This is a genomic window from Acinetobacter sp. YH16051, assembly GCF_013417135.1.
Classification (GTDB): Bacteria; Pseudomonadota; Gammaproteobacteria; order Pseudomonadales; family Moraxellaceae; genus Acinetobacter; species Acinetobacter towneri.
Genome location: NZ_VPEN01000001.1, coordinates 285,576 through 343,246 on the forward strand (window position 1 = coordinate 285,576; position 57,671 = coordinate 343,246).

Annotated in this window: 52 protein-coding genes, 1 pseudogene and 1 riboswitch (2 of these 54 cut by a window edge); of the genes and pseudogenes, 38 read left to right on the forward strand and 15 right to left on the reverse strand. The window is 42.5% G+C overall.

The genetic code is table 11. From position 1 onward, the window contains the following. Positions 1–313 carry the beginning of a DUF4184 family protein gene (locus tag FTV41_RS01405; protein WP_168418557.1) on the reverse strand. Its footprint begins 452 nt before the window's first position, so 313 of the gene's 765 nt are visible here — the first part of the coding sequence; the start codon lies at positions 311–313; its stop codon lies off the left edge, out of view. Between the two features lie 142 nt (positions 314–455). Between FTV41_RS01405 and znuD the strand changes: the two genes are divergently transcribed. Both znuD and FTV41_RS01415 read left to right on the forward strand, forming a co-directional pair. Next, positions 456–2,585, forward strand: coding sequence for a zinc piracy TonB-dependent receptor ZnuD (znuD, locus tag FTV41_RS01410; RefSeq protein WP_179995978.1), 2,130 nt, complete (start codon positions 456–458; stop codon positions 2,583–2,585). Between the two features lie 105 nt (positions 2,586–2,690). Beyond that, on the forward strand, positions 2,691–4,154 hold the full coding sequence (locus FTV41_RS01415) for a phospholipase D family protein (RefSeq protein WP_179995979.1): 1,464 nt from the start codon (positions 2,691–2,693) through the stop codon (positions 4,152–4,154). Positions 4,155–4,222: 68 nt separating this feature from the next. Here FTV41_RS01415 and FTV41_RS01420 read toward each other — a convergent pair whose 3' ends face one another. Further along, positions 4,223–4,675 carry a hypothetical protein gene (locus tag FTV41_RS01420; RefSeq protein ID WP_004975032.1) on the reverse strand — a complete coding sequence of 151 codons (453 nt, stop codon included), beginning with the start codon at positions 4,673–4,675 and terminating at the stop codon, positions 4,223–4,225. 179 nt (positions 4,676–4,854) lie between these two features. Between FTV41_RS01420 and FTV41_RS01425 the strand changes: the two genes are divergently transcribed. Further along, the gene (locus FTV41_RS01425) at positions 4,855–5,325 is read left to right on the forward strand and encodes an RcnB family protein (RefSeq protein WP_179995980.1); all 471 of its coding nucleotides are present in this window, start codon (positions 4,855–4,857) and stop codon (positions 5,323–5,325) included. Positions 5,326–5,403: 78 nt separating this feature from the next. On the opposite strand, the gene FTV41_RS01430 is transcribed toward FTV41_RS01425, so the two are convergent. From FTV41_RS01430 to FTV41_RS01445, 4 genes are all read right to left on the reverse strand, one after another. After that, on the reverse strand, positions 5,404–5,913 hold the full coding sequence (locus FTV41_RS01430; RefSeq protein ID WP_179995981.1) for a phosphate-starvation-inducible protein PsiE: 510 nt from the start codon (positions 5,911–5,913) through the stop codon (positions 5,404–5,406). Positions 5,914–6,051: 138 nt separating this feature from the next. After that, positions 6,052–7,833, reverse strand: a complete 1,782-nt coding sequence (locus FTV41_RS01435; RefSeq protein ID WP_179995982.1) for an acyl-CoA dehydrogenase C-terminal domain-containing protein — start codon at positions 7,831–7,833, stop codon at positions 6,052–6,054. 219 nt (positions 7,834–8,052) lie between these two features. Then, positions 8,053–9,855, reverse strand: a complete 1,803-nt coding sequence (locus FTV41_RS01440) for an acyl-CoA dehydrogenase C-terminal domain-containing protein (RefSeq protein WP_131260791.1) — start codon at positions 9,853–9,855, stop codon at positions 8,053–8,055. Positions 9,856–10,193: 338 nt separating this feature from the next. After that, positions 10,194–10,820 (reverse strand): hypothetical protein, encoded by a 627-nt coding sequence (locus FTV41_RS01445; RefSeq protein WP_179989978.1) that lies wholly within the window; start codon positions 10,818–10,820, stop codon positions 10,194–10,196. 135 nt (positions 10,821–10,955) lie between these two features. Here FTV41_RS01445 and baeS point away from each other — a divergent pair, with 135 nt between their 5' ends. Further along, the gene (gene baeS / locus FTV41_RS01450) at positions 10,956–12,611 is read left to right on the forward strand and encodes a sensor histidine kinase efflux regulator BaeS (RefSeq protein ID WP_179995983.1); all 1,656 of its coding nucleotides are present in this window, start codon (positions 10,956–10,958) and stop codon (positions 12,609–12,611) included. Between the two features lie 20 nt (positions 12,612–12,631). Continuing rightward, on the forward strand, positions 12,632–13,318 hold the full coding sequence (locus FTV41_RS01455) for a response regulator (RefSeq protein ID WP_179995984.1): 687 nt from the start codon (positions 12,632–12,634) through the stop codon (positions 13,316–13,318). A gap of 111 nt (positions 13,319–13,429) precedes the next feature. Here the strand turns inward: FTV41_RS01455 and FTV41_RS01460 are convergent, their stop codons facing one another. The 6 genes from FTV41_RS01460 to FTV41_RS01485 form a co-directional block, all read right to left on the reverse strand. Further along, positions 13,430–13,807: an MmcQ/YjbR family DNA-binding protein gene (locus FTV41_RS01460; RefSeq protein WP_179988698.1), complete on the reverse strand. Its 378-nt coding sequence runs from the start codon at positions 13,805–13,807 to the stop codon at positions 13,430–13,432. A 127-nt stretch (positions 13,808–13,934) separates the two neighbouring features. Next, positions 13,935–15,380, reverse strand: coding sequence for a YdiU family protein (locus FTV41_RS01465; RefSeq protein WP_179995985.1), 1,446 nt, complete (start codon positions 15,378–15,380; stop codon positions 13,935–13,937). Positions 15,381–15,504: 124 nt separating this feature from the next. Next, positions 15,505–16,671 (reverse strand): acyl-CoA desaturase, encoded by a 1,167-nt coding sequence (locus tag FTV41_RS01470; protein ID WP_104852484.1) that lies wholly within the window; start codon positions 16,669–16,671, stop codon positions 15,505–15,507. Positions 16,672–16,960: 289 nt separating this feature from the next. Further along, complete coding sequence (locus FTV41_RS01475) at positions 16,961–17,674, reverse strand: glycerophosphodiester phosphodiesterase (RefSeq protein WP_179990488.1); 714 nt, start codon at positions 17,672–17,674, stop codon at positions 16,961–16,963. Between the two features lie 168 nt (positions 17,675–17,842). Further along, positions 17,843–18,427: a cob(I)yrinic acid a,c-diamide adenosyltransferase gene (locus tag FTV41_RS01480; protein ID WP_004975056.1), complete on the reverse strand. Its 585-nt coding sequence runs from the start codon at positions 18,425–18,427 to the stop codon at positions 17,843–17,845. 139 nt (positions 18,428–18,566) lie between these two features. Then, on the reverse strand, positions 18,567–20,453 hold the full coding sequence (locus tag FTV41_RS01485) for a TonB-dependent siderophore receptor (protein WP_179995986.1): 1,887 nt from the start codon (positions 20,451–20,453) through the stop codon (positions 18,567–18,569). A gap of 35 nt (positions 20,454–20,488) precedes the next feature. After that, positions 20,489–20,713, reverse strand: a riboswitch (cobalamin riboswitch). A 192-nt stretch (positions 20,714–20,905) separates the two neighbouring features. Here FTV41_RS01485 and FTV41_RS01490 point away from each other — a divergent pair. The 23 genes from FTV41_RS01490 to der all read left to right on the forward strand — a co-directional run bounded on the left by FTV41_RS01490 (position 20,906) and on the right by der (position 46,431). Continuing rightward, entirely contained in the window at positions 20,906–21,559 is a 654-nt protein-coding gene (locus tag FTV41_RS01490; protein ID WP_004975062.1) for a phosphoribosylanthranilate isomerase, read from the forward strand. Further along, positions 21,531–22,775, forward strand: coding sequence for a tryptophan synthase subunit beta (trpB, locus tag FTV41_RS01495; protein ID WP_004975067.1), 1,245 nt, complete (start codon positions 21,531–21,533; stop codon positions 22,773–22,775). Before FTV41_RS01490 ends, trpB begins: the two co-directional genes overlap by 29 nt. 174 nt (positions 22,776–22,949) lie before the next feature. Then, positions 22,950–23,471: a DUF1543 domain-containing protein gene (locus FTV41_RS01500; protein ID WP_096901526.1), complete on the forward strand. Its 522-nt coding sequence runs from the start codon at positions 22,950–22,952 to the stop codon at positions 23,469–23,471. A 203-nt stretch (positions 23,472–23,674) separates the two neighbouring features. Next, positions 23,675–24,667, forward strand: coding sequence for a DUF2804 domain-containing protein (locus tag FTV41_RS01505; RefSeq protein WP_179995987.1), 993 nt, complete (start codon positions 23,675–23,677; stop codon positions 24,665–24,667). Positions 24,668–24,846: 179 nt separating this feature from the next. Continuing rightward, positions 24,847–25,653, forward strand: a complete 807-nt coding sequence (locus tag FTV41_RS01510) for an enoyl-ACP reductase (protein ID WP_004975071.1) — start codon at positions 24,847–24,849, stop codon at positions 25,651–25,653. Positions 25,654–25,829: 176 nt separating this feature from the next. Beyond that, positions 25,830–28,574, forward strand: coding sequence for a bifunctional [glutamate--ammonia ligase]-adenylyl-L-tyrosine phosphorylase/[glutamate--ammonia-ligase] adenylyltransferase (gene glnE / locus FTV41_RS01515; RefSeq protein WP_179995988.1), 2,745 nt, complete (start codon positions 25,830–25,832; stop codon positions 28,572–28,574). Positions 28,575–28,608: 34 nt separating this feature from the next. Beyond that, the gene (locus FTV41_RS01520) at positions 28,609–29,535 is read left to right on the forward strand and encodes a branched-chain amino acid transaminase (RefSeq protein ID WP_004975074.1); all 927 of its coding nucleotides are present in this window, start codon (positions 28,609–28,611) and stop codon (positions 29,533–29,535) included. 753 nt (positions 29,536–30,288) lie between these two features. After that, positions 30,289–30,819: a hypothetical protein gene (locus FTV41_RS01525; protein WP_104852478.1), complete on the forward strand. Its 531-nt coding sequence runs from the start codon at positions 30,289–30,291 to the stop codon at positions 30,817–30,819. Positions 30,820–30,917: 98 nt separating this feature from the next. Next, positions 30,918–31,634 (forward strand): molecular chaperone, encoded by a 717-nt coding sequence (locus tag FTV41_RS01530; protein ID WP_104852477.1) that lies wholly within the window; start codon positions 30,918–30,920, stop codon positions 31,632–31,634. A gap of 3 nt (positions 31,635–31,637) precedes the next feature. After that, positions 31,638–33,965, forward strand: a complete 2,328-nt coding sequence (locus FTV41_RS01535) for a fimbria/pilus outer membrane usher protein (RefSeq protein ID WP_179995989.1) — start codon at positions 31,638–31,640, stop codon at positions 33,963–33,965. Positions 33,966–33,996: 31 nt separating this feature from the next. After that, positions 33,997–34,422: a hypothetical protein gene (locus tag FTV41_RS01540; protein WP_004975083.1), complete on the forward strand. Its 426-nt coding sequence runs from the start codon at positions 33,997–33,999 to the stop codon at positions 34,420–34,422. Positions 34,423–34,688: 266 nt separating this feature from the next. After that, a complete protein-coding gene (locus tag FTV41_RS01545) occupies positions 34,689–35,972 on the forward strand; it encodes a glycosyltransferase family 1 protein (protein WP_179995990.1) in 1,284 nt (427 codons plus the stop codon). Positions 35,973–35,997: 25 nt separating this feature from the next. Continuing rightward, positions 35,998–36,549 carry a phosphatase PAP2 family protein gene (locus FTV41_RS01550; protein WP_004975087.1) on the forward strand — a complete coding sequence of 184 codons (552 nt, stop codon included), beginning with the start codon at positions 35,998–36,000 and terminating at the stop codon, positions 36,547–36,549. Positions 36,550–36,650: 101 nt separating this feature from the next. Continuing rightward, positions 36,651–36,851, forward strand: a complete 201-nt coding sequence (gene iscX / locus FTV41_RS01555; protein WP_004975089.1) for a Fe-S cluster assembly protein IscX — start codon at positions 36,651–36,653, stop codon at positions 36,849–36,851. Between the two features lie 161 nt (positions 36,852–37,012). Next, a complete protein-coding gene (ndk, locus tag FTV41_RS01560; RefSeq protein ID WP_004975092.1) occupies positions 37,013–37,444 on the forward strand; it encodes a nucleoside-diphosphate kinase in 432 nt (143 codons plus the stop codon). A 136-nt stretch (positions 37,445–37,580) separates the two neighbouring features. After that, positions 37,581–38,813, forward strand: a complete 1,233-nt coding sequence (gene rlmN / locus FTV41_RS01565) for a 23S rRNA (adenine(2503)-C(2))-methyltransferase RlmN (RefSeq protein ID WP_004975094.1) — start codon at positions 37,581–37,583, stop codon at positions 38,811–38,813. Positions 38,814–38,888: 75 nt separating this feature from the next. Continuing rightward, complete coding sequence (pilW, locus tag FTV41_RS01570; RefSeq protein ID WP_371971077.1) at positions 38,889–39,677, forward strand: type IV pilus biogenesis/stability protein PilW; 789 nt, start codon at positions 38,889–38,891, stop codon at positions 39,675–39,677. Next, positions 39,668–40,477, forward strand: a complete 810-nt coding sequence (locus tag FTV41_RS01575; RefSeq protein ID WP_179995991.1) for a helix-turn-helix domain-containing protein — start codon at positions 39,668–39,670, stop codon at positions 40,475–40,477. The genes pilW and FTV41_RS01575 overlap by 10 nt, the downstream gene beginning before the upstream one ends. A 22-nt stretch (positions 40,478–40,499) precedes the next feature. Beyond that, positions 40,500–41,621: a flavodoxin-dependent (E)-4-hydroxy-3-methylbut-2-enyl-diphosphate synthase gene (ispG, locus tag FTV41_RS01580; RefSeq protein WP_179995992.1), complete on the forward strand. Its 1,122-nt coding sequence runs from the start codon at positions 40,500–40,502 to the stop codon at positions 41,619–41,621. Between the two features lie 3 nt (positions 41,622–41,624). Next, positions 41,625–42,920 carry a histidine--tRNA ligase gene (gene hisS, locus FTV41_RS01585; protein ID WP_004975101.1) on the forward strand — a complete coding sequence of 432 codons (1,296 nt, stop codon included), beginning with the start codon at positions 41,625–41,627 and terminating at the stop codon, positions 42,918–42,920. Positions 42,921–42,950: 30 nt separating this feature from the next. Then, positions 42,951–43,652, forward strand: a complete 702-nt coding sequence (locus FTV41_RS01590) for a tetratricopeptide repeat protein (protein WP_179995993.1) — start codon at positions 42,951–42,953, stop codon at positions 43,650–43,652. Then, positions 43,652–44,800, forward strand: coding sequence for an outer membrane protein assembly factor BamB (gene bamB, locus FTV41_RS01595; protein ID WP_179995994.1), 1,149 nt, complete (start codon positions 43,652–43,654; stop codon positions 44,798–44,800). Before FTV41_RS01590 ends, bamB begins: the two co-directional genes overlap by 1 nt. A 218-nt stretch (positions 44,801–45,018) precedes the next feature. Beyond that, complete coding sequence (der, locus tag FTV41_RS01600) at positions 45,019–46,431, forward strand: ribosome biogenesis GTPase Der (protein ID WP_004975107.1); 1,413 nt, start codon at positions 45,019–45,021, stop codon at positions 46,429–46,431. Between the two features lie 93 nt (positions 46,432–46,524). On the opposite strand, the gene FTV41_RS01605 is transcribed toward der, so the two are convergent. Beyond that, a complete protein-coding gene (locus FTV41_RS01605) occupies positions 46,525–47,298 on the reverse strand; it encodes an SDR family oxidoreductase (RefSeq protein WP_131260756.1) in 774 nt (257 codons plus the stop codon). Between the two features lie 107 nt (positions 47,299–47,405). Here FTV41_RS01605 and mazG point away from each other — a divergent pair, with 107 nt between their 5' ends. From mazG to yjgA, 9 genes are all read left to right on the forward strand, one after another. Further along, on the forward strand, positions 47,406–48,167 hold the full coding sequence (mazG, locus tag FTV41_RS01610) for a nucleoside triphosphate pyrophosphohydrolase (protein WP_004975111.1): 762 nt from the start codon (positions 47,406–47,408) through the stop codon (positions 48,165–48,167). Positions 48,168–48,183: 16 nt separating this feature from the next. After that, positions 48,184–48,651, forward strand: a complete 468-nt coding sequence (locus FTV41_RS01615; RefSeq protein ID WP_179989949.1) for a ComEA family DNA-binding protein — start codon at positions 48,184–48,186, stop codon at positions 48,649–48,651. Between the two features lie 129 nt (positions 48,652–48,780). Beyond that, positions 48,781–50,247 carry a polynucleotide adenylyltransferase PcnB gene (pcnB, locus tag FTV41_RS01620; RefSeq protein WP_131260755.1) on the forward strand — a complete coding sequence of 489 codons (1,467 nt, stop codon included), beginning with the start codon at positions 48,781–48,783 and terminating at the stop codon, positions 50,245–50,247. Beyond that, on the forward strand, positions 50,244–50,732 hold the full coding sequence (gene folK / locus FTV41_RS01625; protein WP_004975118.1) for a 2-amino-4-hydroxy-6-hydroxymethyldihydropteridine diphosphokinase: 489 nt from the start codon (positions 50,244–50,246) through the stop codon (positions 50,730–50,732). The genes pcnB and folK overlap by 4 nt, the downstream gene beginning before the upstream one ends. Before the next feature lie 49 nt (positions 50,733–50,781). Continuing rightward, complete coding sequence (panB, locus tag FTV41_RS01630; RefSeq protein ID WP_179995995.1) at positions 50,782–51,591, forward strand: 3-methyl-2-oxobutanoate hydroxymethyltransferase; 810 nt, start codon at positions 50,782–50,784, stop codon at positions 51,589–51,591. A gap of 1 nt (position 51,592) precedes the next feature. After that, entirely contained in the window at positions 51,593–52,438 is an 846-nt protein-coding gene (gene panC, locus FTV41_RS01635) for a pantoate--beta-alanine ligase (protein WP_131260754.1), read from the forward strand. A 24-nt stretch (positions 52,439–52,462) separates the two neighbouring features. Continuing rightward, positions 52,463–53,314: an RNase adapter RapZ gene (rapZ, locus tag FTV41_RS01640; protein WP_179988665.1), complete on the forward strand. Its 852-nt coding sequence runs from the start codon at positions 52,463–52,465 to the stop codon at positions 53,312–53,314. After that, positions 53,311–53,580: an HPr family phosphocarrier protein gene (locus tag FTV41_RS01645; protein WP_026438354.1), complete on the forward strand. Its 270-nt coding sequence runs from the start codon at positions 53,311–53,313 to the stop codon at positions 53,578–53,580. Before rapZ ends, FTV41_RS01645 begins: the two co-directional genes overlap by 4 nt. A 2-nt stretch (positions 53,581–53,582) precedes the next feature. Next, positions 53,583–54,116, forward strand: a complete 534-nt coding sequence (gene yjgA, locus FTV41_RS01650; RefSeq protein ID WP_167846246.1) for a ribosome biogenesis factor YjgA — start codon at positions 53,583–53,585, stop codon at positions 54,114–54,116. Between the two features lie 107 nt (positions 54,117–54,223). Here the strand turns inward: yjgA and FTV41_RS01655 are convergent, their stop codons facing one another. Together FTV41_RS01655 and FTV41_RS01660 are read right to left on the reverse strand one after the other, a co-directional pair. Then, positions 54,224–55,870, reverse strand: a complete 1,647-nt coding sequence (locus tag FTV41_RS01655) for an acyl-CoA synthetase (RefSeq protein WP_131260752.1) — start codon at positions 55,868–55,870, stop codon at positions 54,224–54,226. A gap of 202 nt (positions 55,871–56,072) precedes the next feature. Further along, positions 56,073–57,101, reverse strand: a complete 1,029-nt coding sequence (locus tag FTV41_RS01660) for an AraC family transcriptional regulator (protein WP_179995996.1) — start codon at positions 57,099–57,101, stop codon at positions 56,073–56,075. Between the two features lie 121 nt (positions 57,102–57,222). Between FTV41_RS01660 and FTV41_RS01665 the strand changes: the two are divergent. After that, a pseudogene (locus FTV41_RS01665) lies at positions 57,223–57,671 on the forward strand (neutral/alkaline non-lysosomal ceramidase N-terminal domain-containing protein); it runs 1,335 nt beyond the window's last position.

Sequence of the window (57,671 nt, forward strand, 5' to 3'; positions counted from 1 at the left end):
TGAAGATAGTCACTAAAATAAAGCCCAATACTGATGTTGCATGATTCAAATTTAGCGGGTGGTGTATTCCCACAAAACGATATAACGCAGGGCGATATACCAGATACCAAAGTGCACAGAACATAAGGCCTAAGAATAAGTTTGGATAAAACAAGGCCGACCATAAATGTGGCGTTGGGTCTTGGCGTAGGGTAAACAGGCGATGTAAATCTGGCAGCATACAGCCAATTGCAAGTGCAGCAATGGGTAGCCGTTGTCCAGAGAGTTTAGCTAGCGGTGGCGCAAGTACAGCATGAGATAAGGTAAAGGGCATACCAATAAAAAGAAGAATAAACGTCAGCAGAATTGAAGGCGTAGCTTAACTGAAAATACGGAATGAGAATGTTTTTTATTGCAATGCTATTGAAATGTTATATTATAACAATAATTATTTTTTGCTACTTTGAGCATGGGTCATGGCGTTCCATAAGAATTTAATAACAGTTTCAATTTTTGCAGTACTTAGTCCAGCAGCATTTGCCGATACAGATGCTACAAATACACAACTGGAAACGATTCAGCTACAAGCACATCCTTTGGTACAAACTGCGGCAGATTTCGCTGTAGCAGATCATGTGATTGATCAGAAAACGTTGGCAGAGCGCAGCACCACTATAGGTGATGCAATGGCAGATGAGCTAGGTGTTTATTCTAACCAATATGGTTCAGGCTCTAGCCGACCTGTCATTCGTGGGCAAGATGGCCCACGTGTTAAAGTGCTGCAACATGCTTCAGAAACGGCAGATGTTTCTACACTTTCACCCGACCATGCGGTAACGGTAGATCCAATTTTAGCCAAGCAAGTTGAAATTATTCGTGGGCCATCAACCTTACTTTATAGTGCGGGTACCGTAGGTGGTTTGGTCAATGTCACTGACCAAAAAATTCCAACGCAAATGCCAAATAATGGTTTAGAAGGACAAGTCGGTCTGCGTTATAACACAGGCAGTGATGAAAAACTGGCCAGCGCAGGTGTGACCGCAGCAATTGGTGATCAGTTTGCGCTGCGTATTGAAGGTTCAAAACGTAAAGCCAATGATTACATCACTCCAAATTATTGGGTAGAGCATCATCATACAGAAGTACATGTTGAACCAGATGGCTCAACCCATACACATGAACATGAAGAGTTGGTAAAAGAACGCCGTGTAGACAATACCTTTGCCGAAGGCCAAACGGTGAATATTGGTGGATCATGGATTCATGATCGTGGTTTTGTAGGTGTGTCATACAGTAACCGTCAAGACAAATATGGTTTGCCTGGGCATAGTCATGAATATCATGGTTGTGGACCAGATCATGACAATCGAAATATCATTAAATGCCCTTCTCATGAGGGAGACGACGATGAACATGCGCATGGCGGTCCATGGGTTGATCTAGAATCACACCGTTATGATTTGCGTACCGAACTTGATCAGCCCTTTGCAGGCTTTGATAAACTTCGTGCGCATGCCAGTTTTACAGATTATGAGCATGATGAATTAGAAGAAAATAAAGTCATCAGTAACTTTAAAAGCAAAGGCTATGATGCACGTTTAGAATTGGTGCACAACCCCCTTGCAGGCTGGGAAGGTGTGTTTGGTACACAGTTTAGCCAGCATGAAATTGATTTGACTGGTCAGAAGGAAAAACATGGTGATCATTATCATGAAGCAGTACCTATGCCAGATACGAAAACACAAAAATACAGCTTATTTGGTTTAGAGCATAAACAATTTGGTGATGTACATGTGGAACTTGGTGCGCGTGTCGATCATCAAAAAGTGAAAGCAGATTCGGATAAAAAAGATTATTCAGGTACTGGTGTATCTGCTTCTGCTGCAGCCAATTGGCAGTTTGCACCCAACTATAAATTATCCCTTACAGGTTCACATCAGCAGCGTTTACCATTGGCGCAAGAGCTTTATGCCAATGGAATCCACTTTGCAACCAACACCTATGAGCGTGGGAATGCGAATTTAGATGTGGAAAAGTCGAATAATTTAGAACTTGGTTTGCACTATGAAGCTGACAAACTCGATTATTCATTACATGTGTATCATAACTGGTTTGATAACTATATTTATGGTGCGACTACTGACCATAAGGAAACTTTCCGTTTAATTGATTATCAACAAGACAAAGCCAAGTTTTATGGTACAGAAGCCAAGCTAGGGTATCAGATTAGCTCAGATTATAAACTCAGTGTGTTTGGTGATTATGTGCGTGGTGAAATTGACAATCAAAATGCACCACGTGTACCTGCAGGGCGTTTGGGGACTAAGGTGGATGCCAACTTTGCCGACGGTTGGTCGGGTATGGCGGAATACTACCGTGTATTCAAACAAGACAAAATTGCTGCTTATGAGCAAGAAACAGCAGGCTATAATATGGTCAATGTTGGTGTGGCTTATGCGGGCAACTATGCCAACAAACAAGATTACCGTGTGTATTTTAAAGCCAACAACTTGCTCGATGATGAAGTGTATTCACATACCTCATTCTTGTCGAATATTCCACAAGTGGGTCGTAACTTTACAGTAGGCGTGGAATTTGGCTTCTAAAATTCAATTTGCTTTGAGCAGGATGTCTGCGTGAAAACACAGAAATCCTCTTGAAAATCCAAACAATTAAACCTAGTCTGAGCGCATCGGACTAGGTTTTTTGTTATGCGTATCTTTCAGCGAATTCATCAAAAATTGAATTGGTCGCCTCGGGCGTATGTGGGACTTATTATAAGTTTTCTGGCTTTAGGTTATTTGGCGTCTGCGACCTACCACAGCTTAAAACCATTGCCCGAAGGGCTGAATTACACTGGAAAGTTACGTCATGCGCCTATTAAATTTATTGCCGATCAGACCTATATCGACGCGCAAGGTGTTCAGCAACAACAGCATCAAATTTTTAATGAAATTTTAGGGCTGATTGATGCAGCACAAAGCACGATTGTATTGGATATGTTCTTGTTTAATCCTGAAGTGGGAACATCTAAACAGCAGCATCAGCCACTGACACAGCAACTCACCGATGCTTTAATTCATAAACGTCAGCTGCAGCCAAATATTGAAATTAAGGTCATTACAGACCCAATTAACTCAGTATATGGCGGTATTGCACCTGAGCATTATCGTCAATTGCGTCAAGCAGGCATTGATGTGATTGAAACCGATTTAACGCCTTTACGGGCATCGAATCCATTGTGGTCAGGTTTTTGGTATCTCTGCTGTCAGGGTATTCCAAATAATGCAGAAAAAGGTTGGCTACCAAGTCCTTTCGGGCAAGATAAAATTACCTTGCGCAGTTATTTTAGTCTGTTCAATTTTAAAGCCAATCATCGTAAAACCATGGTGGTTGATACCACCGAAGGTTGGAAAGCGTTGGTGACCTCATTGAATCCGCATGATGGTAGTTCGCGTCATTCTAATATTGCCTTAGTGGTCACAGGCAATACAGCGGTTGATATTTTGCAGACTGAACAAGCCGTAGCACGTATGTCGCAAGGCAATGTGTCTGGGGTGATTGTGGGAGAGTTTGAGGCAGATTCGTCCTATCCTCAAGCGCAAGTCATCACTGAACAAGCCATTTTAGAGGCCAGTTTGACACTCATTCGGCAGACAAAAGCGCAAGAACATCTGGATTTGGCGATGTTCTATCTGTCTGAACGACAGATCATTCAGGCGCTGATTGCTGCACAGCAACGTGGCGTACAAGTGCGAGTATTACTGGACCCGAATAAAGATGCCTTTGGACGTGAAAAAAATGGCATTCCAAATCGACAAGTGGCAGCAGAATTACATGCTGCAGGGGTGAAGATACGTTGGTGTAATACCCAAGGCGAGCAATGCCACAATAAAATGCTGATGAAATCGACTGCCACACAGGCCGAATTGATTTTAGGTTCTGCCAATTTCACCGCACGTAATTTAAAAAACTATAATTTAGAAAGCAACTTGCGTGTGGTCGGACAGGTGCAAGACCCTGTATTTCAGGATGCTCAACACTATTTTAATACCGCATGGTCAAACCTTGAGGGTAAAAATATGAGTGTGGATTATGCGGTTTATGCCGATGAGTCGAAGTGGAAATATGCGCTGTATCGCTTTATGGAATGGAGTGGTTTATCGACCTTTTGATTTTTTAATTGTATGCCTTGAACTCAAAAATCCCTCTTATTGAAAGAGGGATTTTTTTGAGCCGAATATTACTTTACAGGATTTGGCGGCACCATTTCATCCAAATCTTTATCACTCATTTGATCTAACTCGGCAATATCGGTTTTGATTTTCCATTGTGCTTCATCATCCACAGGATTCGGTAAACGCGCTTCTAACCAATCACAAACCACATCTGGGCTAAATTCTGGATGGTTGCATTGAATTACCCACGATAAAAAATCTTTGGCTTCACCATTCATATACGGTGGCGGTGAAACAGGTAAGAATTGAGTCGGCAAGCGCTCATCTCTGGAAATATAATTCAGCACATGTCCCAATTCCTGCACAGTTTGCCATGCTAACGGATGTTCTACATCAATTTGAAATTTGAACCACCATGCATGCTGACCGTCTGAACCATAAGCGTCTACACGGGCTTGCTGTACACTCGGAACTTTGCAGAAAAACTGATGAAGGCGGTCAAAATTTAATTCAGGCACGAGGTTTCATCCAATTTCAAAAAAAATGTATCTTAGCATAGGGGTTGGAGATATTTCATAAATGGCGAGCCGTGTCGGTGAAATCTGCGGAGACGAAAGTTTAAAATTGCTGATTTTTTATTCATTATTTATCCTTAATTTGAGCTTAGAATAAAAATATGAAAATAGGAGTGCTAGATATGAAAGTGGCGATTTTAACTGCATTGAGTGGCATGCTATTTTTAGGTGTGTCGATGCAGAGCTTGGCCGAAACCAATCGTTGGGCAGGATATACAGGCGTCAATACACAGCGTGATCAGCATCGTCCTTATTCGCCACAACATCGTCCTGCTTATCCGCAGCATCGACCTTATCATTCACAGCAACCCTATTCCTATTCACCACATTATCCATACCATCAACGACCTGTGCCGCAGTGGGGGCAGCCCACGATTCGTAGTGGCATCAATATTCAATACAATGCGCCAAGTACTGTGCAATATAACCACCAAAGTTACAGTTGGGTAAATGGTGAGCCAAGTAGCGCACATATTGAAAGTTCGACCTATCGTGTGGTGACCGACTGGCAGCACTTGGGTTTACCCGCTCCGCCACGAGGTATGTACTGGATTTTTGAACATGGGCGTTATGTGTTGGTGGCAAATCGTTGAGAAAAAAGTGAAATCATAGACATCAATGCTTCTAGATATTGAGTATCTAGAAGCATTTTTTTGACCTATTTTAGATTTTTACGCCAATTCATCATCTTCTGGGCGAGGGGTTTTGCCTTGTGCTAAAGGCTTTTCACTGTGATTGTCTCGAATAACGGAAGGGTAATGCCAAGATGCAAAACGCACCACTAAAATTGCAGCGGCTAAAATTAAAATTGAACCAGTAATAATCACTAAGTCGAGGTCAGCTTTATGGTCGTGTTGAATATCTGAAATTAGCAAACGGGTTAGTGCGGTAATGGCAATATAAATTAAAAAACGCACAGGCATGTGATTGGTTTTAAAATAAATACCCACCATTGCACCTAGTTCTAAATAGATAAAAAGCAATAAGATGTCATCAATAGTGGCATATTGTTTGATGGTGAAAATATCAATTACCGTATGTCCAGCAGACCAAATGACCATACAGCCAATGATAAAGAGCGCAAGATAATGAAAACTTTCTACAGCCCAATTGCCATATTTGTCTAATAGGCTTTCAACTGCTTGAATATTTTTATCTATTTTTGAACGACGTACTGCCATTTTCACCTCCTGTTTGAGTATGGATATTCAGACTTCAACAAAGGTGATGCAAATTTCATGCACAAATTAGAATAGGGATATAAAATTTAGTACAAAAAAACGCCTGATGATTCAGGCGTTTTTGCGATAATGTATTAATTAAGACTGGTTAGTGAAGTAATCTTCGCTGAAGTTCATCACCACTTCTGCACCCGCTTTCACTTTGGTAATGCGTAAAGTCAGTTCTGGCAAAATACGTTGTACAAAGTACAGTGCCAATGACAATTTGTTTTGATAGAACTCACCCTCTTTTTGCTTGGCTGCATTGGCAATGCGCGCAAACATATATGAGAAGCTGAGCAAACCTACCGCATGTAAATAATCAACCGCTGCTGCGTTCGGGAAATCTACATTTTCTTTGGCTGCATTTAAAACGTATTGAGTCACGGATTCAACTTCAGTCGCTGCATCTAAAGTTGCATCTTTAATGAAGTTGAGGTCTGCATCTAAACCATTGGTGAAATCACGGATTTCTGCAATGTATTCTGCAATAAATTCGCCATTACATTTAATGGTTTTACGACCAATCAAGTCTTGCGATTGTACGCCGTTGGTGCCTTCATAAATTTGGGCGATACGTAAATCACGAACACATTGCTCCATACCCCATTCACGGATATAACCATGACCACCGAAGCACATTTGCGCATCAAGTGTCGCATTGAAAGCAGTATCGGTTAAGTAGGCTTTGGCAATTGGGGTTAACAGTGCAACACGGTCATTGGCTTTTTTCACAGCTTCTGTATCGGTAGAGAATTTAGTGATATCCAATTGTTGACCCACATATACCGCAAATGCACGTGAAGCTTCGTTATTGGCACGTGCATTGAGCAGCATACGACGCACATCGCCATGCACCAAAATGCTATCCGCTGCTTTGTTTGGTGATTTTACGCCCGATGCACTACGGCCTTGAATACGGTCAGTCGCATATTGCGCAGCATTTTGATAGGCAAATTCAGATGCACCTAAACCTTGAATTCCCATAGACAGACGTTCGTAGTTCATCATTACGAACATGGCAGCCAAGCCTTCGTTTTCTTTGCCGACCAAGTAACCTTTGGCACCATCAAAGTTCATCACACATGTTGCAGAGGCTTTAATGCCCATTTTGTGTTCGATTGAGCCTGGACCTACTGGGTTGCGCTCACCCAACGAACCATCTTCATTCACCAAGAATTTTGGCACGATGAATAAAGAAATACCGCGTGAACCTGCAGGAGCGTCTGGTGTTTTTGCTAAAACCAAGTGAATGATGTTTTCCGCAAGGTCGTGATCACCACCTGTAATAAAGATTTTAGTCCCTGTGATGTTGTACGTACCATCTGCATTTGGTTCTGCTTTGGTTTTAATAATCCCTAAGTCTGTTCCTGCATGCGGTTCAGTCAAGCACATGGTACCTGACCATTCACCTGAGTAAATTTTAGGTAAATAGGTTTCTTTCTGTTCTTGTGATGCATAGCTGCTTAATGCCATACCTGCACCGACAGACAGCAGTGGATACAACATGAATGATGGGTTAGTGGCAAAGAGCATTTCATCTGACAATACCGTCAGCATTTTTGGCATGCCTTGACCGCCCCATTCTTCATCTGCACCTAAACCAATCCAGCCGCCTTCGGCATATTGTTTAAATGCTTCTTTAAAACCTGCAGGTGTAGTGACCTCGCCATTGTTATAGGTCGCGCCTTCTTCATCACCGCTACGGTTAATCGGCAGCGTCACGTTTTGGGCAAATTTTGCCATTTCTTCCAAAATTGCTTCAGCCGTTGCAGCATCAAGGTGAGCGAGATTTTCATTGTTTTGCCAGAATTGTTCTGCATTGAATACATCATTTAAGATGAATTTCATATCGGCAAGTGGGGCATTATAAATTGGCATGTGAGTTCACCTGTTTATTGTCTGAATCTTGATTCGTTGAGTTCAGTGTAATCTACAATTGTGAATGTTGTAGACCACTAAAGCGAAAGAATGCTTTATTTATAAAGAAAAAGGACTGTCAATGCTATGACCGTCCTTTCTCAATTTCTGTACTCAAGAGTACAACATTTTGAATATCCCGCTAAATATGTTCAATATTTAGCGAGTTTCAATTTTCGCTTAGAAAGCAAAGTGTTCAGCATCTAATGCAAATAGTGGCTCTACACCTGTTGCAATCACGTCTACGTGTGAGCGAACACGTGGCAAGATTTTCTTGAAGTAGAAACGTGCAGTCGTCACTTTAGCATTATAGAAGTCTACATCGGTTGTGCCTGCTGCAAGTGCTTCTTGAGCGACCAATGCCATACGTGCCCATAGGTAAGCTAGTGTTACATAACCAGAGAAGTACATGTAGTCTACTGCTGCAGCACCTACTTCCTCAGGGTTTTGCATTGCACGCATACCAATTTGCATGGTCAAATCGCCCCATTCTTTATTGAGCGCTGCGAGCGGTTCAACAAATTCTTGCATTGCTGCGTTGTCTTTGTTGGCTTCTGCAAATTTATGGATGATTTTGGTGAAGTCTTTCAACATTGCACCTTGTGTACCCAAAACTTTACGACCTAACAAATCGATTGCTTGAATTTCAGTTGTACCTTCGTACAAGCATGAAATACGTGTATCACGCACAATTTGTTCCATGCCATGCTCAGAAATGAAGCCATGACCGCCGAAGACTTGCACACCATGTTTTGCAGATTCAGAACCTGTTTCAGTTAAGAATGCTTTTGCAATAGGCGTCAATAAAGACAAGATGTTGTCAGAGAACTTACGTTCTTCTTCAGTTGCACCTTGTTCAACGATATCTGCGTGTAGAGACAACAGATACACTAGTGCGCGACCACCTTCAGCAAACGCTTTTTGAGTCAATAGCATATTGCGTACAGCAGGATGCACAATAATTGGATCTGCTTCTTTTTCAGGAGCTTTCGGACCAGAAAGTGAGCGCATTGCTAAACGGTCTTTGGCATAAGTCAACGCACCTTGGAAAGAACCTTCAGATGCTGCAAGACCTTGTACCGCTGTACCGATACGTGCAGTGTTCATGAACGTGAACATGCAGTTTAGACCACGGTTTTCAGGGCCAATCAAGAAACCTTTCGCATTATCAAAGTTGATGACGCAAGTCGCGTTACCATGAATACCCATTTTGTGTTCGATTGAACCACAACGTACACCATTACGCTCCCCTAAAGAACCATCTGCATTCAGGTTGAACTTAGGAACGATGAACAGAGAAATACCTTTAGTTCCTTTAGGTGCACCAGGTAAACGTGCCAATACGATGTGCACGATATTCTCTGCCATGTCATGTTCACCAGCAGAGATAAAGATTTTCTCGCCCGAGATTGCATAGCTTCCGTCGGCCTGAGGTTCAGCTTTAGTACGGATAATACCCAAGTCAGAACCTGCATGAGATTCGGTTAAACACATGGTACCTGTCCACTCACCTGAAACAAGCTTTGGCAGATAGGTTGCTTTTTGTTCATCTGAACCGTGGTGTTCTAAAGTACGTACAGCACCATGAGAAAGACCTGGGTACATGCCCCATGCCCAGTTTGCTGTACCGACCATTTCTGAAATCACGTTTCCTAGAGAAACAGGTAGACCTTGACCGCCGTATTGTTCTTCAGCAGAAAGAGACGGGAAGCCAAGTTCGATATATTTTTGATACGCTTCTTTAAAGCCCGTTGGTGTAGTCACCACGCCATCATTCCAAGTACAACCTTCACGGTCACCGCTTTGGTTGATTGGAGAAAGTTCATTTTCACAGAAATCTGCTGCAGCTTCCAAATATTGGTCAACCAATTCACGGCTTACGTTTTCTTGGAATGCAGGTAATTTTGCATAGTGATCTTCGGCATTTAATAATTCATGCAAAACGAATTGCATATCACGTAAAGGCGCTTTGTATTGTGGCATATCGGTTTCCTCAATACTGGTTTGACCAGCGTTATATTTTAAATGGATTTCAGCACATGCCTTCTCAGACATGCCATGTTGGAATGGTTGTAATCGTGCAACATCTTCTAATTCGGTACAAGCATCTGCATAGCATTTCTTGGTGACTGCAAAGTCAAAGATTTTTATCTTGAAATGGCTAAGTTACTTGAGTGTAAACAGTTTTGCTGAATTTGAAATGATACAAATAGTCAAAAAGCGTAAAGAGATATGTCTAAGTGAAGTGGATAAAAAGGTAAATAAAAAGGCACTCAATCGAGTGCCTTAGAGTCGTGTAAGTGTGTGCTCACCTGAATGCATTAGCGCGAAGTAGGTGATATTCTCATTTGTTGCATAGGTTGATTCGGCTGAAAACGAACCAAGCATTGTCCCTTGAGTTGTAGTTCGCCCAGTTTCACTTGAACGTGTTGTCCATGCATTTTTCCTTCACAGGCAGCACGCATGGCCTTTTGATGCGCTTGATGTTGTGCTAATCGTTGATCGTACCGTTTGGTCATTTCAGCACGTTGCGCATCGGTCAGCATTTCACCACGTTGTTGCATACGCGGCATTTTTGCACGCATGGCTTGGTGTTGTTGCATCGCATATTGGCGATGTTGTTTAAATGACTGGCGATCAGGCTGGAAACGCATCGTACAGGTACCTGCGAGTGTTTGATCACCTACTTTTAATTGTAGATTTGTACCTACTGCTTTGTTGTCACAAGCCTGTTGCATCTGCCCACGAAATGCGCGGTGTTCTGCACGCATGGCACGATATTGCTCGCGTTGTTCAGGACTGAAGCGTTGTCCATCTTGAGCATAATGTTGTTTAAACATACGTGTTTGTTGTCGTTCGGTCAGATCATTACTGGTTTGGCATGCAGTTAAAATCCCCATGCCCAAAACACTTGCCCCAAGTAATGCGATTTTCGTCATCTGTTTCATCTTCAAACTCCCCAACCTGCTTTTAACTTCACTCAGTTAAGATTAAATAATAAAGATGAAGAAACAATGGAGAGTTTTTTCTAGCACTGTTGGTTACAATGCTCAAAATCAATAAGAAAAGCTGAGATTGCGCTTTTGAAAATTCGCCGTATACCCATCGCATTACGCCTGTTCTTAACAGTGCTGCTGACGACCTTGCTGATTACCACGGTCAGCTTGGGGGTATTGCATGTCAATATGCAGCGAAACTTCAGCAAATATGTGGCCGATGTCGAAATGCAAAAGCTGGACTTGCTCACTCAAAACTTGGCAGAAGTCTATGCGGTATATCACGATTGGGGCAACGCCATTCAGGCGCAAATTCTCCAAATTGAAGGTGAGGCTGCACCCGATGATTATGACCGTTTATCGCGGTGGTGGTTGCGCCGTCAATATGACATTGCCTTGCAGCAGCGTTATTTTCAGGAACCTACCTTAGCCAATGTAAACCCAAGTGTGGTCGAGCCTGAGCCAGGCAAACGACAAGCCAATGCGGAAGAACTTCGCTGGTTAGAACTGAATTTACCTTCACAGTTTCAGCCATTTGAAGGTTTGGTCTTTCCTTTAAGTGCCAATCAAAATGCTTTCCGTTCAGATCGTAAAAATGAAGGGCAAAACAACACGACAGAATCTTCAGGGAAAAAACAATTTATTTCGATGCCTGACCGCTTGGGTTTGAGTTCGCGCTTATCTTTATATGATGCCCAGCGGCAATTTGTGGTAGGAGAGCCTGCTGAAACTCAAATTTCTTATCGTCCAATTATGGTCAATGAAAAAGTCGTGGGCTATTTAGGCTTAAAACCTGTGTTAGATCAGGAAGATGCTTTAAGTATTAACTTTTTTAGTAAGCAAACCCGTTATTTATTATTGGTTTATGCTTTAAGTATTTTGGCGAGCTTGATTGCTGCATTGTTATTGGCGACCTATTTTAAAAAACCGATTCAGCGTTTGTTGAATGGTACACGTGAATTGACCAAAGGGCATTATCAGCATCAGGTCACGGTCAATCGTAATGATGAATTGGGTGATTTATCTACCGAGTTGAATCATTTGGCGGTGATTTTAGATCAACATGAAACTTCACGTCGTCAGTGGGTGGCTGATACTTCGCATGAATTAAAAACGCCATTGGCGGTATTGCAGGCGCAAATTGAAGCCATGCAAGATGGTATCCGCAAAGCCACACCAGAGCATTTGGCTGCGATGATGCATCAGGTCAATAGTCTGAAAAAACTCACACAGGATTTATCGGAATTGGCGCAAGCCGAAGCCATGCAGCTGAAATGCTATTTCTCGAGCATTGATCCATGGCAAGTGATTGAGCAGGAAATCGAAAGCTTTAAGCCGAAATTTGAGCAGGCTCAGTTGGACTTGATCGTGTCGGGTGAAGGCACGCAATTACAATTGGATATAGACCGTTTTAAACAAATTATGCTCAACTTGCTCAGTAATAGTATTCGTTATACCGAAGCGGGTGGGCAGGTGCATATTCACACCGGTCAAAGCGCAACAGAATGGACAGTGTATGTAGATGACAGTCCGTTTGGTTTAAGTGATGAACAATTGGCACGTTTGGGTGAGCGTTTTTATCGTGCCGATGATTCACGTACACGCGCCACAGGTGGGACAGGTTTAGGTCTGGCTTTATCGGTCAAAATTGCCAAAGCATTGGGCGGAGAGTTAAGTTTTGCACATTCACCATTGGGTGGTTTACGTTGCAAATTAAGCTTTCCTAAAACAATCAAATCTTGAAGGACTTTAAGGAATCGTGCATGAAACATATCTTGCTGGTTGAAGATGAAATTGAACTTGCCCAGTTGGTGCGAGATTATTTAGAAGCTGCTGGATTTGAAGTCAGTATGTTTCATGATGGACAAGAGGCCTATGACAGCTTTTTGCAGCGTAAACCGAGCCTGATGATTTTAGACTTGATGATTCCGCGTATGGATGGTTTGACCATTTGCCGCAAAGTGCGTGAACAGTCCGATGTGCCTATTATTATGGTCACGGCACGTACTGAAGAAATTGATCGGGTACTAGGTCTAAACATGGGCGCAGATGACTATGTGTGTAAGCCTTTTAGCCCGAAAGAGTTGGTGGCTCGTGTGCAGGCAGTATTGCGCCGTCTGGAACGTAAAAATGAGCCAGAAAGTAATGATTTATTCCGTATGGATAAAGCACAGCAGCGCATTTGGTATCAACAAAAAACCTTGAATTTGACCCCAACCGAATTCCGTTTATTGGAATTGTTTTTAGAGCATGTCGGGCAGGTGTATTCACGCGCGCAGTTGCTAGACCATATTAACCCAGACAGTTTTGAAGTGGCAGATCGTGTAATTGATAGCCACATTAAAAACTTGCGCCGTAAAATTTCTGACGCTGCCGAAACGGGAAATCGTCATGAATGGATTCAGGCGGTGTATGGTGTGGGCTATCGTTTTGAGTATCCTGAAGATTAAGCCTTAGCTGTAGAAAAAAGCGAATCAGGGAGGGTTCGCTTTGGCTGTTTCCTTTCCATTTTGGAAGGTTAAAAATGAATCGGTGAATATCCTTAAAAAAAATCACAGATTTTATTGGTTGAAGGGCATTGCACTTCTTAAAAGCTCAACCCTTTGTCTTTCCGCTTTCCTTAATTTTGCGACTACCAGTTCATAGGAGTTTAAGACCAAATCTTGCACCAATTGCTCATCTAAATTGTCATCTGCAAAAATTGAAATCCAATGTTGTTTATTCATGTGCCAGCCCGCACGAATATAAGGATAAAAATCACGTAACATCGCACCATGCTCAGGTTTAACTTTTAGATTGATGATGGCATGACCATTTAAATACAGACTCAGCATAAATACTTTATCGAAAATTTTATGCACCAAGCAGCCATCACCAAAAGGTTCGCTCAGGCTAACCGCAGGCAATTGTGTTGCAACCCTTGCTGCGATTTGATGCATAGATGACGGTGTTTGTGCCACTTATTTTCCCCGAAAAGTTTATCCTGTGGATAACCACAGCTTTTTCCACAGAAAATGTGTATAACTTTGTTGGAATTCTAAACGTCCTTTGGCGAGTGCATTGATATTAAGATGAACAACTCACCATCACTTCTGGCACATCACTTGGCAAAGGCGCTAAATCTTCAGGTTTTTCCAATGCTGTTTGCTGAATATAGGGTTGGCTGAGCAAGTTAAATAAACGCTCAACTTCTGAAAAATCATCACGCTCTGCTTGCTCAATCGCCTTTTGTGCCATGTGATTGCGCAAAATATAGTGAGGGTTTACCTGTTGCATTGCAGCATCTAAATCATCGGTGTCTTGATATTCACGAATCTGTAAATACTGCGCCAAAAAGCTTTCCCACTGACGACGATCCAAACAATCATCCAATATTTCTGTGTATTGTTTATTTTGTAGACGGATAAAACTTTGGGTGTAATCCAGTTGCTCACTTTGCAAAATACGTAAGAAGTTGGTTGCGCAGTCAAAACTGTCTTTATGGAAGCTTGGCAGTCCCATTTTTTCACATAAACCGAGTTTATAATGCTCCAAAAAAGTGGGTTCAAAATGTTCTAAGCATGCTGCCAGTGCTTGTTTCCAGTGTTCTTTCTGATCTGGGTTTTGCTCAAGTGGAATTAAATTATTTAACCAGACCCATAAATTCCAGTGTGCTACGCTGGGTTGTTGTTGGTAGGTATAACGTCCTTGATAGTCCGAATGATTGTTGATCCAATTGGGACGAAAACGCTCCATAAAGCCATAAGGACCGAAATCGAGTGTTGAACCTGTGATATTTAAATTGTCGGTGTTCATCACGCCATGCGCAAAACCGACCAGTTGCCACTTTGCAATCATGACAGCGGTACGTTGAATGACTTTCGTAGCAAAAGCGAGTATCGGCTGTTCGGTTGCCAAGCATTCATGATAGTGCCATTCGATACACTTTTGCACAAATTCAGGCAGTAATTCAGGTTGATACTGATTGATCCATTCAAAATGTCCCAAACGAATATGACAGTCTGATGTGCGTAATAGCATTGCGCCAAGTTCTAATTTTTCACGTTGTACGCCTTGAGTAGATGAGGTAAATCCAACTGCATTGCTTGATGGCACACCCAGCGCATTTAAAGCATGACCTGCCAAATATTCACGAATCACTGAACGTAACACGGCACGTCCATCCCCCATACGTGAATAAAGCGTTGCACCTGCACCTTTTAAATGAAGATCAATTGTACGTTGTTGTGTGTCCAAAACTTGCGCAATAAGTAAACCGCGTCCATCGCCCAATTGACCTGCCCACTGACCAAATTGATGTCCCGCATAGACCATTGCCAAAGCAGGAAATTCTTTAAACGTGGTTTGTCCGCTGCAAATTTCAACCCATTGTTGTTGTTCCTCTGCTGTCCATTGCAGTTCTTTTGCCAATGCAGCATTAAAGTGTCCTGCTTTTGCACCTTTTAAAGGTAAAGGCTGCTGCATGTGATAAAGACGGGCGGGCAGGGTCGGATAACGTGGATTAAATTGCATGATGATGAAGCGCTTGGCACAAAGTGAGTTTCACTATAGCAAACTTGGACTTTAAAAACTGTAGCCTAACAATGCAGAAAGCCCTGAACAGGTCAGGGCTTTCGCAGTGCATCAGAACAGAGGTTTATTCAGATACAGGGTTCTTTTTTAGGTTACGCATCAGCAAGTTCAATGTTTCACGATGGTGTGAAAGACGCTGTTCAACCAACTGGAATTCAACTTTTAATTTGTCATCCATTTGGTGAATTTTTTCAGCTACAGACGCTTTTTTCGCCTGAATTTCTTGCTCTTTTAACTTTGCCCAATCGTTCAGGGTTTGGGTAAAGGCATCATATTCTTGCGCAAGACGGCTTTTAACTTGACCAATGTCATCATTTACATTGTGACCATAAACTGCCAAGTCTTGCTCTGCATATTTAAAACGCATCGCCAATTCTGCTTTTTTAATATTAAAGCTTGGAATACGACGCAAGTTTTTCGCTAAGCCCAACTTTGAGCATGTCCAAATTAACCATTTGGTTGGGTCATATTGCCACCATTTTACGCCATTACGATAATCGTACTGGAAAATATGGTGATAGTTATGATAGCCCTCGCCCCAAGTGGCAATTGCTAACCAGAAGTTATCACGCGCGGTGTTTTCGTCAGTATACGGACGCGAACCCCACATGTGGCACAGCGAGTTAATAAAGAAGGTAACATGGTGGCTTAAAATCAGACGCATTAAACCGCCCAATAACAACACGCCCCACATATCGCCCACAGCCCAACCAATTGGCACCAAAATGCCAACGTGAACTGCAATTACGAGCGGAATATAGTATTTGTGTTGGAACATCACCAGTTTGTCATTTAACAAGTCTGGCGCATTTTTAAAGTTTGGCTCTGCGGCAGGATAGTCGCGTAACATCCAGCCCATGTGCGCAAACCAGAAACCATTATTAATTGAATACGGGTCTTTTTCGACATCATCGACATGGCGGTGATGGGTACGGTGACCTGAACCCCAGAACAAAATACTGTTCTGAACGGCAAATGTTCCCATAATCATTAAAATGATTTTCAAGGGAAGGGTAGCTTCATAAGCACGGTGTGCCCATAAACGGTGATAACCTGCTGTAATACCCAAGCTACTTACGCCAAGTAATACAAACATGCTGATCCAAGCGGCTAAGCTAAAATCATGGTGATAGGCATACCAAGGAATCGCGATCACTGCAACAATAGGTAAGAAAACTAGTGCAAAGATGGCAATCCAGTTGATTGGGGCTTTGGGTAAGGGAGCATTCATCTCCAACAGCACTCCTAGAACCTTGGGAGGTATAAATGGACGCTTAATCCGTTATAACGCTATGACCGATCTATAGATTGAAATCATAGTATTAAATTTTTTAGGGATTAATTTTTTCGCATATTAGCATGAGCGTATTCACGATCACAGCATTATTGTACAGTTGTATTGTACTGGGTGGTAACAGAATATAATGGTATCTGCGAGATTTTACGGAAATATGATATACGGTAGCCAAACAAGCACGATAAATCATTTATTTATTCATCAAAATACTTAAGGTTGCCGCTTACAAGTGTTGCATCATCAGTTTAGGATAATCGGTAATTAAACCCTGAATCCCTAAATCTTTGAGCTGTTTGGCGCGTTCAATTTGGTTGACTGTCCAAACGCTGATATTCAGTTTGGCTTGTTGTGTGGCCTGAATGAGCGCACCGGTTGCGAGTTCGTTCATCCAACCAATTTGGCAACAACCTAATTCTAAAGCCTGATCAATGGCTTGATATTGCAGATCATCTTCAACCAATAAACCGCGTTTAAAGCGTGATTTTTGTTGTTGCAAAGCCCAATGAATTTTCGGATCAAAACTGGTGATGATGGCGTTGTGTTCAAAACCCTGTAAATGTTGCTCTAAACTTTGGGTAATTTTTTCGGCATCGGCATGTGAGTTAACTGCTTTAACCTCAACCTCAATATGATCAAAATTTTGAATAATGGTCATGGTTTGATTAAGTAGGGGCGTGGTTTCAACTTTATTCCAGTCCGACCACATCACTGCGTGGTTATAATGGTTTAAATCTTCCAGACTACATTCATACAGCGCTTTGTCTTGTCCTGTCGTGCGGATGAATTGATCATCATGCATGACCACTAAGGCGTTATCTTTGAGTTGACGCACATCAAATTCGACGGCACGAATACCAATATTTTGAATATATTCAAAACCACCAAGCGTGTTTTCAGGTGCTTCGCCACGCGCACCGCGATGACCAATTATGCGCATAATGTGCCCATGAATTGAAAGTTTGCTTTCATTTTGCAAGTACGACGTGACAAAGAGATGACATTTCTTATTTTGGTCGGATGGTGTGAAATTTCAAGCAGCATCCGACGTGATTTTTTAGATGCAAAATCAGGGCTTTATTTTAGTTTCCGATTCTAGAGTGTGATGTCAGTTACCAATACTGTCGTTGATGTTCTTTTGCCATAACACTTCGCTGCCTCTTTCGGCACGTTGCAAGCTGCGAGATGCCACAAATAGCCAGTCAGACAGTCGGTTCAGTAATTGCAAAGATGGTGCCTGAATATTTTGATCACGGTTGTGTACGGTCATTAAACTACGTTCTGCACGACGACATACGGCACGGGCTTGATGTGCATAACTGCATGCCAATGTACCTGCAGGCAGAATAAATTCTTTGAGCATTGGCAGGCTTTCATTCATGCGGTCAATGTCTTGTTCTAGGAACTCAATCGCAAGTGGTTGTACGAGATGGTAATTGGGGATACAGACTTCACCGCCTAAATCGAATAGCCAGTGCTGAATCAGGCTAAGCGATTTGTCCCAAGTGTTTTTGTCTTGAATGTTGCTATGTGTAATTTGTGAGCGCAATACGCCTATGCAGGCATTGAGTTCATCGACATCGCCCAGTGCATGAATGCGTAAGTCGTCTTTGGCGACACGTGAGCCATCGCCCAGTCCTGTTGTGCCTGAATCGCCTGTGCGGGTGTAGATTTTGCTTAAACGGTGGCCCATGATCGTTCCTTGTTTGAAAGTGAAAGTTGCGTTTACTTGGTCGTAAGAAATAAAAGTTGGCGCAATAAAAAAGGATAATGTCGGTCATTACATTATCCATAAACTGCGCTGTTTTAAAGTTTTTGTTGTTATGCGGGTTTTAGTAGCGGAAAGTTACACCTGCTGAAGCGAGGCGACCGCCGTTAATGTAGTAAACATTAGAACCGTTATATGCGGTTTTATATTTTACATCACCTATGTTTTCTATATTTGTAAAGAATTTAATCATAGGAGTAACTTGCCAATACGCATTCACATTTGTTGTGACGTAGCCTGGAATGATTGATGGTGGAGTATTTTTTGAGTCAGCAAAGTCCTTTGAATTCGATTTAGCTGATAAAGAAGCTGAGATACCATATTCGCCATCATCCCACCCTGCGGTAAGAGTGAAGTTTTGACGTGGGCGGCGGTTTAAATCTTTTTTAGTTTGATCATCTTTTGCTTGTACATAAGCATAAGTTGTATTTAAAAAAAGTTGATCTTGCTGCCAGTTAAAACTAATCTCCCCACCTGTGAAGGTTGTTTCATTAATATTGATTAATTGGGAGTTTATACTCGTAATAAGGTTGTCTATTTCGGTGCGATATACTGAAAGGCTAGTAGAAAGTTGTTTGTTAATTTGATGATCAAAACCAACTTCATAAGACAAGCTTTCTTCAGGGGCTAAATCAGGATTTGCTCCCCATCCAATAGCATATAAATCATTGTTCGTTGGCGCACGAAATGCAGTTCCGATATTGCTGTAGATGCTTGTAGCAGGAGTGATAAAATATCTAGCTGCTACTTGACCAATAGTGTGCGTACCGAATTTCTCATGGTCTTCGAGACGAACTCCAAGTTGGGTACTCAGTTTGTCTGATTGGTATTGGTGTTGAGCAAAATATCCCGTTGTTTTGATGTCTTTATTATAAAAAACATCTTGTCCTGGATAAAAAAAACCTTCCCACACATAGCCTTCTCCCTTGGAGAAAATATCTGCATCAGTTTTTTTATGAGAAATACCAGTTAAAACATTATGTTCAGGTGTGATTTGCCATTTTGTATAAAGCTCTGCTTCTTGAGTCGTACTGTATGCAAAGTCTGGCTTATTATTTTGTTTAACATCATCTTTGAATTGAGATAAACGTGCATGTATTGCTACATTATCTAAAAGATTTAACTGGCTTTTTAGATTGATAACTTCATTTTTAAAATCTTGTGAAACTAAACTACCGTAAGAGTCATAATCACTGTAGCCTTGGTTTTCATTGTAATCTATAGAAGCTGCGTAGTTGTCTTTTTCAACACCTATTTTGGCACTATAACCTTTTTGATCAAAACTCGCTTTTTTATTATTTGGGGTGTTTGTAACAGGTGTGCCATCAGTTTCTAGACGTTGACCACGAATTTGTGCATAGAACCCATTTTCTGCTAAATCAGCACCGAGGACAGATTTATAGGTTTTGTTTTCGCCAACTTCTCCGGTAATAAAGGCACCTGTTTTTTCAGGTTTTTTGGAAATTAGTTGAACCACACCACCAATAGCATCTGTACCATAGAGAACAGATGCAGGGCCTTTGAGTACTTCAATTTGTTTGATATCAGTCGTATCAATAAATGGTAAACTAGATTGCCCAGAAGTATTAGAATTTAAACGGATACCGTCTCGTAAAAATAGTGTTTGTGATGATTTTGTTCCACGGAGATACATTTCTGTGTACTGTCCATAACCACCAGATTGTACGATATTGATGGATGCATCTGTTTGTAATAAATGTGGTAAAGAAGCAATTGGCGACTGTTCCAAAATCTTTGGCTCAATAATATTAATCCGCGCAGGCACATTACCAATTTTTTCTTCAGAACGAGTTGCCGTAACAACAAGCGTATCTAAAGCAGCATTCACCACACGCTGATCTTGCGATTCTGCAGCAAAAACTGAAGTTGAAAAACCCATTGCAAGCGCAATTGCGCCCACTAAAGCAGTAGGCTGAAAAAGAGTAGACATGACTTTGCTCCATACATTCACCCCACGTGAATGATTGAGTTAAGGGCACAACAAGCAGGTCTCCGGACTTCAATGTGCCAAGCATCTTCTAATTTATGATTGCTTCGCTATATATCCACCTTCCCATATTGTTCATACAGTGGTGTAAATCATAAGATTTAAATTGATATACGTTTCATGGTTACCGTTGCGGGGGCAGTGTTGGACTTTCACCAACTTCCCTAAAGCTCAAAGCTAGGACTCGTTGCATTTGCGCGAAGTATAAAGTCTGTATGCCATTTAAACAACGGAAATGCAGAATAATCCGCCTGAACTTCACTCAACCCCTTAAAATTGCATTACAATGATTCGCCCCAATATCTGATTCTGTGAGTGTGAACAGACAATTTTAAAGTCACGCACAGCAAGATCAGCAAAATGAAGATTGAAAATCAGGATTAGAGTCCAAAACGATGCGTACCCGTGCCAAAATTTGCGGAATCACGCGAATTCAAGATATAAACAGTGTTGTGCATGCGGGTGCAGATGCAATTGGCTTGGTGTTTTATCCTCCAAGTCCACGCAATGTGAGCATTGAGCAAGCACAAGGCTTGCTGCAACACATTCCCGCTTATGTGCAAGTGGTTGGTTTATTTGTCAATGCAACGGCAGAAGAAATAGCCGCTGTACTGAAACAAGTACCTTTAGATATTCTGCAATTTCATGGTGATGAAACACCCTTGCAATGTCAGCAAATAGCACAGCAAGTTGGACGTCGATGGTACAAAGCCATTCAGGTCAAACCTGATTTAAATGTGTTAGATGCGATAAAAAGCTATCAACAAGCAGGTGCAAGCGCAGTATTATTAGACGCGTGGCATCCTGAACTCAAAGGTGGAACAGGACACAGTTTTGACTGGTCAAAATTCCCCAAACTCGATATTCCTTTAATTTTGGCGGGTGGTTTAAACCCTGAAAATATTGAAGATGCAATTCAGACGACTCAAGCCTATGCCGTTGATGTCAGTGGCGGAGTTGAGTCTGCAAAAGGTATTAAAGACCAACAACTCATAGAAAACTTCATGCAAGGAGTCCAACGTGGATCAGCAAAGTACAAATCACAATAACTCAGTGATTGACTATACCCAATTCCCAGATGCAAAAGGGCATTTTGGTATCCATGGCGGACGTTTTGTGTCAGAAACGCTGATGGCGGCTTTACAAGATTTAGAGAAATTGTATTTCCGCATGAAAGATGATCCGCAGTTTTTGGCAGAATTCGACCGCGATCTCGCCTACTATGTAGGTCGTCCTAGTCCTTTGTATTATGCTGAGCGATGGTCAAAAGAGTTGGGGGGGGCGCAAATTTACTTAAAACGTGAAGATTTGAACCATACTGGCTCACATAAAGTGAATAACACCATTGGTCAGGCACTGTTGGCAAAACTGTCTGGCAAAAAACGCATTATTGCCGAAACAGGTGCGGGTCAGCACGGTGTAGCAACCGCGACCATTGCCGCTCGTTTAGGCTTAGAATGTGTGGTGTTCATGGGTGCAGAAGACGTGAAACGTCAGGCTATGAATGTTTACCGTATGCGTTTGCTTGGTGCAACTGTTGTACCTGTAGAAAGTGGCTCAAAAACCTTAAAAGATGCCATGAACGAAGCCATGCGTGACTGGGTCACCAATGTTGATTCTACATATTACGTGATTGGTACGGTCGCTGGCCCACACCCATATCCACAATTGGTACGTGATTTCCAGTCGATTATTGGTCGTGAAGCGCGTCGCCAAATTCAAGAGCAGGCAGGTCGTTTACCTGATGCATTAGTAGCTTGTGTAGGCGGTGGTTCTAATGCCATGGGCTTGTTCTATCCATTCTTGAACGATGCCGAAGTGAAAATGTACGGTGTCGAAGCTGCAGGTTTAGGCATTGAAACAGGCAAACACTCTGCACCATTGAATGCAGGACACGTGGGCGTATTACACGGTAACCGTACTTATTTAATGTCGGATGCACAAGGTCAGATCATTGAAACCCACTCTATTTCTGCAGGTCTGGATTATCCAGGTGTAGGGCCAGAGCACAGCTTCCTGAAAGATATGCACCGTGTCGATTACGTGCCAATCAATGACCAAGAAGCCTTGCAAGGTTTCCGTGATTTAACCCGTATCGAAGGGATTATTCCTGCTTTAGAAAGCTCGCATGCTATGGCTTATGTGAGCAAGCTTGCACCAACGATGGATAAAGACCAAATCATTATTGCGACTGTTTCAGGTCGTGGCGATAAAGACTTAATGACTGTTGCCCGCATTGATGGCGTGGAAATGGTGGATATGTAAATCGTAAACTGCTTGAAATAAAGTATGCTACATTTCAATTCAATCGTGCTGAAGCAATTCGGCACGATTTTTTATTTGGAGGATTGAAAAATTCTCGCTACTTTAAACAATCATGCTTAAAAATCATCAACTATAAAAGCCATCAAGCTTAGGATATTTGCGCAGGAGTCGGATATGCCCAGTTTATTTATCGTGATGTTAGGCGGACGTCATGCGCGAGCCAATACCGAAGTGCATGATGTGGTACTTGCGGTAGGCGATTCTTTAGAACAGACCTATCCGCAACTCAAGCAGGCTTGGTTTGCAGAACCGAAAGGTTTGCATATTGACGCATGGGCGCAAATTAATGGTGTTGAGTTTGAAGGTAAATCCTACTATTTAAAATTTACCGATGCGCAGCCGAATCAGGCAGAAAACCGACTGTATTTAATTAATTTAGGTGGATATGATCCGCGTGAGTTTGGCGAGTTACATCGTTATGTACTGGTGGTGGCGCAAAATCCAATGGTGGCAAAACAGCGTGGTAAAGCCTATTTTGCCCAGCACTGGCAAAAACAACATACCGATCGGGTCTTAGAGGTAGATGATTGTATTGCGATAGATCAGGTGCATGGTCGCTATGTGCAATTGGTTGAAGGCTCATTTTCAGGCAATCGTTGGGAAAATACCTATCTGACTTTGAATGCTGATGCTTAAATACCTTCAGAATATTGAGGGGAAGATATCTATTAATTTATATTTTGTATATTTAGTGAACGCTCAAGCCTTAAAATAGTAAAACAATCTATGCTTTTATAGTTTTTTGAACAAAATCATAAGCTGCGGGTTTTTTGTACATGCATTTGTAGGCATAATACGACCAAAGATGAATTGTTTTTAGACAATAGGGAATGTCTTCAATGGATTTAATTCAGGCGAATGGACAACCGCATTATGGACGTTTTAGTGAACTTCCCAAAAAAATTGATTATCAGGCTTATCAATATAAATCACCGTATGGTGAAGTATTGTCGGGTTGGCGTAAACGCTTAAAATATAAAAAGTTTAAATTTTGTAGTATTCAGCACGAACACTATACCATTGGGCTTGCGATTGCCGATATTGCTTGGGCAGGGCACGGTTTTGTCTATATTTATAATCACATGACGGGCGAAGTGCAGGAATGGAATGCGATTAATTTTTTATCGCGTAATACGGTTTTAGATGAGCAACCGTTATTTAATCAAAGTTTTTTTGAAAAATCGCCATTTCAAATTGAAATTCAACATGCCAATGGTGTGCGTTATATCTGCGTGACCAAATATGGTGAAATTAAACTCAGTGCGCGGATATTTTGTGCAGGCACAGACCCGCTAAGTATGTGTAGCCCAACAGGTATTAATGGTTGGACTTACACCCAAAAACTGACCACACTCGGCTGTGAAGGCTATTTTGTTAATAAAACAGGACAAACCATTCAATTCCATGAACGCACCTTTGCTTCTTTAGATGATACCTGCGGTTTTTTACGCCCTGAAACAGCATGGTTTTGGTTGTCGTGCAACTTTTGGGATACCGAAGACCGTCGTGTAGGCTTGAATCTGGCTTCTGGTGTGAATGAAAGTTTTGGCAACGAAAACTGTTTGTGGATTAATGGCGTGCTGTATCCCTTAACAGATGTGTTGTTCCAACCTGAGGATGATGGCTCGTGGAGCATTCGCTCACTGGATCATCGTTTGAATTTAACTGTCAGCACAGGTTGGCGCCGTTATGAAAACCTGAATTTGCGTCTAGTCGGCAGTCAGTTCAGCCAATGGCAAGCTAAAATTAGTGGTACTATTCAACAAGACGATACCGAAATTATTTTGTTAAACGAATACGGCTTGCTTGAACAGCATTATGCCAAGTGGTAGGGCAAGTTTTTAACCAAGATTGTACGTCACCACTTGCAGATTATCATGTGACGTCATCTATCACTCACTTGAATCGCCATTGAGTTTTTACATAAACGGCAAAAAAAGGCGCATTATGCAATTTCACTATGCGTTCAGAATTGGCATGATATTGCGAAATATATCAAGGTGAGTTTCACATGGCACAAGGTCTTTTGGCGGGTAAGCGTTTTTTAATTGCTGGTATTGCAAGTAAATTATCTATCGCATTTGGTATTGCAGAAGCATTGCATCGTGAAGGTGCAGAATTAGCATTTACTTATCCGAATGAAAAACTCAAAAAACGTGTTGATGACTTCGCTGCACAATTTGGCTCAAGCATTGTATTGCCTTGCGATGTAGGCGTAGATGCAGAAATTGAGCAAGCTTTTGCTGACTTGGCAAAGCACTGGGATGGTTTGGATGGTTTGGTTCACTCGATTGGTTTTGCGCCTGCGCATACTTTAGATGGTGACTTTACCGATGTTACAGATCGTGATGGTTTCAAAGTTGCGCATGACATTAGTGCTTATAGCTTTATTGCGATGGCACGTGCTGCAAAACCATTATTACAAGCACGCCAAGGTTGCTTATTGACTTTGACTTATCAAGGTTCTGAGCGTGTGATGCCAAACTACAACGTCATGGGTATGGCGAAAGCATCTTTAGAAGCAGGTGTACGCTACTTGGCTTCAAGCTTGGGTGCTGACGGTATTCGCGTGAATGCAATTTCTGCAGGCCCAATTCGTACGCTTGCCGCATCAGGCATTAAATCATTCCGTAAAATGTTAGACCTCAATGAAAAAGTTGCACCTTTAAAACGCAACGTGACCATTGAAGATGTTGGTAATGCGGCATTATTCCTTTGCTCACCATGGGCGAATGGTATTACTGGTGAAATTCTGTATGTCGATGCAGGTTTTAACACGGTTGGTATGAGCGCAGAATTAATGCTAGATGCTGAATAAGCATTGCATCAAGCAGATAAAACCGAAGTTTAGGCTTCGGTTTTTTTATCGCTGCATTTTAAGCAAGAGGTATTTTGCAGATTGCTGTAATTTTATTTTCTTCTTTGGCGCATCTGCTGCTATAAATAGATGAGTTGACAATATTTCAAAATAAAACTGGGTTTTAGGTCTTAAAAATGAATGCGGAACAATTGCAAAAAACGTTACATGCCAGTCAATATGCAGAACAAGTCTTGGCAAATCACGAAAGCCTGTTACAGCAGGATTATGCAATTGACCAATTCCTAAAACCGCTGAGCGCAGACTACATTCATCAACTGGTGATTTCGACTTTACAAGACATTCAAGATGAAACCTTGTGGATGAAAACCCTGCGAATTTTACGCGCGCGTTTAATGTTCCGCTGGATTTGGCAAGATGCCAACCAACTCACCGATGTGGTGACGTTGACACAGGAACTTTCAGACTTTGCCGATATTTGTGTGCAAGTTGCCAAAGATTTTGCGCGGATTCCGTTGGTTGCCAAGCATGGCGAACCGATGGGATATAACGGCAAAGTCCAAGACCTGATTGTGGTCGCCATGGGTAAACATGGTGCGCAGGAACTGAATTTATCCAGCGACATCGACCTGATTTTTGCCTTTGATGAACAAGGCGAAACCAATGGACGCAAGTGTATTGAAGTGCAGCAATTCTGCATTTTATGGGGACAAAAACTGATCTATCTATTAGATCATATCACCGCCGATGGTTTTGTATTTCGTGTTGATATGCGTTTACGTCCGTGGGGCGATGGTTCAGCTTTGGCCATTAGTCATGTGGCATTGGAAAAATACTTAAGTCAGCATGGACGTGAATGGGAGCGCTATGCATGGATTAAGGCACGTATTATCACGGGCGGGCAAGAAGGCGATGAACTGTTGGAGATGACCCGACCTTTCGTATTTCGTAAATATGTCGATTACACCGCCTTTGAAGCCATGCGCGAAATGAAAGCCATGATTGAGCGCGAAGTGCAGCGCCGTAATATTGAAGACAATATTAAACTGGGTGCGGGGGGGATTCGTGAAGTTGAGTTTATCGTACAGGTATTTCAGCTGATTTACGGTGGCTCAAAGCTGGAATTGCAAGACCGTCAATGTCTGGTCAATTTACGCCATTTGGGTGAGGCAGAGTTATTAGAGCCGCAAGCCGTACTGGATTTAGAAGATGCCTATTTGTTCCTGCGTCGGGTTGAACATGCTATTCAAGCCTTGAATGATCAGCAAACCCAAGCTTTACCTACCGAACCTGAACTACGTACACGAATTAGCGATACCTTGGGCTTTGCCGACTGGGACAGCTTTATGCAGACCCTGAATGAAAAGCGTGTCAAAGTGATTTATCAGTTTGAACATTTAATTAAAGAGAATGAACCCGATTCCTTGCTAGAAAATTACAGTCAGCTGGAAAAACAACTGAATGCGGTATTGGATGATCAAGCGAAAAACCTAGTACATGAGTTTTGGTATGGGCACGGTATTAAAAAACTTACAGCCAAAGCTTTACAGCGTTTAAAAACCTTTTGGCCGCACTTGATTGAAGCGGTGTTGCAATCGGAACATCCACAAATGGCATTGATGCGTTTAATGCCATTGGTGGAGTCAGTGCTGCGCCGTACCGTGTATTTGGTGATGCTGATTGAAAGCAAGGGGGCTTTACAGCGCTTGGTGAAAATGGCCACGGTTAGTCCGTGGATTTGTGAGGAGCTGACCCAATATCCTGTGTTGTTAGATGAATTTCTATCTATGGATTTTGAATTGCCGAAGCGTAGTGATTTGGAAGATTCTCTACGCCAGCAATTGCTGCGTATTGAGCTGGATGAAGTTGAAGATTTAATGCGGGTGCTGCGTTTATTCAAAAAATCCAATGTACTCACGGTTGCAGCCAGTGATGTATTGGCAGAAAGCCACTTGATGAAAGTGTCCGATGCGCTGACGGATATTGCCGAAGTAACAGTAAATGCAGCTTTACAATTGGCGTATCAAATTACGGCCAAAAAGCATGGTTATCCACTCGACAGTGAAGGGCAGCGCTGTGGTTTAGAACATAATGCCTTTGCGATTATTGGCTATGGTAAGGTCGGTGGGATCGAGTTGGGCTATGGTTCAGATTTGGATTTGGTCTTTGTGCATGCCATGGATGAGCAGGCCGATACCGATGGGATGAAACCTATCAGTGGTTTTGAATTTGCCATGCGGGTTGCGCAAAAGTTTGTTTCGCTTATGACCACACAAACCCTAGATGGCCGTGTCTATGAGGTCGATACCCGTTTACGTCCTTCGGGAGATGCGGGTTTATTGGTGACCAGTTTGCGGGCCTTTGAGCACTATCAACTGAAAAGTGCATGGCTGTGGGAGCATCAGGCTTTGGTTCGTGCACGCAGTATTGCAGGCGAGCAATGTTTACGTGACAAGTTTGAAGTGTTGCGTTGTAAGATTTTAACCCAGCCGCGTGACGAAGCGTATGTCCGCAGCGAAGTGCTGAAAATGCGTCAAAAAATGAAAGATCATTTGGGTTCATCTAAAGAGCAAAAAAAAGATGGAATTTTTCATTTAAAACAGGATGCAGGTGGTATCGTTGATATCGAATTTATGGCACAGTATGCGGTATTAGCCTGGAGTGGGTCGAATCCTGATCTCGCCCATTATTCCGACAACGTAAGAATCCTTGAAGATGCCGCAAAAACAGGTTGCTTATCCAGCGACGATGCTACAGCATTGATTCAAGCTTATCTCCGTGAACGAGCCGAAAGCCACCGCTTAGCCCTTGCAAATCAATCCATGCAAGTCAATGCTGCGGACTGGTACGCTACCCGTGAGGTCGTTTGCAAGTTATGGCAAAGATTAATTGATCCGACTGCAACGTCTGCGTTGGATTAAAATGACTATTGTATAAACATTTGGAGTGTGTGCCATGAATTTGGCTGATCGTGATGGTTTTATTTGGCAAGATGGACAATTGGTTGACTGGCGTGATGCAAAAATTCACGTCTTAACGCATACCTTACACTACAGTATGGGTGTGTTTGAGGGTGTCCGCGCTTATGAAACGCCAAACGGAACTGCGATTTTCCGTCTTCAGGACCATACTAAGCGTTTGTTAAACTCTGCAAAAATCTATCAAATGAAAGTACCATTTGATCAAGCAGCTTTAGAACAGGCGCAAATTGATGTGGTACGTGAAAACAAACTTTCATCGTGCTATTTACGTCCATTAATTTGGATTGGTTCTGAAAAACTGGGTATTGCTGCAACCAATAACACCATTCATGCTGCAGTTGCGGCTTGGGGTTGGGGTGCATACTTGGGTGAAGAAGCGATGGCTAAAGGTATTCGCGTTAAAACTTCATCGTTTACGCACCATCATCCAAACGTGACTATGTGTAAAGCCAAAGCTTCTGGTAACTACACCTTGTCTATTCTTGCTCACCAAGAAGTAGCGCAAGCAGGCTATGATGAAGCGATGTTAATGGACCCACAAGGTTATGTATGCCAAGGTTCTGGCGAAAACGTATTCTTAATTAAAGATGGCGTTTTACATACACCAGACATTGCAGGCGGTGCTTTAGATGGTATTACGCGTCAAACGGTGATCACCATTGCTAAAGACTTGGGTTATGAGGTAGTTGAACGCCGTATTACGCGTGATGAATTCTACATTGCCGATGAAGCCTTCTTTACAGGTACAGCAGCAGAAGTTACCCCAATTCGTGAATACGATGACCGTGTAATTGGCTGTGGTTCACGTGGCCCAATTACCACTGAAATTCAAAAAACTTTCTTTGACGCAGTTCAAGGCAAGAATGACAAATATGCACATTGGTTGACTTACGTTAAATAAGTCACGCGTGTGTACCTGAGTCTATATTACTGACTCAGGTGTGATGACCCCATTCAGGCAGTGGCTTGAATGGGGTTTTATTTTGTCTGCTATTGCGTTATTGAACGGCTAAACTTCTTGCGAGGTTTATTTCTCACGTTACAGACATAGATGAATGATCAACTGTTTCTTCGTTGAGTTCATGATGTACAAATTTGATCTTTTGGATAAACTCTGTCGATTGAAACATAGTTTTTTATAGCGAGAGGCAATCCCTGTAATTGGTGAGATTTGATGTTAAAAAACGCTCAATCTGTCGAATGTGATAGGAGATAGTGAATCAAATACGTGAAAAGTGTAGTAAAAATTAGACTAGAAACCAAATTTTGACCATTCTTTCAAAAATAAATCCACTTAAAATGTAACAAAAGTTAAAATAAAAATGTTATTAAAGTTAAATAAAAACAATGTGTTGGTTTAAATGTAAATAAATATATATTTTTCATTATCCCTAAAATTTGGATCACAAATTTTGGGGAGTGAGCTGCTCCCTAGTTTTTTGCGATGTCATTTAAAACAGTACTTTAATCTCGTAATTTGCTGAAATTCAAAGTTTATTAAAAATTGTGTGAAATGGGGCGTATAGATGGATTTTTGTGAGAAATACCTAAAATGAAGAAACTTGCTAAGGATTGAGTTTCAATAATTCTAACGATATCTCAAGCAAGTGAATGATTAAAAAATGGTTTTTTATAAGAGTTATGGAGAAGTGACATGTCTAAATTTATTAAAACTGCTGCTGCTTTGATTGTTTTCGGAGCTTTTTCAACGGTAACAATGGCGGGTAGTAATCATCATCCTAAACCAGACCCTAAGCCAACCCCAGTATGTAACGAAGGGCCATGTACAGGAAGTATTCCAATTCAAGTGATTGTGCCTAAGCGCTGTGAGCTGAAAGTGAAAACACCAAGTATCTCATTAAAAGATGGTGCACAAGCTTCTGGTCAATTTATGGTTGGGGCGAATGCAAACTACAACTTATTGGTCGATACCGACAACCGTGTTGGTGGAGGCAAAACAACCAAATCTGCAGCCAAATCAGGTAATCATGCAGTGGGCTTAACGGTTGAAACCAAACGTGCGGGTTCACCATCTTTGATTCAGTTAAACGATCAGCAAACCAATATTGCGCCAGGCAACAATGGCTGGAGTACTTACAATGTCTTGGTTAAAAGTGACGGTGTAGGTATTTCTAAACCAGCGGGTACCTATACCGATAAATACAACATTCGAGTGTCATTCTAATTCACTTGAACGCAATCTGAATCAGTTGGCTTTACCGACAGGGTGGAGTCAACTTTTTAGTCTAAAGACAAGCGTAATCAGACATTGTTGGGGGATGCATGAAAAAATTATTGAAATATGTGCTGGTCGCAAGTTGTTTATGTGCAGAGGCAGTTTATGCAAATTTGGTGATTTCACCGACTCAAATGTATTTGGGCGATAAAGCACGACAGCGCAGTGCAACAGTAGTCATGGAAGCCACCGATCTTACTGAACCGAAAAGCTTTGAAATGTCTGCCTACAAATGGTCGCAAAATGCACAGGGTGAAGATGTGCTAGAACCAGAACAAGACATCTTAATTAATCCTAAAAACTTTGTTTTACAACCGAATGCACAACAAGTGATACGCGTAGGTTTTAGCCGACCACTTTCTAAGGAAGAAATGGCGCAAGAAAAAACTTGGCGTATTGTTTTTAAAGAAATTGCCCCTGTGGTGGAAGAAGACGCCTTACAATTTTTATTTACGATTTCTGTACCGTTGTTTGTTGGTAAGCAAGATGCCATTCAGGTGACTGCAACCCCGCGTTACCAGAACGACCACTTATTTTTAGAGATAGAAAATCATGCTGCATCGCATGTGCAAATTTCTTCAATCAGCATTTTAAATCAACAAAAACAACCCATTGCAACCACACGTGAAATGAAATATTTGTTAAATCAACAAAAACACAGCTTTGATATGGGGCAAATCAAACTTAGTGATTTGAAAAATTACATACTCAAACTTGAAACAGATAAAAGTGAGCAAGCCATTGAGTTAAAAATGAAGGGCTAAATCATGCATAGAACTCGACTGTTTTTTGCGCTGCAATGTGTCCTGTGGGGGATACCATTACCTGCCAATGCTGCCAATGCTGCCAATGCTGCCAATGCTGAAATGGCGTTGAATAGTGTTTGGCTGAATGGCGTAGATCGTGTCATTGAAAGTTTGGTGTTGCAGCAGGATGGGCAACGCTATATGGAATGCGAGGTCTTGCAGCAACTTGGTTTACAGCAAGACCGTTTACAAAAACACAGTGCACAAACTCAGTTCTGTTCTGTAACCACCAATGAAATTCAGTCTGAACAAGACTTTGCGCTGCAAGCGATTAAATTGACCGTACCTGCCAGCTATTTTATAGATGCACAACTGAGCCAAACCCATGCGATTCCGTCTAAAGCAGAGTTGGGCGGTTTTTTAAATTATAATGTGCTGTATGCACGTTATGATAATTACAATGAATTAAATGGTTTGGCGGAGCTTGGTATTTTTAAAGATTACTGGATTTTTAAAAATGGCATGATGTATCGCAAAGAGGCAGAACAGGATCAAGATAAGCTACTGCGTTTGAATACCAGTTTTGAAATTGAATTTCCATCACGTTATCAGCGTTTAACTTTGGGTGATAACACCAGCGTTTACAATCCTTTATTAGATACATTCAGATTTGGTGGTGTGTCTTTTGGTTCAAATTTTAGTAGTTATCCAGACTTTATTTATTGGAATGTACCCACCTTAAGAGGCAGTGCTGTACTGCCATCCACCGTCGATTTATACATTAATGGCATCAATCTATATCAGCAACAAGTGACGCCTGGGCACTATACCTTAAATACGGGTGCAAATATTCAGCAGTCGGGCGAGGCGCAAGTGGTGGTGGAAGATGTATTGGGAAATCGTACCGTGCAATCTTTTCCAGTTTATGTCACCACGCAACTACTCAAACCAGGACTGAACGAATACAACTTTTCTGCAGGAAAGCTGCGTTATGACTACGACTACGTGTCGGATGATTATCGGGAGTTTTTTGGCAACCTTTATTTCAGACGTGGAATTACAGACAGCACGACTTTAGGAACCAATTTAAGTTATAGCAAAGATGTGCAGAATGTCGGGTTGCTATGGACGCAATCTCTCAGCAAATATGCCTTGTTAGATACGCATGCTGCGTCTAGCCACAGTGATTGGGGCGATGGTTATACCTTTGGCGCTTCGTTAAGCCGTAATGGAAGTCGGGTTGCACTTGGTGCAAGTCATAAATACTACAGTCCTGAATATCGTGGTTTGGGTTATAGCGATATGACACAAACAGTGGAATACGACAACTTAGCTTATGTCAGTATTTTCAATATTCCTTTCATTAATACCTTAAATGTGAACTATCTAGAGCGCCGTTATCATCCCAATGCAAATAATAGCTTTGCAGATAGCCAAATGCTTACAGTTGGTTTTTCTCGTATGTTTGGGCGTCAAACTTCACTGTCGTTTTCTTATTATAAAGATTTGAAAGTGCAGGATAGTGACGGGGCATATTTAACACTGAATTATCAATTTGACCAACGCCGCAGTGCGCAGCTTTCGCATAATTTTGATGAGCAAACCCAGTTGCGTTATGCACAGAGCAGCCTGACGCAAAATGGTGTGGATTACACTCTTGCTGTGCGTCACCAACAAACAGAAGGGGATATTGGGGTAAATGCCTATACCGCCCTGAAAATGCCGATGGGTAATTTATATTTAAGCCACGATGAAAGTGAACGCTTTAGCTACAGTCAAGCCAATTATCAGGGTGCAGTAGTGTGGTTAGACCGTAAATGGGCCATGACCAAATATGTAGACAATGCTTTTGCTTTGGTGAATGTTGGTGATATTCCAAATGTGGAAGTACAACGTGCCTTAACACCTGTTGGTAAAACCAATCAACACGGTTATGTGTTTGTGCACGACATTGTGCCTTACGTCAATTACGACGTGTCTTTTGATCAAGACCAGTTAGATTTGTATGACAGCTTTGAATATTCAAGCCAAAAAGTGATTGGTATGAATCAACGCGGCTATAAAGTGAATTTCCCTGTTCAGCGTACAGGATTGATCATATTGCGTTTACTCACGCCCGATCAGCAGACCTTTGTGCAGGGCAGTGAAGTGTATTTAAGTGATGATGCAACCGAATTTGTACCTGTGGGCAGCGATGGAAAAGTACATTTATATGGTGTGAAAGCAGGCAGTTATACGCTGAAGGTTAAAACCAAAGGTGGAAAAGTTTGCCATAGTTCACTTGAAGTCCCTCAAATTAAAGCAGGCACTGTTCCACAAACCAGACAGTTAGATTTGATTTGTCAGTAAGTATATCAGCAGGATGATTGAGGATGAGAACATGAAAAAATTAGGGATGGTAAAAAAATTAAGTCTAGTGCTGTGTGGATGCTGGATTTGTTTTCCTGCACAGGCTTGCACCATTGGTTCGGTCAGTGAATCTTTATTGCAAATGAGCTCACAATACCGTAGCCAGACTGCAACCAGTTTTAATGTGCGCTGTGATCGAGGTTATAGCATTCAGTTCAGTAGTCGTAATTTACGTGACAAACATGGCAGCAGTTTTGTGAATAATGGCACACACCGTTTACGCACCAGTATGAGTATTATGGGAGCAAAAACAAATCTGTGGAACACGCCCATCGCAGGGCATGTTTCTACGACAGGACATAAATACAGTGTCGCGGTACGCTTGGATGAACAACCGAGTTTGACAACGCCAGCAGGTCGTTATACCGATGAGTTGTATATTAATTTACTTTTTTAGAGGGCTTCGATGTGCAGCAGATCAGGTATTCAGCAAACAAGATATTCAGCAGGCAGGTATCCAATATCTGCTTTTTTTATCTATTTAGGGTGAATGACAGCAAACGATTTACATTAAATTTATACATAAAACTATGTGTGCAAAACTAGGTATAGGCGATCATCGAGTTGTTAAAAAAATGACAAATGTGTCACCAAAGCATCATATTACTGCAATGCAGCTGCTCTATGCTAGCAAGCATAAAATAAGAATTGAGCAAAAAGGCGATGAGCAATGTATTGGCAAAGCAGAGCAGTAAATTAGAGCGTTACAGCGATGCATTTAAATTTCATTTCAAACAAGATCAAAAACAAAAAAGCAGCCAGCCTACCTCTGAACTCTCAGACCTTGTCCGCCCACGTTTAAAAATTGCCCTTGTAACAGAAACTTGGCCACCTGAAATTAATGGTGTGGCACGTTCACTGTTGCAGCTTTGCAAAGGATTGCAGGAACTTGGACACAAAATTTTATTGATTCGCCCTGAACAAAAACAAGCCTGCACTCAATTCCAACCGTATCAAGAATGTCTGGTAAAAGCACAAGCCATTCCTAAATATCATAATTTACAATTTGGCTGGCCGCAGTGGTCTAAACTTTCGCAGGCTTTAGATGAGTTTCAACCTGATGTGGTGCATATCGTCACTGAAGGCCCTTTAGGGCTTGCCAGTTTACATATTGCAAAATCAAAAAATATTCCAGTATCAAGTGGTTTTCACTCCGCATTTCAAGATTTTAGCCGTTTTTTCGATTTGGCATTTTTACTCAAGCCAATTCAGCACTATCTAAAATGGTTTCATAACAATACCTCGCTGACGTGTGTGCCAAGTAGCCATACTGAAAAATCATTGCGTCAGTTTGGTGTGCAAGGGCCTTTGGTGGTGGTTGGGCGTGGTGTCAATGTTGAATATTTTTCACCAGATTTTCGTTCTACCCAACTGCGAGCAAGCTGGGGTGCGAGTGAAAATACGCGGGTGATGTTGTATGTAGGGCGTTTATCACCTGAAAAAGAAGTCAATCTTATTATTAATGCCTATCAGCGTATGCCAAAAAATACCGAACAGCCTGTGAAATTGGTGATTGTTGGAGATGGGCCAGACCGTGAAAGTTTAGAAGCCATGAACGCTCAGGGAGATATCATTTTTACAGGTAGTTTAAGTGGCACAGCACTTGCACAAGCCTATGCCAGTGCCGATGTGTTTGCTTTTGCCAGTCAGGTCGAAACCTTTGGCAATGTCGTGTTAGAAGCTATGGCCAGTGGCTTGTCTGTCATTGCTTATGACTATGCTTGCGCACGTTTACATCTAAAACCGAATGAAACAGGCTGGTTGAGTCCACTCGGTCAGCCAGAAGATTTGGTCGGTCATATCCACCGACTTCCCGATCTTACAACCCTTAGACAGATGGGCGAACACGCCCGCAAAGCGACTTTAAATATTGGCTGGCAGTATCCAGTCCAACAATTTGAGCAGGCGTTATATCTGGTGGCGAAGGAGCTACACATGCCATCTTAGCTATACGCCAAAGAGGAGAGAACCGATGAAGTTTAAAAATGCAAAAATAAGAATGCTGGATCTCGACTTAAAAGGCTGTTTGTATCTTAACCATTTTTCCCACTCTCAGCGGGTGGCACAATTTTTTAAAGTTATTAGCCGTTTGGGCGATGGTGTGTTCTGGTATGTCATGCTCGCAAGTGCATGGATGATGCAGGGCATTGGTTATAGTTTACAAATTATTTATCTGTTGTTAGGCGGATCTGTCGGCACAGGTATTTATAAATATTTAAAACAAAAAACCGTCCGTCCACGTCCGTATCAGGTACACCAAGTGATCCGTTTGGGTGAACGTCCCTTAGATCATTTTAGCTTCCCATCAGGTCACACTTTGCATGCAGTCATGACCACAACGGTTTTGGGTTATATCCAGCCAGTATTGTTGATGTTGATGTTGCCCTTTACGATTTTGGTGGCCGTTTCCCGTATGATTTTAGGCTTGCACTATCCGAGTGATGTGGCAGTCGGGGCGATGATTGGCGGTTCAGTGGCGAGTGCGATTATTTTGGCTGCACCTTATGTAAATATTGTTTTATAAGTCTGGATAAAACCAAATCGAAAATTCAGTGCAGTAATGGCAGGCAGCCCATGCGAAATTTGTTAAAGTAGTCGCTGTCTTGACTAGAATAGGGAATACACATGGGTTTACGTTGGACGGACAGCATCGACATTGCCATTGAGTTATATGAGGCGCATCCCGATGTCGATCCGCAATGGATTCGTTTTACCGATTTGCACGCTTGGGTCTGTGCTTTGCCAGAGTTTCAAGATGATCCCGAAAAATCGACTGAAGGCATCTTAGAAGCCATTCAAATGGCGTGGATTGACGAAGCACGTTAATCTAGCGGTGTGAAGCAAGATTGATTTGCCGATCAAGGTCCTGCACAATGCGCTTCATATCGAAAAAAGCAATTTTTTTACACATCAAAAGCAGAAAATAGCCCATTATTCGGTATAATGCGGCAAAATTTTCGCGTCAACATTGACTTAAGGAGCCAATCATGGCTATTGAACGTACTTTATCTATCGTAAAACCAGATGCAGTTGCTAAAAACCACATCGGTGACATCTTTGCTCGTTTCGAAAAAGCTGGTCTTAAAATCGTTGCGACTAAAATGAAACACCTTTCTCAAGCTGAAGCTGAAGGCTTCTACGCTGAGCACAAAGAACGTGGTTTCTTTGGTGACCTAGTTGCGTTCATGACTTCTGGTCCAGTCGTTGTTTCAGTTCTTGAAGGTGAAAACGCAGTTCTTGCTCACCGTGAAATTTTAGGTGCAACAAACCCTAAAGAAGCTGCACCTGGTACAATCCGTGCAGATTTCGCTGTAAGCATCGATGAAAACGCTGCTCACGGTTCAGACTCAGTTGCATCTGCAGAGCGTGAAGTAAACTACTTCTTTGCTCAAACTGAAGTTTGCCCACGTACTCGTTAATACGCAGTATTCAAACCAGATAAGTGTTATTATGCTTATCTGGTTTTTTATTCTCCGATTTTTATTTTCTGAATAAACCTTTGCTCACCTCTTGAGCTTCTCCTTTCATCTTTAGACATGGTTTAGGTATACACACATGAGTACAGAAGTCCTCGCTGCATCTGCAACAGATGTTCAGCAAGCATCTGCGTCCGCTCCTGCACAGTCTGCGACTGCAGAGAAAGTGAATCTCCTTGGCATGTCACGTCCACAAATGGAAAAATTCTTTGAAGATTTAGGCGAGAAGAAATTCCGTGCAGGGCAGGTGATGAAATGGATTCACCAGTTTTTTGTTACAGATTTTGCTGAAATGACCAATATTTCAGGCAAGTTACGTGAAAAACTGGAAAAGATTTGTGAAATTAAAGCGCCTGAAGTGGTGCATAAAAATTATTCTAAAGACGGTACTCGTAAGTGGGTATTCCGTGTCGGTGATGGTGAAGGCTCATTGGTCGAAACCGTTCTGATTCCTGCCGAAGACAAAACTGGCTCACGTAAAACCCTGTGTATTTCATCGCAAGTAGGTTGTGCACTGGACTGTTCATTTTGTTCTACGGGTAAACAAGGTTTTCAGCGTGACCTAACCCAAGCCGAAATTATTGGTCAGTTGTGGATGGCAAACTATTCCTATATGGAAGATGTGCCTGTGATTGAACGTGAGCGTTCTGTGACCAACGTGGTGATGATGGGTATGGGCGAACCGTTGTTGAATTACGATGCCGTCTTGAACGCCATGCGCATTATGCTAGATGACTTTGCTTATGGCATGTCTAAGCGTCGTGTGACTTTATCGACTTCGGGTGTTGTACCTAAAATTGACCAATTGGCACAAGATATTGATGTGGCTTTGGCAATTTCTTTGCACGCCACCAATAACGAACTGCGTGATGAACTTGTTCCAATCAATAAAAAATATCCATTGGAACAATTAATCGCAGCTTGTCAGCGTTATATTGGCAAAGATGGCAACGAAAGTGCGCGTAAACACGTGACCATTGAATATGTCATGTTAGATGGTGTAAATGACCATCCTGAACATGCGCAGCAAATGATTAAGCTACTCAAGAACCTGCCAAGCAAGATTAATTTGATTCCATTTAACCCATTTCCGCACGCGCCGTATGGACGTTCAAGCCGAAATCGAATTATTTCTTTCCAAAAAACTTTGTCTGATGCAGGTTTTGTGTGTACGATTCGTCAGACACGTGGTGATGATATTGATGCTGCGTGTGGGCAATTGGTCGGACAAGTGGCAGACCGCACCCGCCGTGCTGAACAGTGGAAAAAGAAAGTTGCAGCGCAAAATGAAATCATACGCTCGCAAGGATAATGACTTGTATAGATAACTAACTTGCATCGAACGAAGACGCAAAGGGGATGTCCATTGAATAAGCCTGTATTTAAAATCGCACAAATTACAACTGTTTGTATTTCGGCAATTTTTGCTGCAGCTTGTCAAACCACAGCTCCAACCTTAGGGCAAAAAGACCCTGAAAAAGCGGTGCAAGTACGTACGCAGTTGGCAGCAGAATACTTAAAAAATGGCGATTTAGACTCAGCCAAACGCGCACTTGATCAAGCTTTGGAAAGCGATTCACGTGATTCCACCGCTAATATGATGATGGGCGTGTTGCTGCAACAAGAAGGCAGCAAGCTGAATTTAGAAAAAGCCGATGCGTATTTTAAGCGTGCCATTGCCGCTGACCCAAAAAATGCACAAGCGCGTAACAACTATGGTACGTATTTATATCAAGTAGAACGCTATAATGATGCGATTGAGCAGCTCAGTATTGCAGGTGCAACACTGGGTTATGATCAACGCTTTAGAGCATTGGAAAATGTAGGTCGTATTTACTTGAAATTAGGCGATATAGAGAATGCCGAAAAGTCATTCAAACAAGCCTTGCAAGCCAATCGCGATTCTTATGTTTCAATGTTAGAGTTGTCGGAAATTTTATATTTAAGACAACAATTTGCACCCGCGCGACAATTGTATGAACAATTTGTACGTGCTGTGGGGCAAAAAAATCAGGGTGCGCGTGCCTTATGGATTGGGATTCGTTTAGCACGTGCCAATGGCGATCAATTGGGAACTCAGGTTTTAGTGAACCAGCTGCGTGCATTATTTCCCAATAGCCAAGAATACCAACGTTATTTGCAATTACAGTACAGTACTGAGGCCGTATGGAAGTAAATCCTAATTCACCGCAACCCACACAGGGGACAACGCCTGTACCCCATGCATTAGGAAATGTTCAACGTCCAGGTGAGTACCTTCGTCAAATTCGCGTCAATCAAAAACGCGAACTGGATGATGTTTCAAAAGATTTGAAAATTCCATTAAAAACGCTGATAGCGCTAGAGCAAGACGAATATACCGCTTTGCCTGAAGCGACCTTTATTAAAGGCTATTATCGTACCTATGCCAAATATTTACAGGTCGATGCTTCAGCCATTATTCAGCGTTTTGATGAAATTTATGCCAACGATACAGGGTTGTTGCCAAATCACGCCTTGAACAATTCACCCATCAAAATTATGGGAAAACTGCCAGGCTCTAACCGCGATCGCAATAAAAAGTGGCTCACACGTATCGCTGTGATTGTGGCGGTATTGCTGTTGTTGTGGGCATTGGTCGCGCTAATTCAAAACTGGATGTCGTCTGGTCAAGAGGGTGCAGAACCTGAAATTGCAGTACTGCAATCCGATGTGCAAATCATTTCTGACAATGCGACAGGCAGCACGCCTGCACTTGCTTCGGGCGATCAGCTGAATTTGCAATTTGCTCGTCCAACTTCAGTGCATATTGTTGACTCTGCTGGCAATGTTTTAGCGACAGGACGTCAAGCCTCTACTTTAAATTTACAAGGCGAAGCCCCATTTCAAATTCGCTTAGATGATGCGACTGCTGTGTCATTAAGTTTGAACAATGAGTCGATTTCATTATCGCCATATACTGTGAACGGAAAAGCAGAATTCCGTTTATCTCGATAATGCAGCAAGGTAGAGCGATATCATGATTGTGAATCCAATTCAACGCCGTCCGACCCGTAAAATTCGTGTGGGTTCTGTCTATGTGGGTGGTGATGCGCCCATCAGCATCCAAAGTATGACCAATACGGAAACCTGTGATGTTGCTGCAACTGTGGCGCAAATTCAGCGTTGTGTAGATGCGGGCGTAGACATCATGCGTGTTTCTGTACCAACCATGGAAGCCGCAGCTGCATTTGGCGAAATTCGTAAGCAAGTATCTGTGCCGTTGGTGGCAGACATTCATTTTGACTATAAAATTGCATTGGCAGTTGCCGATGCGGGTGCAGACTGTTTGCGGATTAACCCGGGTAATATTGGTTCGGAAGCCAAGATTCGTGAAGTGGTGGCTGCTTCCAAACATCATGATATTTCTATGCGAATTGGTGTGAATGCAGGATCGCTGGAAAAAGATATTCAGAAAAAATATGGCGAGCCGACAGGTGCAGCATTGCTGGAATCTGCTATGCGTCATATTGATATTTTAGACCGTCTAGATTTTCAGGAATTTAAAGTTTCAGTCAAAGCATCGAATGTGTTTTTAACCATGGATGCTTATCGTTTGTTATCACAACAAATTGATAATCCATTACATTTGGGCGTAACTGAAGCAGGTATTTACCGTACAGGTACCGTAAAATCTGCAATTGCTTTGGGCGGTCTGCTCATGGAAGGCATTGGCGATACCATGCGTATTTCACTTGCGGCAGAACCTGAAGATGAAGTTAAAATCGGTTTTGATATTCTAAAATCTTTAGGTTTACGCTCTAACGGGATTAACTTTATTGCCTGCCCAAGCTGTTCACGTCAGGAATTTAACGTCATTTCTGTAATGCAGGCATTGGAGGAGCGTTTGGAAGATATTCGTACTCCAATGGATGTATCGGTCATTGGTTGTAAAGTGAATGGCCCAGGCGAAGCTAAAGAAGCTGATATTGGTGTGGTGGGCGCAAGTCCGCGTTCATTGGTTTATCGTAATGGTGAAAAGAGCCATTTAATTGATACCAATCAACTCGTTGATGAAATCGAAAGCATGGTTCGTCAGCGTGTTACAGAGCTTGAACAAGCTAAATCTAAAGAGATTATTCGTACAAATTTTTCTGAGTAAGTCATGAGTTCAATTGTTGCAATTAAAGGTTTTAATGACATTCTTCCAACGCAAACACCTGCGTGGAGACGTCTAGAGCAACATTTAGCATCTTTAATGGATGCTTATGGTTATCAACAAATTCGTTTGCCAATGGTTGAGCAAACCAATTTGTTTAAGCGTTCAATTGGTGATGCGACCGATATTGTTGAAAAAGAAATGTACACATTCTTAGACAAGGGTAATCCGCCTGAGTCTTTGACTTTGCGTCCTGAAGGAACTGCGGGTTGTGTACGTGCCATGTTAGAGCACAATTTGCTACGTGGTGCGACACCGCGCGTGTGGTATATCGGCCCAATGTTTCGTTATGAAAAACCGCAAAAAGGTCGTTATCGTCAATTCCACCAATTTGGTGTAGAAACTTTTGGCGTTGCAACACCAGATATGGATGCCGAACTTATTTTAATGACTGCGCGTTTATGGAAACGTATGGGCGTTGCCGATAAAGTTCGCTTAGAGTTGAATACGCTGGGTGAGTCGGATGAGCGCGCAGCGTATCGTGCCGCTTTGGTTGAGTTTTTGGAAGCGCACAAAGCCGATTTAGATGAAGATTCACAGCGTCGTTTAAGTACTAACCCACTGCGTATTTTGGACTCGAAAGATGCTAAAACGCAAAGCATCCTAGAAAATGCTCCAAAATTGCATGATTTTATGGGTGAAGATACGCTGAATCACTTTGCTCAATTACAGCAGTATTTAACCGATGCAGGCATTGAGTTTGTGATTAATCAAAAACTGGTACGCGGTTTAGATTATTACAATAAAACCGTTTTTGAATGGACAACCACGCATTTAGGTTCGCAAGGCACAGTTTGTGCAGGCGGGCGCTATGATGGTTTGGTTGGGCAGTTGAAAGGTAAAGCAGATCAGTCTGTACCTGCTGTGGGCTTTGCCATGGGCATTGAGCGTTTATTGTTGTTGCTTGAACAAGTCGAAGACAATACGCCTGTACGTGATTGTGAAGTGTTCTTGTTGGCAGATCCAACAACTCAAGGAAAGGCGTTGGTTTTAGCTGAGCAAATTCGTGACCAATTCGAACAAGCGGGCAGTCAGATTCGCTTAAAAGTTGGTTCACAAGGCTCAATGAAAAGCCAAATGAAAAAAGCCGATCAATCAGGTGCAATCTATGCCTTGATTTTTGGTGAGCGCGAAGCGGAAGCACAGCAATTGGCAGTGAAAACCTTGGCAACTGCTGAGCAAACGACTGTTGCAGTGACCAAAATTGTGCCTTTCATCATTGAAAAATTTTCTTCACAATAAGCCAAATAACATAAGGAAAAGGGTAATCCAATGAGCGCATTGAGTGATGACGAACAACTTGATAGTTTAAAATCGTTTGCGAAAAAATATGGTTCAGCCATGATTAGCGGGATTTTAATTGCGTTGATTGCCTTTTTCGGATGGCAATATTGGCAGAAAAAAACCTTGGCAGAGCAGCAAATGAATACTGCTAAAGTGCAACAACTGATGGATGATGCACGTACAGCAGAAGGCAATCCAGATGCCTTCAGTCAATTGTCTGCAACTGCCGATAAAATTGTGAAAGAAGCCCCTGATTCTGCGCAAGCTATTCAAACTCAATTCTTAATGGCTAAACTCGCTTACGATCAGCAAGATTTTGCTGCCGCAGAAAAAGCCTTAAAGAAAGTTGAAAACTCTAAAGTAAAAGACCAAGGCTTAGGGCAATTGGTTAAGTTGCGTTTGGCTTATGCACAGTTGGCGCAAAAGAAATACGATGAAGCTATTCAAAGTTTGGCCGCGGTGACTGATCCTGCATTTAAAGCGACTGCAGATGAAGCGCGTGGCGATGTTTATGTCGCGAAAAATGACCGTGAAAATGCCAAAAAAGCCTATCAAAGTGCATGGGATACTTTGGTGGAACGTAAACAAGAACGTCAAATTTTACAAATAAAACTCGAAAGTGTTGGTGTTTTGGTGGATGATCCTGAAATTGAACGCCCAGTATTAGAAACACAAGTGGATGAGAGCTAATGAATAGAAAGTATAAAATACCGTTTGCACTGACCGTTTTAACCCTTGCTTTGGCGGGGTGTTCCACCAATAAAATTAAAGTTGCAGAAGTTAAGCCAAATCCACTGCCAAAACTTGAGCAAGCACAAAGTCTAGTTCCTGTATTTTCACAAAGCGTTGCATCGACTACATCAGCCGATCCATTGCGCCTGCAATTAGATGCCGAAAACGGGGTAATTTATACTGTTGATCCTAAAGGTGAGATGGCTGCCTATCAAGGCAAACAACGTCTTTGGCAAAAACAAGTGTCTAAGCAAGGCTTAACGGCAGGTGTCAATGCTGCTGAAGGCATTGTGGTTGCAGGAAATGCCAAAGGTCAATTGTTTGCTTTAGATCAGCAAACAGGTGAGCAAAAGTGGGTTGCACAGTTAACAGGTGCAATTCTTGCGCCATCGTTAATTCAGGCGGGTCGTGTGGTGACTGTAAGTAATGACGGCACGGTATATGCACACAATGCCGAAACAGGTCAGTTGGTGTGGACTTACAACTTGCCAAACGTGCAATTTAGTTTGCGTGGTATGGCTGCACCTGTGGCGCTCGATTCACGTACTGTACTGATTGCTTCTGCAAATGCCTATGTCTATGCACTGGATATTGTTACAGGCGTACCACGTATGCAGCGCCGCGTTGCCATTAGTGAAGGCCGTTCAGACATTCAACGCTTAAATGACATTGATGGCGACCCAGTGGTTGCTGGTCAATTCTTGGTGACCACAAGCTACCAAGGTCAGGTCACCGTATTGGACTTGGCTTCACAACAAGTGATTTGGAGTGAAGATGCAAGCAGTACCAAACGTCCAGAAGTTGCGGGGAATGGTGTATTTGTCAGCACTGCAGATGGTAAAATTGCAGCTTACGAAATCACATCAGGACAAGCACTTTGGGAAAATGACAGTTTACTCAACCGTCGTTTATCTAATCCTGTATTGTTTGGACAATATTTAGTGGTAGGTGATTTAGATGGTGTCTTACACCTCATTGATCCAAGTTCAGGGCAACTGGTTGGACGTTCAAAAACCAATGGCGAAGTCCGTTCATTGCGTGTAATTGACAATCAACTCTATGTCGCAACGCAAAAGGGCGCATTAAGCGTTTGGCAGAACCGCTAATTTTGTTCTGACTTTTATGCTAAAATAGTTGTCCGTATTTTTACGCGGGGTAATTGAATCATCAATGCCCCGTGTTTTTATTTAATAGAGTGGTCGATGTTCTCTCTGTCGTTTGCGTGGTCGCAACGCTGAACCCAACATCCATACTCTGTTCTTTCTTCCACAGTTTCGGATGTACAGACCATTGAAACTGACTGATCTTGAATAAAGGTTAATCTATGAAACCCGTAATTGCGCTCATTGGTCGTCCGAACGTCGGAAAATCAACGCTGTTTAACCAGATTACCAAGAGCCGTGATGCACTTGTTGCCGACTTTGCAGGTCTGACACGTGACCGCAAATATGGTGATGCAACCTATCAAAATAAATCTTTCATTGTGGTCGATACTGGCGGTATTGGCGAAAGTGAAGGTGGCATCGACTCTTACATGGCTGAACAATCTAAAACAGCCATCCATGAAGCCGATATGATCATTTTTGTGGTCGATGCACGTGCAGGCTTGTTGGCATCGGATGAGCAAATTGCGCGTGAATTGCGTACTTTGGGCAAAAAAGTATTCTTGGTGGCGAACAAAGTAGATGGCGTACATGCCGAAGCCGCTTTGGTTGAGTTCTTTAAATTGGGTATGGGCGAGCCATTGCAAGTGGCTGCCAGCCATGGTCGAGGCGTTCAGCAAATGCTGGAAGACGTTTTGGCAGATGTTCCTGAAGATGAAAACCCAGATGCACACGATCAAGACACAGGTTTGCGTTTAGCCATTATTGGACGTCCAAACGTGGGTAAATCGACACTGGTCAATCGTTTATTGGGCGAAGAACGTGTAGTGGCATACGATCAGCCAGGTACGACACGTGACTCAGTCTATATTCCGTTTGAGCGCAACGAACGTAAATACACCTTGATTGATACTGCAGGTGTGCGTCGTAAAGGTAAGGTCGATGAAATGATCGAGAAATTCTCGATTGTGAAAACCTTGCAAGCCATGAAAGATGCACACGTGGTGGTGATTGTGGTTGATGCACGTGATGGTATTGTCGAGCAAGATTTGCACTTAATTGGTTACGCACTTGAAGCAGGGCGTGCCATGGTGATTGCGATTAACAAATGGGACAATATGTCCGAATATGATCGCAAACAATGTAAGTTAGATGTTGAGCGTCGTTTTGACTTTATTCCATGGGCAAAAATCCACCTGATTTCTGCCTTGCATGGTACAGGCGTGGGTGACTTATATCCATCTATCCACCGTGCGTATGAGTCATCGCACTTAAAAGTGTCACCTGCCAAATTGACGCAAATTTTGAATGACGCAACAGATGCACACCATCCACCTAAAGTGCAAGGTCGCGCTATTAAAATGCGTTATGCACACATGGGTGGACAGAACCCGCCAACCATCGTGATTCATGGTAATAAGGTCGATAAAACTCCTGCAGATTACCGTCGTTATTTAGAAAACGTGTTCCGTAAAGTCTATAAGCTAGAAGGTACACCTGTAAAAATTGAATTTAAAACCTCTGAAAACCCATTTGAAGGGCGTAAGTCACAAGTGGATGAGCGTACTGCGGCACGTCGTCGTCGTTATGTGCAGAAGTTTAAGAAAGCCGAGAAGAAGTTTAAGCGAGGCTAAGGCTTAAATTTTGACGCGTTTGATTAAAAAATCCCGAATGTGAATTCGGGATTTTTTTTGAGCAACTTAATTTAAATATAGATAGATGTAGAATTAATGACGCTTCGCCAACAAGCTATTCGACAGACGATTTAACCATTGTGGGCTAATACTCGAAAGTTGCATTAGGGTTTTGGCTTTTAAACCGACCGCACGATGCGTATTGGTCAGAATCGAATCTTTAACCGTCGCTTGTTGATACACCACCTGGGCGACATCTTCTGTCGATAAATGCACGCCCATGTTTTGAATGGTGGCTGCATCCATATCTTTCACCATTGCAGTTTGTACAAATAGCGGCATGACATCTAAGACCCGAGTGCCGTATTTTTGCCACTCTATATCTAAACCTTCCGTAATGCCACGTACTGCAAATTTGGAAGCAGAATAAGAAATTAAATCGGCTTGTCCATAAATCGCAGATGCCGAAGACAGGTTAATCACCCGTGCAAAACTTGCTTGTTTTAAATAAGGCAAAGCCGCATGACAACCGTTTAATACACCATTCACATTCACTGCCATAGTCCGATGATGCGCTTCTATGGGTGTGTCTTCAAATGCGCCTGAGTAGAGAATTCCTGCATTATTCACCAAAATATTCAATTCACCTGCCCATTGGCAAAAATCGGATAACGCAGCTTGCCAACTGGCATAGTCTGCTACATCAAGCAAACCTGCATGTGCACGCTCACCCAATTGTTCTGCTAATTGCTGTGCTTGTGCGAGATGAATATCATAAATACCGACACGGTAACCTTGTTGATAAAACAATTGTGCGATTGCGGCACCAATGCCTTGTGCAGCGCCACTAATCAAGATACTGTGCATTTGAACTTGCTCCCTGATGTTATTTTTGTTGTGCATATCGTCCTTGCCATCTGAGCATAACAAAAAAATGGTGCATTCGTGCAATAAATTGAAATAAGGAACAACCCATGCAGCAATTGCTTTCAATCATGCAACAGTTACGTCAACAATGCCCGTGGGATCAAAAACAAACCCCAGAAAGTTTGACTCAATACGCAATTGAAGAAGCTTATGAAGTTGAAGCGGCAGTGCGTTCAGGCAAGGTAGATGATGTACGTGATGAGCTGGGTGATTTGTTGTTGCAAGTGGTGTTTCAGGCACAAATGTATAGCGAGCAAGGTGCATTTGATTTTCAAGATGTGGTACAAGCCATTTGCGATAAATTAATTCGTCGGCATCCACATGTGTTTCAGGCAGAACAGTTTGCGCAGCTTAGCGCAGAAGATGTCGCTGCCTTATGGAAAACCATCAAACAACAAGAAAAACAGGGTAAAGCAAAGTCACGTTTAGATGAGGTGAAACATGCACCCGCTTTGGTGCAGGCACAGCAAATTCAGCAGCATGCGGCACAATTGGGCTTTGACTTTCATACCGTGCAAGATGCGTATGGCAAGTTAGAAGAAGAATTGCAAGAATTACAACAGGCGATTCAACAGCAACAATCCGATGAAATACAGGATGAGTTAGGGGATTGTTTGTTTTCTTTAATCAATGTTGGGCGTAAACTTGGCGTGTCCAGTGAGTTGGCATTATTGGGCACAATTCATAAATTTAGAACACGCTTTGCTTACATTGAAGATCAGGCCGAATTACAACAAAAAACAATAGAAGATATGACTTTAGAAGAAATGGATCAACTTTGGGAGCAGGCAAAACAACAATTAAAATGACAGGTTTTGCGGCAACATGAATATATCGCAGCAATTAAAAGTTTCTTTTCGCTTTTTTTCTTTCGGATGGCAGTACTGGCTTGCATTGCTGTTATGCAGTATCAGTGTATGGACTACAGCACAAAATGTGCAATCTAAGCCTGCGCAGCTGGGTGGGCACAGCTATGATCAAAACTATTTAAAATGGAAAGCGCAGCAAGCCGCGCAAGATCAGCGTTTAAGTGCGGCTCAAACCACATCATCAAGCGCAGAACATTATTTAGCACGTCCTACTCAGCAAAGTGCGCATACAAATCAAGTGCGTTTAAATAGCGCTTCACTAGAACAATTGCAGCAATTGTCTGGGGTGGGCATGAAAAAAGCACAAGCGATTGTGGAATATCGAAAACAAAATGGAAAATTCCAAAGTATTGAAGAACTTCAGCAAGTCAAAGGGATTGGGTCTGCCTTATTTGCCAAGAATAAACACAAGTTGGCATTGTAGCTGCAAGCAGAATTTTAGCACTGCACATTGCAAAATTAGCATGTGAATCAAATTGCCCTTTGATTGTGTTAGAGATATGATTAGCGACATCTTATCTGTTTTACGTTCAGACGTAGGAGACAGCGTCTTTTGCAAACTTTGCGCGCGTCAAAATGTGGTTTATCTACCGCTCAATTACCTTCTTCCATTTTAGATGTTCTAGATGCTTTAACCAAAGCAGGCTATGAAGCTTATATCGTCGGTGGTGGAGTTCGTGACTTAATGTTAGGGCTAAATCCGAAGGATTTTGATGCCGTAACCAATGCCACACCCTCACAAGTGAAAGAAGTTTTCGGACGACGTTGCCGAATTATTGGACGACGTTTTGAGCTGGCGCATGTCTATGCAGGGCGTGAACTAATTGAAGTGGCCACTTTCCGTGCGCCACCGAAAAAAGCTGTGACTTCTGCGGCGGGGATGATTCTGCGCGATAATAACTGGGGCACAATCGAGCAAGATTTTGCCCGTCGTGACTTTTCAATCAATGCGTTGTATTACCAGCCACGCAAAGGCATCGTGTTAGATTTTTGCAATGCCGTAGATGATATAAAGCACAGAAACTTGCGTTTATTGGGCGATCCAACTTTACGTTTTGAAGAAGACCCAGTGCGTATGCTGCGTACTTTGCGTTTTGCTGCCAAATTAAATTTCAATATTGATCCAAAAATTCTTAAAATTTTTACGCCTGAAATGACGCAGTTATTGCGTGATGTATCGCCACACCGTTTATATGATGAGTCGCAAAAACTCTTTACGATGGGACATTTAAATAAAGTCCTGCCGATGTTGATTGAGTTTGGTATTTGGCGTCAGTTATTTGCCGACATCAAGCCAGACATCAACTCATTTATTGAACGTGCAGCAAAAAATACCGATCAACGGATTACGATTGGTAAAACCATCAACCCTGCATTTTTCTATGCGGTGCTGTTGTGGCAACCGTTTTTAGAGCGTTGTGACTTTTATCTTTCTAAAGGTGTGGTGGCAGCCGAAGCGCGAGCCCAAGCAGGTTTAGATGTACTGAAACGTCAGGCGACACGTACCATTATTCCTCGTTTTGCTGAAACTTTTATTCGTGAAGTTTGGGAAATGCAAACCCGTTTATTGCAACCGAAACCACAGCAAATTGAAGCATTGTCTGGGCATGCGCGTTTCCGTGCAGGTTTTGACTTTTTATTACTGCGTGAAAAAGCAGGCGATAGCTCGACTTTAGGAATGGGTCAGTGGTGGGATGCCTACCAGCTTATGAGCACCGATGAAAAAGAACGTGCGATTGCCCAATATAACCGATTACGTGCCAAGAGCCGCCGTAAAACAGCGCAAGAACCTGTTGATGTGGCACCAGCAACACATGCTGCCGATATGCAGATTGAACCCTTGGTGAATGAGCCTGAGCCTCGTAGTCGACGTGCGCGTAAAGCCAAACAGTATGAAGAAAATCGGGCGCAATTGACTGCTACAGCAAACGGTTCAGGTATTGGTGCAGATCATCCGATTTTAAAACGTAAACGTGTGCAACGTGATTTAAGCCAAGTGATTTTTGGGCCAACACAATGAGCAACATCACCTATATTGGTTTAGGCAGTAATTTGGGCGATTCGCGTCAAATTTTGACTGAAGCGGTGCAAAAACTGGCAACTTTGGGGCAAGTGCAGACTTCTAAACTGTATCAAAGCCCACCAATGGGGCCACAAGATCAGCCTAATTATTTGAATGCTGTGGTACGTTTAGATACCGAACTTGAAGCCTTGGCATTGTTAGATGAATTACAGCGTTTTGAACAAGAGTCGGGTCGGGTGCGTTTACGTCATTGGGGTGAGCGTACGCTAGATTTAGACTTGTTGATTTATGCTGATGCCAACATTCAAAATGAACGTCTGACTGTACCGCATGTGGGGGTGTTAGAACGTGATTTTGTCGTCATCCCGTTGTTAGATTTGGATGCTAACTTAAGCGTTAAGGGACAATTATTAAAACACTCGCCATTGCTTGAACATCCGAGCTTAACTGTTGTAGATGCCAGCAATTGGGCAGGGCTATAAAGTTTTAAATTAAGCATGCGTGATGCTTTTTCCATAGAGGAATATTTTCATGATTAGTTTAAGTGACCTAAGAAAATTTAAAGCGGAAGGTCGAAAATTCTCCTGCCTGACTTGCTATGATGCAAGCATGGCGAAAGCAATGGAAATTGCTGAAATTGATACGATTTTAATTGGCGATTCTTTGGGGATGTCCATTCAGGGGCGTGACTCAACCTTGCCTGTCAGCGTGGCGGATATGGCTTATCATACTGCGGCGGTGCGTCGTGGTAATCAACATGCTTTTATTTTGACTGACTTGCCATTTATGAGTTATGCCACCTTAAATGATGCATTGCAAAGCTCGAAAGAGGTGATGCAAGCGGGTGCACAAATGGTCAAAATGGAAGGTGGTGCATGGCTCAGCGAAACCGTTGCAACACTGACCCGTAATGGTATTCCTGTCTGTGTACATTTAGGTTTAACGCCACAATCGGTGCATGTATTTGGCGGTTATAAATTACAGGCACGTACCCGCGAAGCTGCAGATAAACTGATTGCTGACTGTAAAGCTGTGGTAGAAGCAGGCGCGGCGATTCTGTTACTAGAATGTGTGCCAGCACAGCTAGGTCAAGAAATTTCTGCCTTGTTCCCTGAAATTCCAGTGATTGGGATTGGTGCAGGTGCAGACACTGACGGTCAGGTACTAGTGGTGCAAGACATGCTGGGGCTGACTTTTGGTCGTATCGCAAAATTTGTACGTAACTTTATGAAAGAACAAGCGGGTGAAACTGCCATTTTGGATGCGTTTAAAGCCTATCATGCTGCAGTTCAAGATGGTTCTTTCCCAGCACGTGAACAAACTTTCCAAGTCGAGTTGTAATATGAAAACTGAAACCACAATTCAAGGCTTAGCGGCTTCATTACAGCCTGCACGCGCTGCGCGTAAAACCATTGGTTTTGTTCCGACCATGGGCAATTTGCACGAAGGGCATTTGACCTTGGTGCGCGAAGCGAAAAAAATATGTGATGTGGTGGTGGTCAGTATTTTTGTCAATCCAATTCAATTTGGCCCTAATGAAGACTTTGACAGTTATCCGCGAACTTTAGACCAAGACAGCCAATTGTTGGCAGAGGTCGGTTGCGACATTATTTTTGCGCCTTCAGTTGAGCAAATGTATGGTAACAAACCACGTTTGACCAATATTTCAGTGAGTGAGATTACGGCAGACTTGTGTGGCTTGCAGCGTCTTGGACACTTTGATGGTGTTGCGGTGGTCGTGACCAAGTTATTCAATATGGTACAGCCAAACTATGCTTTCTTTGGTGAAAAAGACTATCAACAACTGGCAGTCATTCGTCAGTTTGTACGTGACTTGAATATTCCGCTAGAAGTGATTGGTGTGCCAATTGTACGTGCAGCAGATGGTTTGGCACTTAGTTCACGCAATGGGTATTTGAGCGCTGAACAGCGTCAAATTGCACCGACAATCTATCAAAGTTTAAAGGCTGCTGCACAAGCATTACAGCAAGGTGAAACTTTGTCACAAGTGTTAGCGAATATTAAAGCAACATTGACAGCAGCAGGCTTTGTTGTGGACTATGTAGAGGCGCGTACAACAGAATTGCAGAAAATTGAAGCATTTAGTGAAGATCTGGTGTTGTTCGTTGCAGCAAAATTGGGCAATACACGTTTAATTGATAATTTGCAGGTCAAACATTCTGCATAGCTGGCAATAGAAGGGTTGCATGCCATGAAACGTATTTTGATCGTGACAGGTCAATCGGGTTCAGGAAAATCTTCGGCATTACAAGTGTTGGAAGATTTGGGTTATTACTGTATTGATAATTTACCTTTGGCATTGCTCCCCGAAATTGTGGATAAACTGGATCAGGAAAATAACTTGGAGCAGTTGGCATTGGGGGTAGATGTACGCAGCACCCGTGCCGACTTGCAAGAGTTTGATTTGGTATTTGAGCAACTGCAAAAGCATGGTTCAGTCGATATTATTTATCTGACCACGCAAGATCAGGAATTGATTGCCCGTTTTAGCGCATCACGCCGTCCGCATCCACTCTCTAGCCGTTTTAAAAGCTTGAATGAATGTATTCAAGAAGAAAAAAACTTGTTGATGCCGATTCAGTTCCGCTCTACGGTTCATATTGATACCACTGACAAAAGCGTGCATGATTTAAAACACGTATTGTTGTCTAAGCTTGGGCAAACTGACAAATTGATTGTAATTTTACAATCCTTTGGCTATAAGCACGGAATCCCCTTAGATGCCGATTATGTGTTTGATGTGCGCCATTTGCCCAATCCCCATTGGGATTTGGAGCTCAGGAAATATTCAGGCTTAGATGCCCCTGTGCAGGAATTTTTGCAACAAAGTTCACAAACGCATGAAATGTTTCACGACATTCAGCAGTTTTTAGAAAAATGGTTGCCAGCCTTTGCCGAAGGACATCGACACTACATCACCATTTCAATTGGCTGTACGGGTGGGCAACACCGTTCCGTTTATATCGTAGATAGACTAAAAAAAGCACTTGAGGCAAAATGGTCTATTCAAGTCTTACACCGAGAAATGAAGCACTGGTCATGATTGACACAACTGTTGACGTAATTAATAAACTAGGTTTACATGCACGGGCATCTGGGAAACTGATTGAAGTGACCACCAAATTCCGTTCGTCAATCCAAATTGGTAAAGGCGACAAATTGGTTGATGCCAAAAATATTATGTCCTTGCTCATGTTAGGTGCAGGCAAGGGAACTACTTTACGCTTGGTGATTGATGGTGCAGATGAAGAAAAAGCTTTATCTGATATTCAAGCACTGTTTGCAGCAAAATTTTACGAGGCAGATTAATCGTGGCACGTCGACCGCAACGTTTTACCGAAGATGACTTTGAATCTTTAGAAGGGCGTGCAAGTAAAACCGAACAGAAAAAAGCCGTACAACGTATGGCCGCGCTTGGCGAACAATTGGCGCAGTTAAGTACTAAACAAATTCAAAAACTTCCAGTAGAAGAGCGTTTAATTGATGCTTTACTGGAATTGCAAAGTATTACTTCACATGAAGCACGTCGTCGTCAGTGTCAGCGTATTGGTAAATTGTTGCGTAATGAAGATGAAAGCGTAATTTTGTCTTATTTGACGCCGCAGCAAGGTGCGAAAAAAACCGCACAGTTACAGCGTTGGGTAGAGCGAATTATTAAAGACGGCGACCCTGTGATTAATGATTTTAGTAAAACCTATAAAGCAGCTGAGCGTCATACGCTGCGTCAGCATGTGTTGCGTATCCACCGTGATATGAAACAGGAAGTGTCTGCGGAAGAACTTGAAGCATCTAAGCTCAAGTTGTTTAACTATGTGCAGCAAGTGGCTTTGCTGTCAGAAAACTAAGCTATCAGAGAACCAAGTGATCAAACGCGAGCTTGTCTGATTGCAATAAAAAACGACTCATAACGAGTCGTTTTTTATTGTCTTTTATGTGTAAGGATTTTTAAATTTTAGCCGAACTCACCGACTGAACGCTCTTTGGCCCATTCACGCAGTACAAATTTTTGTAATTTACCTGTCGATGTTTTTGGAATTTCAGTAATCACCACATCCTTTGGTACTTTAAAACGCGCCAAATGTTGACTGCAATAGGCAATAATTTCTTCAGGGCTGACCTGCTTGCCTTCTTTCAGTTCAATAAAGGCACACGGGACTTCCTGCCAACGTGGATCTGGTTTTGCCACCACTGCAGCAGTCAAAATTGCAGGATGTTGATACAACACCTCTTCCACTTCGAGTGAAGAAATATTTTCACCCCCTGAAATAATCACATCTTTAGAGCGGTCAGTAATTTTGGCGTAGCCATCGGGTTGGCAGACAGCTAAATCGCCCGTATGGAACCAGCCACCTGCAAATGCTTCTGCGGTGGCTTCTGGGTTTTTCAAATAACCTTTCATCACGATATTGCCACGGAACATAATTTCGCCCATGGTTTTGCCGTCTTTTGGTACAGGTTGCATGGTTTCTGGGTCTAAAACTTTCATGCCATCTTGCAGCGGATAAGGCACGCCTTGACGCGAATGTAATTGTGCTTGTTCTTGAATGGATAGGTCGCTCCAGCCTGCTTGAGAAGCACACAGCGCAGATGGGCCATAGGTTTCAGTTAAGCCATAAACGTGAGTTACGTTAATGCCAATATTGCGCATACCTTCAATAATTGCTGCTGGCGGTGCAGCACCCGCAACCATCACTTCAACACGGTGATCAAACTGAGTCTTTTTCTCCTCAGGGGTGTTGATGAGCATCGACAAGACAATTGGCGCACCGCAGAAATAATCGACTTTGTGCTCTGCAATTAATTTAAAAATCAGTTCAGGGTCGACTTTACGTAAGCAGATATTGGTGCCACCGTTGGCTGCCATCGTCCATGCAAAGCACCAGCCATTACAGTGGAATAGGGGCAGTGTCCATAGGTAGGTTGCACGTGGGGTCATCCCGCAGGCAATAATATTACTGGCTGCATTAATGTAGGCACCGCGATGATGATAGACCACGCCTTTCGGGTTGCCTGTCGTGCCAGACGTATAGTTCAGGCTAATTGCATCCCATTCATCTTGTGGCAAATGCCATTCAAAATTTGGGTCACCTGCAGCCAGCCAAGTTTCGTATTCAATCTGTCCGATGCTAAGGGCATTGGCAGCATGCTCATATTCTGCATCGTTGACATCAATCACGTAAATTTCATGATTGACCATCGCTAAGGCTTCTTGTGCCAAAGCCGCAAATTCAGGGTCAACCAAAAGCACTTTGGATTCTGCATGATCGAGCATAAACGCCAGTGTTTTGGCATCTAAACGAGTGTTTAGTGTGTTCAGCACTGCACCCGCCATTGGCACAGCAAAGTGTGCTTCTAGCATGGCAGGAACATTCGGAAGCAGCACCGAAACAGTGTCATTTTTGCTGATGCCTAAATTTTGAAGTTGATGTGCAAATTGGCAGCAGCGCAAATAAGTTTCGCGCCAGGTAATTTGACGTGAACCGTGAATAATCGCGTTTTGGTGCGGGTAAATATAAGCTGCCCGTTCTAAGTAACGTAACGGGGACAAGGCGACAAAGTTCGCAGGGGTACGCGGTAATTCATCGTATGCGCTGACCATTGTTATTCTCCATAATATGTGTCGTTATTTTATCCAACTTAAAAAGATAGGGATTTTATGGCAGCTTTGCAGTTATGCTTTAGTCGAAAATCTGTTGTTTTTGTTTTGAATCGCTTGTAAGTAAATTTAAAAAATAGTTTAAGTAAAATTTAGCAGCTATTTTTTATTCAATAAAAATAGTAGCTTATTGGAAAATATTAACTTATTCTGTCATTTGGCTTTTATAGAGTGATGGGCTGAGACCTGTCCAACGCTTAAATGCACGTCGAAATTCGCGTAATTCACTAAAGCCAAGTTGTTGGCTAATTTCAGTCATGCTCAAAGGCTGTTGTAGCAGTTGTTTGGCTTTATTTTCAAAAACGTGTTGGCGCAGGTTTTGGAAGTTGCAGCCTTCGGTAAGTAATTGTCTGCGTAAATGTCTTTCGCTCATTTGAAAATGTTGTGCCGCTTGGTGCATATCAAAGTGCTGAGGTAAATGCTGTTCGATTAGATAACTCAACACGTGTGCATATTGCTGTTGATTAATCGCCTGCATATCCTGATACGCTTGTTGGCAGACACGCAGGGCGGTGCTGTAATTGGCGGCACTAGAGGTTTTAATTTGGCGTCCTAAAATCTCTGGTCGGAACACCAAAGCATTCATGTATGATGAAAAGTGCAGAGGACATTGATAATGCACCTGATAAGCCTCTAAATAGTCGGGTTGGGCAAAACTAAAATGCACTTCGACCAAATCTTGATGATTGCCAAGCATGACGTCTAAGCAGCTAACAATACTGGAGAGGACTTCATCGCAAAAAAAGCGCAGTAAGTTCCCCGTGGGATAACGCTCTTTCATCACCAGTGTAGGAGAGGTCGAGGAAAAATCGTACTCCAAATCCATCACACTGCCTGAAATGGGATGGTACTGCAGTCCTGTCTGTAAGGCTTCTACAACATTTTGACTGGACACCATGGCAAAACCGAGCATGCCCATGGAAATCAGCCCCTTGTCACGTCCAATTTCTAAGCCTAAATGTGCACATTGAGTGTCTTGCAGGGCGCGTGTCACCACTTTGCAAATATCTTGAAATGAAACAAAACCATTGCCTTGGACGATTTGATCAAGATCTTGAGAAATTCCCTGAAACCATGGTTGATAGGGGATCTGTTGTTCTTTGGCGTAATGAATCAGACCTGACAATAAGGCAGGCGGCACGTGCTGCAGCAAGTAGTTTGAAGTTGCTGACATAAGTCCGATTATCCCCCCATGCCATTGTCGCTTTGACCCTTATTTGCCGTGATGCAATTTTGTTTAATGGCGTTGATCAGCGTCATGACTGATTGTATAGATGAAAAGGAATACGATTGCAATGTATTTGGTGGGTTGGGATAAACAGGAAATTCATATTCAGCCAAAAGGGCTTGCCATGTTTGGTTATGGCAACTGGAAACATCGTGCCTATGAACAACGAACAGCTTTATTTGCCCGCAGTATTTGTATTCAAACCTTAGACAATGACTTATTAATTTTTTGCTGTCTGGATATGGGGTGTGTGACCTATGCCATGCGTCATTTAGCGATACAGCGTTTACAGCGTAAACTGGGGGAGCGTTTTCAGCCGCAGCGTTTGGTATTGATGGCAACGCATACTCATTCTGCACCTGGCGGTTGTGCACATGAAGCGTTGTACAATATGCCCACACCTGGTTTTGTGCCTGAACATTTAAATGCAGTGGTCGATGCGATTGTGGGCAGTGTGCTCAAAGCTTTGGCGACCCAGCAAAAACCGATATTTATATGAGCAATGGTCGTTTTGCA

Excerpts from the sequence above, each read along its gene's own strand:
- znuD (WP_179995978.1), top strand. The coding sequence starts at position 456 with ATGGCGTTCCATAAGAATTTAATAACAGTTTCAATTTTTGCAGTACTT.
- FTV41_RS01415 (WP_179995979.1), top strand. The coding sequence starts at position 2,691 with ATGCGTATCTTTCAGCGAATTCATCAAAAATTGAATTGGTCGCCTCGG.
- FTV41_RS01425 (WP_179995980.1), top strand. The coding sequence starts at position 4,855 with ATGAAAGTGGCGATTTTAACTGCATTGAGTGGCATGCTATTTTTAGGT.
- FTV41_RS01430 (WP_179995981.1), bottom strand. The coding sequence starts at position 5,913 with ATGGCAGTACGTCGTTCAAAAATAGATAAAAATATTCAAGCAGTTGAA.
- FTV41_RS01435 (WP_179995982.1), bottom strand. The coding sequence starts at position 7,833 with ATGCCAATTTATAATGCCCCACTTGCCGATATGAAATTCATCTTAAAT.
- FTV41_RS01440 (WP_131260791.1), bottom strand. The coding sequence starts at position 9,855 with ATGCCACAATACAAAGCGCCTTTACGTGATATGCAATTCGTTTTGCAT.
- FTV41_RS01445 (WP_179989978.1), bottom strand. The coding sequence starts at position 10,820 with ATGAAACAGATGACGAAAATCGCATTACTTGGGGCAAGTGTTTTGGGC.
- FTV41_RS01455 (WP_179995984.1), top strand. The coding sequence starts at position 12,632 with ATGAAACATATCTTGCTGGTTGAAGATGAAATTGAACTTGCCCAGTTG.
- FTV41_RS01460 (WP_179988698.1), bottom strand. The coding sequence starts at position 13,807 with ATGCATCAAATCGCAGCAAGGGTTGCAACACAATTGCCTGCGGTTAGC.
- FTV41_RS01465 (WP_179995985.1), bottom strand. The coding sequence starts at position 15,380 with ATGCAATTTAATCCACGTTATCCGACCCTGCCCGCCCGTCTTTATCAC.
- FTV41_RS01470 (WP_104852484.1), bottom strand. The coding sequence starts at position 16,671 with ATGAATGCTCCCTTACCCAAAGCCCCAATCAACTGGATTGCCATCTTT.
- FTV41_RS01475 (WP_179990488.1), bottom strand. The coding sequence starts at position 17,674 with ATGCGCATAATTGGTCATCGCGGTGCGCGTGGCGAAGCACCTGAAAAC.
- FTV41_RS01480 (WP_004975056.1), bottom strand. The coding sequence starts at position 18,427 with ATGGGCCACCGTTTAAGCAAAATCTACACCCGCACAGGCGATTCAGGC.
- FTV41_RS01485 (WP_179995986.1), bottom strand. The coding sequence starts at position 20,453 with ATGTCTACTCTTTTTCAGCCTACTGCTTTAGTGGGCGCAATTGCGCTT.
- FTV41_RS01490 (WP_004975062.1), top strand. The coding sequence starts at position 20,906 with ATGCGTACCCGTGCCAAAATTTGCGGAATCACGCGAATTCAAGATATA.
- FTV41_RS01500 (WP_096901526.1), top strand. The coding sequence starts at position 22,950 with ATGCCCAGTTTATTTATCGTGATGTTAGGCGGACGTCATGCGCGAGCC.
- FTV41_RS01505 (WP_179995987.1), top strand. The coding sequence starts at position 23,675 with ATGGATTTAATTCAGGCGAATGGACAACCGCATTATGGACGTTTTAGT.
- FTV41_RS01510 (WP_004975071.1), top strand. The coding sequence starts at position 24,847 with ATGGCACAAGGTCTTTTGGCGGGTAAGCGTTTTTTAATTGCTGGTATT.
- glnE (WP_179995988.1), top strand. The coding sequence starts at position 25,830 with ATGAATGCGGAACAATTGCAAAAAACGTTACATGCCAGTCAATATGCA.
- FTV41_RS01520 (WP_004975074.1), top strand. The coding sequence starts at position 28,609 with ATGAATTTGGCTGATCGTGATGGTTTTATTTGGCAAGATGGACAATTG.
- FTV41_RS01525 (WP_104852478.1), top strand. The coding sequence starts at position 30,289 with ATGTCTAAATTTATTAAAACTGCTGCTGCTTTGATTGTTTTCGGAGCT.
- FTV41_RS01530 (WP_104852477.1), top strand. The coding sequence starts at position 30,918 with ATGAAAAAATTATTGAAATATGTGCTGGTCGCAAGTTGTTTATGTGCA.
- FTV41_RS01535 (WP_179995989.1), top strand. The coding sequence starts at position 31,638 with ATGCATAGAACTCGACTGTTTTTTGCGCTGCAATGTGTCCTGTGGGGG.
- FTV41_RS01540 (WP_004975083.1), top strand. The coding sequence starts at position 33,997 with ATGAAAAAATTAGGGATGGTAAAAAAATTAAGTCTAGTGCTGTGTGGA.
- FTV41_RS01545 (WP_179995990.1), top strand. The coding sequence starts at position 34,689 with ATGAGCAATGTATTGGCAAAGCAGAGCAGTAAATTAGAGCGTTACAGC.
- FTV41_RS01550 (WP_004975087.1), top strand. The coding sequence starts at position 35,998 with ATGAAGTTTAAAAATGCAAAAATAAGAATGCTGGATCTCGACTTAAAA.
- iscX (WP_004975089.1), top strand. The coding sequence starts at position 36,651 with ATGGGTTTACGTTGGACGGACAGCATCGACATTGCCATTGAGTTATAT.
- ndk (WP_004975092.1), top strand. The coding sequence starts at position 37,013 with ATGGCTATTGAACGTACTTTATCTATCGTAAAACCAGATGCAGTTGCT.
- rlmN (WP_004975094.1), top strand. The coding sequence starts at position 37,581 with ATGAGTACAGAAGTCCTCGCTGCATCTGCAACAGATGTTCAGCAAGCA.
- FTV41_RS01575 (WP_179995991.1), top strand. The coding sequence starts at position 39,668 with ATGGAAGTAAATCCTAATTCACCGCAACCCACACAGGGGACAACGCCT.
- ispG (WP_179995992.1), top strand. The coding sequence starts at position 40,500 with ATGATTGTGAATCCAATTCAACGCCGTCCGACCCGTAAAATTCGTGTG.
- hisS (WP_004975101.1), top strand. The coding sequence starts at position 41,625 with ATGAGTTCAATTGTTGCAATTAAAGGTTTTAATGACATTCTTCCAACG.
- FTV41_RS01590 (WP_179995993.1), top strand. The coding sequence starts at position 42,951 with ATGAGCGCATTGAGTGATGACGAACAACTTGATAGTTTAAAATCGTTT.
- bamB (WP_179995994.1), top strand. The coding sequence starts at position 43,652 with ATGAATAGAAAGTATAAAATACCGTTTGCACTGACCGTTTTAACCCTT.
- der (WP_004975107.1), top strand. The coding sequence starts at position 45,019 with ATGAAACCCGTAATTGCGCTCATTGGTCGTCCGAACGTCGGAAAATCA.
- FTV41_RS01605 (WP_131260756.1), bottom strand. The coding sequence starts at position 47,298 with ATGCACAGTATCTTGATTAGTGGCGCTGCACAAGGCATTGGTGCCGCA.
- mazG (WP_004975111.1), top strand. The coding sequence starts at position 47,406 with ATGCAGCAATTGCTTTCAATCATGCAACAGTTACGTCAACAATGCCCG.
- FTV41_RS01615 (WP_179989949.1), top strand. The coding sequence starts at position 48,184 with ATGAATATATCGCAGCAATTAAAAGTTTCTTTTCGCTTTTTTTCTTTC.
- folK (WP_004975118.1), top strand. The coding sequence starts at position 50,244 with ATGAGCAACATCACCTATATTGGTTTAGGCAGTAATTTGGGCGATTCG.
- panB (WP_179995995.1), top strand. The coding sequence starts at position 50,782 with ATGATTAGTTTAAGTGACCTAAGAAAATTTAAAGCGGAAGGTCGAAAA.
- panC (WP_131260754.1), top strand. The coding sequence starts at position 51,593 with ATGAAAACTGAAACCACAATTCAAGGCTTAGCGGCTTCATTACAGCCT.
- rapZ (WP_179988665.1), top strand. The coding sequence starts at position 52,463 with ATGAAACGTATTTTGATCGTGACAGGTCAATCGGGTTCAGGAAAATCT.
- FTV41_RS01645 (WP_026438354.1), top strand. The coding sequence starts at position 53,311 with ATGATTGACACAACTGTTGACGTAATTAATAAACTAGGTTTACATGCA.
- FTV41_RS01655 (WP_131260752.1), bottom strand. The coding sequence starts at position 55,870 with ATGGTCAGCGCATACGATGAATTACCGCGTACCCCTGCGAACTTTGTC.
- FTV41_RS01660 (WP_179995996.1), bottom strand. The coding sequence starts at position 57,101 with ATGTCAGCAACTTCAAACTACTTGCTGCAGCACGTGCCGCCTGCCTTA.